This is a genomic window from Streptomyces sp. NPDC058464 (assembly GCF_042721035.1).
Classification (GTDB): domain Bacteria; phylum Actinomycetota; class Actinomycetes; order Streptomycetales; family Streptomycetaceae; genus Streptomyces.
Genome location: NZ_JBHXMA010000032.1, coordinates 1 through 57109, shown reverse-complemented (window position 1 = coordinate 57109; position 57109 = coordinate 1). Strand labels below are relative to the sequence as shown.

The following is a 57109-nucleotide window of genomic DNA, read 5'->3' as shown; positions in this document are numbered from 1 at the left end:
TCGCCACGATCCGGCCGTCGGGCAATTGTGCCGACTTCGGGTAGAGCACGCAGGGACTCTTGTTGCAGGCAGCGGAATTCGTCGCAGAATAGAGGTTCGCGGCGCTCGGCTGATATGCCGACGCACCCGTCGCGGCCATGACGGTGAATGCCATACCTATGCCTGCGGCTGCTGCTGCCCCGAGCACCTTTCGCATCAAAGTACGTCTCAACTCGGTTCCTTTGTGCGGTTCCTCTGGCGGGAACGGGCGGAACGGAAATGTGAGGACAGTATTGGGACACGGCAGCGGTGTGTCACGGGCAGGTTTCCGAAAGTGTTTCGCGGGCGAGCGGCGACCGGGACTTGACGCGGCGGCTGCGTGGGCGGCCGTCCGGGCCCTCGGCGCCCTCGCCCGGACTTGAGCGGAACACCGAGCGGAATTCCCGTACGAATAGGGATTCGGGAGTCCGACTCCGCGGCCGGCACGCGTCGCCGGCACCTGCTCGGCCTCGTCGTTGATCTCGCCTTCGAGGGCGGCCTGTTGCGGCAGCCCGCCCTCGAAGGCCGGTTGCAGGACCTTGGCCCGTGCCCGGCTCGCCGACTCGTCGATCAGCCGGTGGTCTCGGTCTGCTGGGCCGGGGCGGGTGGCTGGGCGGTCGCGGGGTGGGGCAGGGGGATCCGCTGGGCGAGCTTGTCGCCCTCGACGTCCAGGTCGGGAAGCAGGCGGTCCAGCCGGGCGGGGATCCACCAGGCTCTGTCCCCCGCGAGTGCCATGGTGGCCGGGACGAGGGTCATCCGGATGACGAAGGCGTCGATGAGGATGCCCGTGGCCAGGGCGAAGCCGGCCTGTTTGATCATGGGCTGGGCGTTGAAGACGAAGCCGGCGAAGACGGAGACCATGATGGTGGCCGCCGCCAGGACGACCGAGCTCGCGCGGGCGAAACCGGTGACGGTGGCGTCGAGGGCGTCGGCGCCGTGGACGTGTGCCTCGCGCATGGAGGTCACCAGGAACATCTGGTAGTCCATCGCGAGTCCGTAGAGGACGCCGGTGATGATGACGGGCAGCAGGCTCACGACCGGTGCGGTGGCGTCGAGTCCGATGAGGTTCTGCAGCCAGCCCCACTGGAAGACGGCCGTGGTCAGGCCGAAGGTGGCGCCGATCGTCAGCAGGAAGCCGACGGTGGCCGTCACGGGGACCATGAGGGAGCGGAAGACCAGGAGCAGGATGAGCAGGGAGAGCCCGAGGACGGTCGCCACGTAGAGGGGCAGGACGTCGGCGAGCCGGTCGGAGACGTCGATCGCGAGCGCGGTGAAGCCGGTGATGCCCACCGTGACACCGTGGGCCGTGCCCGTCCGTGCGCTCTTGGCCCGTACGGCGGTGACGAGGTCCTTGGTGGCGTCGTCGTTGGGACCGCCGGCGGGGACCAGGCTGAGGACGGCGGTGGTACCGGTCCTGTTCATCCCGGCCAGGGAGACCGAGGTCGCGCCCTTCACACCGCGCAGGTCGGAGGCGACCGCCGCGAGCGTCCCGGGAGTGAGGGACCGTCCCTTCGCGCTGGAGTTCACGGCGATCAGGAGCGGGCCGTTGTAGCCGGGGCCGTACGCCTTGCTGGTCAGCTCGTAGCTGCGGCGCTGTCCGGTGTCGGGGTTGTAGCTGGCGCCGGAGGGCAGGCCCAGTTTCATGCCGGCGGCGGGCACGGCCAGGACCGCGGGGATCAGGATCGCGGCCGCGAGAGCGGCGTACTTGTGGCGGACCAGGCGGGCTCCCCAGCGGATGGCCCGTCCGCCGTCGGTGGCGGATACGCGCCGCTGCGTCTTGTGGCGGATCCGGGCGGGGCAGATCCGCTCCTTGACCAGACCCAGCAGTGCCGGCAGCAGGGTCAGGGCGAGCAGCACGGCGATCGCGACCGTGGCGGCCGCGACGACGGCCATGGTGCTGAGCAGGGTGATGCCGACGACCAGGAGTCCGGCGAGGGCGATGACGACGGTGGTGCCGGCGAAGAACACGGCGCTCCCGGCGGTCCCGACGGCACGGCCGGTCGCCTCGTGCGCGTCCAGACCGTCGTCCAGGATCAGCCGTCGCTCACGGTTGACGATGAACAGGGCGTAGTCGATACCCACGGCCAGGCCCAGCATCAGGGCCAGCACCGCGGCGAGCGAGTGGATCTCGAACACGGTGGAGAGGGTGAACGCGCCGCCCACTCCCACGGTGACGCCGACCAGCGCGATGACCAGGGGCAGACCCGCTGCGACGACCGACCCCAGGGTGACCAGCAGGACGAGGGCCGCGACGGTGACGCCGACGATCTCCCCGACGCCGACGATCTCGGGGATCTCCAGCATCGACGCCGACGGCAGCACCTCCAGGCCGCCGCGTGCGGCCTGCCGCTCGGCGGTCTCGATGGTGCTGTCGATCGTGCCGGAGGGAAGCTCGTAGGTCTGCTGGTCGAACTGGAACTGCAGCAGCGCCGTCGAGCCGTCGGCGGAGACGATCACGCCCGGCACCGGTCGGCCCTCCGACCGCAAGGGGACAGGTGTCCTGCTGGAGGACGGCGTTCCGGAGGCCTGGGCCACCGCGGTCTGGGCCCGCACCAGCAGGCTGTTCCGGCCCTTGGCGGCTTCCGCGGCCAGGGCCTTCCTGGCGTCGATGACGTGGTCGTGGCGGTAGACGGCGTTCACCGCCGCCAGCAGGGCGGACCGGACCCCCGCGTCCTCGATCCGGGCGCCGGCCGGGGCCTTGAAGAGCAGCATGCCCTGGCCGCCGGACGCCTCCGGCAGGGAGGTGGCCAGGTCGTCGATGACCTGCTGGGACGGGGTGCCGTCGATGCGCACCTCGTTGCTGAGCTTGACCGGGTTGGTCACGAGCAGGGCTATGACCGCCGTCAGCACGGCCAGCCAGCCGCCGATGACGTACCACGGTTTGCCGTAGGCGAACCTTCCCAGCCGGTACAGCAGAACGGACACAGCTCTCCCCTTCGTCCGGCGGTCCGGCGGTCCGGACCACGTCGCGAAGTGAGAGGGTACTACCAAAGCGATAGTCGACTATCAATGCGATAGGATGCTATCGCCGCCGGAGGGGCGGCCTTCATCGCAGGACAGGGAAGAGTCACGCATGGCAAGCACCAACGAACGCGCTCCCCGGCGGCGGGTCGACGCCCGCTCCAGCGTGGAGCGCATCACCGCCGCCGGACGCACGGTGCTGGGCAGGGGGGACGGCTCGCTGGAGCAGATCGCGGCCGAGGCCGGCGTGGGCATCGCCACGCTCTACCGGCATTTCCCGAACCGCGAAGCCGTCGTGCGGGCCGTCCTGGACGACATCCTCGAAACCGACCTGCTTCCGCTGATCGACGGCGCCGCCGACGCCCCCGACACGCGCCGGGCGCTCCAGGACATCGCCACGCGTCTGCTCGACCTGATCACCGAGGAGCGGGGCCTGGTCACCTTCGCCAGCAACTTCGCCGACGTGGCGGTGGACGTCCTCCAGCACTTCAGCGCCTCGCTCCACCCGCTCCTGGTGCGCGGGCAGCAGGCCGGCGAGATCCGCCCCGACCTCACCGCCGAGGACATCCCGCACTTCCTCGTCATGGCCGTCGCCGGCCTGGCCCTCCCCGGAACCGCGCCCTCGTTGCGAGCCCGCTTCGTCGCCCTGCTCTTCGACGCGCTCGACCCCGCCGGCGCGACCCCCCTGCCCCCGCTGCTCACCGGCGAGGAGGACCTGCGCACCGCCGTCGGCAACGTCACGCGTACCTGAGCTCCCCGGGTCGCGACGTCCTCGGGGGTCAGCGGGGTTCGAGACGCAGCGTGGAGGCGCGGGCCCGGTCGGTCAGGACGTGTCCGACGATGCCGGTGTAACGGCCGTACTTCTCCCGGTAGGCCGCGTCCACATCGGCGTACTCGCCGGGCTCGGCGTCGTGGAGGGCGACGTCGGACCGGACGCCTCCGGCCTCGACGCGTCCCCGGTGCCGGGAGCGTGTGCCGCGGTACCAGGGGCCGTCGACGCCCTTGACCGAGCGGACGTAGAGCCGGTCGCCCGCGCGGACGACCCACATGGTCACGGGGGTGCGGAGGGTGCCGTCGACGCGTTCGGACGCCAGGTCCAGTTCTTCCGCCGCGCCGATCCTTCTCAGGTCGGCGTCGTTCCAGGTGGTCATGGTCCTCACCTTTCGTGGACGGGGGACGATCGTCTTCTGGGGGAGTGCGTCACGCCGTCGGACCGGCGAAGGTCGCGCCGTCGACGACGAACCGGTAGCGCACGTCGGAGGCGAGGATCCGCTCGTAGGCGGTGTTGATGTCCTGCGCGGCGATCAGCTCGATGTCGGCGCTCACGCCGTGCTCGGCCGCGAAGTCGAGCATCTCCTGCGTCTCGGCGATGCCGCCGAACAGCGACCCCGCGTAGGAGCGGCCGTTCTGGCACACGGTGAGGACGTCCATCGGCATCGGCTCCGTCGTCACCCCGGCATTCACCATGGTGCCGTGCAGCCGCAGCATCCCGAGATGGTCGGAGAGGGACACGGGCGCGCTGACGGTGTTCAGGACGATGTCGAAGGTGTTGGCCAGTCCGGTGAACGCCGAGCCGTCACCGGTCACGGCGTAGTCGTCGGCGCCGAGGGCCAGGGCGGCCTCGCGCTTGCCGCCGGACCGGGACAGCACGGTCACGTCGGCGCCCATGGCCTTGGCCATCTTCACGCCGAGGTGGCCCAGGCCGCCGAGTCCGACGACCGCGACCCGGGTGCCGGGCCGGGCGCCGAACCGCTTGAGCGGGGCGTAGACGGTGATGCCGGCGCACAGCAGGGGAGCGGCGGCCGCCGGGTCGAGGGATTCCGGCACGCGGACGACGAAGTCCTCGGGGGCGACGATCGCCTCGGAGTAGCCGCCCTGGGTGTGGGCGCCCGGTTCGACCGGGTCGGGGCTGCCGAAGACCAGGGTGTGGCCCTTGAGGCAGTACTGCTCCTGGCCTGCCCTGCAGTTCTCGCACGCGCGGCAGGAGTTGACCATGCAGCCGATGCCGACCAGGTCGCCGGTCCGGTGGCGGGTGACCTGGGAGCCGACCTCGGTCACCCGGCCGACGATCTCGTGGCCGGGGACGAGCGGGCTGACCGGCAGCGGGCCGAACGCGCCGCCGACGAAGTTGATGTCGGAGTGGCAGACACCGCAGTAGAGGATGTCGAGCCGGACATCGTGCGGGCCGACGTCCCGGCGCTCGATGCTCAGGGCGGTGAGCGGCTTGCCCGCTTCGTGGGCGCCGAACGCGTTGACGGTGGTGGGCATGGTGGTTCCTTTGCGCAGGTACGAGGTGACGTCAGGCTTCTACGAGGCGGTGTCAGGCTTCGGGGATGGTGCGGCCGTAGGTCGCGAGGGTGACGTTCTCCGGCTCGGGGCCGCCGCGGCGGCCGGTCTCCAGGGCGTCGAGGGCCTTCAGCTCGTCCGCGGTCAGCTCGAAGCCGAAGACGTCGATGTTCTCGGCGATGCGGTGCCGCCGGGTCGACTTGGGGATCACGGAGCGGCCGTGCTGCAGGCCCCAGCGGAGCAGCACCTGGGCGGGGCTCTTGCCGTGCGCCTCGGCGATGCCGGTGACGACGGGGTCGGCCAGGACACTCCTGCGGTTCTCGCCGTAGCCCGGGTAGAAGGTGATGCCGCCGATGGGGGACCACGCCTGGTTGAGGATGCCGTGCTCGTCGTCGAAGTCGAGGACGGCGCGCTGCTGGAAGTAGGGGTGGATCTCCAGCTGGTTGACGGCGGGGACGACGGTGGTGGCGTCGAGCAGCGCGGTCAGGTGGTCGACCATGAAGTTGCTGACGCCGATGGCCCGGACCTGGCCGTCCGCGAGGAGCTTCTCCAGGGCGCGGTAGGCGGCGAGGGTCTTGTCGAAGTCGGACGGGAGGGCCTGGTGCAGGATGAGCAGGTCGATGCGGTCGACGCCCAGCTTGGCGGCGCTCTTGTCGAAGCCGTGCAGGGTCTCGTCGTACCCGTAGTCGCTGATCCAGATCTTCGTCTCGACGAAGATCTCCTCGCGGGGTACGGCGGACTCGCGGACGGCCCGGCCGACCTCGCGTTCGTTGCCGTACGCGGCGGCGGTGTCGATGTGCCGGTAGCCGAGGTCGAGCGCGGCCGTGACGGCGGCCCGGGTCTCGTCCGGCGGGGCCTGGAAGACGCCGAGTCCGAGGGCCGGCATCTCGACGCCGTTGTTCAGGGTGAGGGTCTGCATCACAGGGACCTTTCGGTGCGGGTGGCCCGGGAGGGCACGACGAGGGGGGTCACGACGGCCGGCCGGGACCTCGGCCTTCTCCAGGGAACCGCGCCCCGGGCCGTAGGTGGGAGTCACTGCTCTTCCAGGTAATGGCAGTACCTCGCAGGCCTTCGCCGACGGATCTACGGTGAGGAGAACGGCGCTGTCGTCAGGAGACCGGCACCGGATTCACGACGACGATCAGAAGGAGCCACCGCATGTCCGCCCTCGCTGCCACCGCAGAAGCTCCGGGGCCCGAGCATGGCTGACACCGACAGGAAGACCCTGGCTGCCGAGGTCCGTGAGTTCCTGAGCACCCGGCGGGCCCGGATCACCCCGGAGCAGGCCGGGCTGCCGGTCTACGGCGGGAACCGCCGGGTCGCCGGCCTCCGCCGTGAGGAGGTCGCCCTGCTGGCGGGCATGAGCGTGGACTACTACATCCGGCTCGAGCGCGGGAATCTCACCGGCGCCTCGGACTCGGTGCTCGACGCCCTCGCGCAGGCGCTCCAGCTGGACGAGGCCGAACGCACCCACCTCTACGACCTCGCCCGCACGGCGACGCCGTCGGGCAGGCGGCCCACGGTGACCGCGTCCCGGGTGCGGCCCACGATCCTGCGGCTGCTCGACTCGATGACCGACGTGCCGGCGTACGTGCGCAACGCGCGCTTCGACATCCTGGCCGCCAACACGCTGGGACGGGCGCTGTACGCACCCGTCTTCGACTCGCCGCTGTTCGCCCGGCGCGGTCCGGTCAACACCGCGCGCTTCATGTTCCTCGACCCGGCCAGCCAGGAGTTCTGGACGGACTGGGACAAGGGCGCCAACGACGCGGTCGCCTTCCTGCGCACCGAGACGGGTCGGGCACCCCACGACAAGCTGCTCACCGATCTGATCGGAGAGCTCACGACCAAGAGTGACGACTTCGCCCGCCGGTGGGCCCGCCATGACGTGAAGTTCCACCGCTCCGGCGTCAAGCACCTTCACCATCCGCTGGTCGGCGATCTCGCACTGCCCTACGAGGCGATGGACCTGCCGGCCGATCCGGGCCTGCGCCTCAACTTCTACAGCCCGGAACCGGACTCCCGGGAGCGGGAGGCCCTGGGCCTGCTCGCCAGCTGGGCGAGTTCCGGCACCGCCGTTTCCACCGTGAACGACTGACCACCACGCGATCCACACCACACGATCCACCGCACGCGATCCACACCACGCGATCTACACCACGCGATCGAGGAGAACCGTTTCATGCAGTACCGACCGCTCGGGCGCACCGGCGTCCAGGTCAGCCCGCTCTGCCTGGGCGCGATGATGTTCGGCCCCTGGGGCAACGAGGACGAGGCCGACTCGATCCGGATCATCCACCGCGCCCTCGACGCGGGCATCAACTTCGTCGACACCGCCGACGTGTACTCCGCCGGTGTCTCGGAGGAGATCGTCGGCAAGGCGCTCAAGGACCGCCGCGAGGACGTGTTCCTGGCGACCAAGTTCTTCATGCCGATGGACCCGGACGACCCCAACCAGCGGGGCGGCTCACGGCGTTGGATCATCCGTGAGGTCGAGAACTCCCTGCGGCGGCTCGGCACCGACCACATCGACCTCTACCAGGTCCACCGCCCCAGCCCCGACACCGACGTCTCGGAGACCCTCGGCGCCCTCTCCGACCTCGTCCGCCAGGGCAAGGTCCGTTACCTCGGCTCCTCGTCCTACTCCGGCTCCCAGATCGTCGAGGCCCAGTGGGTCTCGCGCGAGCGGAACCTGGAGCGGTTCGTGACCGAGCAGCCGCCGTACTCGATGCTCGTCCGCGGCATCGAGGAGGACGTGCTTCCCACCGCGCGCCGCCACGGCATGGGCACCCTCACGTACAGTCCGCTCTCCGGGGGCTGGCTCTCCGGCCGCTACCGCAAGCACGCCACCGAGGGGCCCGCCTCCGCGGCCCGTCCCCAGGCACGCTTCGACATGAGCACCCCCGCCAACCGGCGCAAGCTCGACGCCGTCGAACAACTCGCCGTCCTGGCGGAGAAGGCCGGTCTCACGCTCATCGAGCTCGCCGTCGCCTTCGTCGTCAACCACCCCGGCGTCACCTCGGCGATCATCGGGCCCCGCACCATGGAACAGCTGGAGGCGTTCCTGCCCGCCGCCGAGGTCACGCTGTCGGCCGACGTGCTCGACGCCATCGACGAGATCGTCGCACCCGGCGTCACCGTCAACCCGGTCGACAACAGCTACGGCGACTTCGAGCTGCGCGCCGACCAGCGGCGGCGGTGACGCACAACGCCCGGGGGTTCACGCGACCCTGCCCAGTGATGCCCGCGCCACGGCTGTTCCGGCCCGGAGCGCGGTGACCGGGTCGGGCGCCATGTCGAGCTCGATGAGGACCGTGTCGGCTCCGGGGGTTCGGGACATGGCTGCCGCCCAGCCGGGCCAGTCCACGATGCCCTGGCCCAGTTCCGTCATGTACGGCTGCTGCCGGGCGTACACGGTCTCGTCGATGGTGAGGTGGGTGTCGATCGGTCCGACCGCGTCCTTCCAGTGCGCCAGGGCGATGCGCGCTGCGTGGCGGCGGGCGACGGCCACCGGGTCGCCGCCGCCGAGGGCGATGTGGCAGGAGTCGGGGCACAGCCAGACGTACTGCGGGTCGGTGAGGGCCATGAAGAGGTCGATGTCGCGCTCGTACCAGAGGGTGCTGTTGGACTCGGTGTGCAGGGCGAGTCGCACGCCGTGCCGGGCGACGGCCTCGCCGACGGCGTGGGCGACGCCGGCCATCCGGTTCATGTAGGCGGCGTCGACGAAGAGGGGCGGGCGGGTCCCGAACGTCCGGCGCATGGGCAGCCCGGCGACGAGGAGGTCGGCTCCGGCCTCGGCGACGAAGGCCGCGCGGCGCTCCGCGTCGGCCACGATCGCCGGGAGGCTGCCGGCGTCCTGCCAGTCGGGGGCGTCGCTGTCCGCGATGAAAGCGCTCACCAACGACAGTCCGCGGACGTCCAGTTCGCGCCGGAACGCCGACGCGCTGCCGAACGCCCGCAGCACCGAGCCGATGTCACCGGGTGCGAAGGTCAACTCGAGTCCGGTCACGCCGGATTCGGCCATCGCGTCCATCACCCGCTCCCAGAAGGCCACGGGGTCGGCGAGGGCCTTGTCGCGCACGGCGTCGTCGGAGTCGAGGCCCCAGAAGGCGGGGTGGTAGAAGGTGATGACGTCGGTGGCGAAGCGCGGTGTCACTCGGAGCCTCCTCGGGCGTTGTAGACGGCGACCTCGTCCGCGTCGACGGCTTCCCGGTAGGCGCGGAACACGGTCAGCGCCTCGTCGCGGAGCACGTCCCGTACGACCTTGATGCCGCGGGCCTCGAACTGCTCGGCCCAGTCCGCGCCGAGCGGGCCCTCGTCGAAGGTGGTGATCTCCTCCAGTTCCGGGCCCTGTCCCGCGACCACGAGACCGCGCACCCCGGACCACAGGGTGGCGCCGTAACACTGGACGCACGGACGCCAGTTGACGACGAGCTCGTGTGCCGGCACCCCGCGGCCGCCCAGGTCCCAGCCGCCGGTCGCCTGCTGTGCGAGCCCGAGGGCGACGACCTCGGCATGGGCGCTGGAGACACCGGAGGCGAGGACGACGTTCACGCCCACCGAGACGATCCGGCCGGTGTCCTGCTCGGCGACCAGCGCGGCGAACGGACCGCCGTTGCCCTCGCGCCAGTTGCGGTCGGCCAGCCGGTGCACGAGCCGCATCCGGTCCGCCCGGTCGGGGACGACGGCGGGCACGTCGGCCAGCTCGTCGTCGATCCACGCGGGCAGCGAGACGCGGAACTCCCTGGGAATGTCGATCATGTTCAGACCTTCTGTCGAGGGGCGGTGGTGAGCGTGGACTTACGCCGGTGCGCGGTGAGCGCGGTGACGGCACGGGCGGCCCGGACGGCGGTCACGGCGCCCGTCAGGGTGACGTTCGCGGCCATCGCCGTGGGGATCACACCGTTGCCGGCGAGGTACAGGTTGTCGTGGCCCCACACCCTGCCGTCCGGGTCGCACACGCTGGTGCCGTCGTCGGCGGGGCCGGAGCGGACGGTGCCGGTCAGATGCAGCGAGGAGCCGGGCGGCAGCAGGGCGCTCTCGGTCGCGGGGTCGAAGGGGCCGAACTCCTCGGCCAGCGAGCGGACTTCGTCCTGCGCCCGGCGGATCAGCGTCCGGTCGGCGGCGGAGTGGGCGAACTCGACACCGATCCGGGGCATCCCGGCGAGGTCCGTGTCCGACTCCGAGAACACCAGCCGGTTCTCCGGACGCGACTCGACCGGGACGTACAGCGAGATGCCGACCGAGTGGGCGAGCGGGCGGCCCGCCTCGTCCAGGTACGTGCGGTTCATGATCTGGCCGTGGAACGGCTGCGCGGCGCCGTTGTGCGGCAGCCACAGGGAGTCGGTGCTGAACTCGCCGGGGCGCGGCAGCGGCAGTGCGTCGAGGCCGATGCCGAACCGGTCGAGGTCGAGCAGTGCGCGGGCGGTGACGAAGGCGTGTTCGTTGAGGCGGCGGCCCAGCGCGTCGGGGCGGATGCCCGAGGCGAAGAGCAGTTGCGGAGTGCGCAGGGCGTCGGCGCACACCACGACGGTGTCCGCGTCCAGGTCCGACTCGAAGCCGTCGGCGACCCGGCGCAGCCGGGCGCCCGCGACCCGGCCGTGCACGACCCGGAGCCTGGTGACGAGTGTGCCGGTGACCAGGGTGAAGGCCGGGTCCGCGGCCGTCGCGAGCGGCGGGAAGACCGTCGCCGGGGCGGTGCGCGGCATGGGGCCGGCGGTCGTCGGCGTGACGGCCATGGGCATCGGCTGCGGGTGTCGGTCGGCCGGTCCGATGCCGTCGTAGCGGCGCCGCAGTACGTCGAGGACCAGCTGACCGACCCTCGTCGGACCGATCGCGGCGGGTGCGACCGCGAGGAGGCGGCGGGCGGTGTCGAGGTCCGTCGCCCAGGCGGCCGGGTCCCCGGAGTCGAACACCTCGTGCCCGTGCGGCCAGGGTGTCGCGGCTGTCCAGTGCACACCCATGCCTCCCGCGTTCCACGCGAGCGCCGCCTGGGGCATCGCCTCGGCGTCCTCCCCGAAGGCGAGCGCGTGGTACATGCCGGGCGGCAGGTCGGTGAGGTCGCCGGGGACCTCGCGCACCACCTCGGCGCCCGTGTACATGCCCTGGATGCCGGTGGCGACCTGTTCGTTGTAGCGGGCCCAAAGGAGGGGATCGTCGAGGTCGTGCAGGTGTCTGCCGGGGGTGTCGCCGATCGCGGTGCCGGCTTCGACCATCGTGATCCGCAGCGCCGGATCGGACGCGCGCAGTCGCCGGGCCACGACGGCGCCCATGATGCCGCTGCCCACGATCAGGACATGGGTGTGGGGGGTGTGGGGCACGGAAAGCTCCAAAGGATCGGTGACGCAGGGGGTCAGAGGCTCGGTACGGGAGGTCCGAACAACTGGGTGTCCATGCGGTCGAGTGCCAGCTTCACGGCGCCGACGAGGGTGGCGTCGCGGCCCAGGCCGGTGGTCCGCAGCTCGACCGCGGGGGTGCGGGCGGCGCGCAACGCCTCGCGCACCCGGGGCAGCAGCACGTCGGACGCGTCCTCCAGACCGCCGCCCAGCACGATCAGGGAGGGGGCGACCGTCCAGGACAGGGTGGTGAGGATCGCGGCGATGTGCGCCACGAACTCGTCGACCTCGGCGAGCGCGCCCGCCTCGCCCGCCCGGGCGGCCTCGACGCGGCCGAGCGCGACGGCCCGGCGCTCCGGCTCCGGCGAGGTGAGCCAGGCGACCGGCCGGTCCTCGACCGAGTCCGTCCGCATCGGCACCGCCTCGATGATCTCGCCCGCCGCTCCGTCGAGCCCCCGGTGCACCGCTCCCCGGATCAGGATGCCGAGGCCGGCCCGGTTGCCGAGCATCGCCCAGACGACGTTGTCGTGGTCACCGGCCACGCCGCGCCAACGCTCCCCCAGGGCACCGAGGTTGGTGTCGTTGTCCGCGAACCAGGGCACCCGGATCCGGCGGGTGAGTTCCGCGGGCAGATCCACGCCCTCCCACCGGGTCGTGTGCACGAGCCGCCGTACCACGCCGTCGTCGTCGATCGCGCCACCGCTCGCGAGCGCACCGGCCCGCAGCCGCTCGACCGACCCGCCCGCGTCCGCCAGCGCTTCCCGCACCAGCGTCGCCACGTCGTCGAGCGAGGTCCGCGGGTCCGGGTAGGAGCGCAGCGGGCGGTGCGCCCGGCCGACGATGCGGCCGCGCACGTCCGCGACGACCGCGGACACGGTCTCCGTGGTGATCTGCGCGGCGGCCAGCAGGGCGTGCTCGGCCCGCAGTTCGTAGCGCCGGGCGGGCCGGCCGGCGCAGCCCCGGGCGGGTACCCGGTCGAGTTCGGCCACCCAGCCGGCCGTCAGGAGGGAGTCGAGGATCAGCTCTATGGTGCGCCGTGACAGAGTCGTCCGCTCGGCGAGGGCGGTGAGCGTCGTCGGCCCGGCCGACACCGCCAACGCCCGCAGAATCACAGAGGTGTTGACCCGGCGTACCGCGCTCTGGTTCATGCCCGCCATCAGCCCGCCTCCGCCGCTGCCGGGACCACGGGGTCGTACCCGCCCGTGACGTCGGCGGCGGGCGCGGCGCCGGGGCGGCCGTACTCGCGTGCCGTGTCGCCGGGTCCGCCGGTCGCCGGCGCCCAGGACGGCCGTCGTCCGTGCACGAACCCGACGAGATCCGCGTGCATCGACGCGGCCAGCTCCTGGGGCGGGCGCGGGCCCAGGGCCGCGCGGACGCCCGGTGCGTCCAGGACGTCGTAGAAGAACGGGATGTCGACGCAGTGGGTGGCGCCGCCGGTGGTGGGGGAGGGCCACTCGAAGGAGTACAGCCAGGTCCCGGCGGTGGCCTTCCGCCTCAGGCGTGCCGCGCGCGGGCAGGCGGCGCGGAAGAGGGTGTCGGTGACCCGGGTGCCGGCCGCGCGGGCGGACCGCGCTGCCGCATCCGCTGCCGCGTCCGCTCTCACTCCGCCGTCGAACTCGTCGCCGGTCGCCCCCAGCAGCAGCGGTACGTCGAGCCCGTGCCCGGCGAGCCCTTCGGCGAGGGACACCGGCAGGATGCCGTCACCCGTGACCGGCCCGAGCACCAGCACCTCCTCGCCTCTCACATCCCTTACCGCCCGCTGCAGTTGTGCCACGCCGACGCCGCCGAATCCCTCCCGCGTCGGCGGTACGCCGAGCCGCGCCCCGAGCCGTTCCAGGAAGCCGTGGGCGGTGTCCCTTCCCGTCTCGAAGAAGCCGCCGGAGATGCTCACCGCCCGCTGGAAGCGGCCCCGGGCGGCCGGTGACGCCAGCAGCGCCAGCACCGCCGCGCCTCCGGCCGACTGCCCGGCGAGGGTGACCCGGTCCGGGTCACCGCCGAACGCGGCGATGTTCTCCCGCACCCAGTCGAGAGCGAGCAGCATGTCGCGCAGCCCGAGATTGGCCGGTACGCCGTCGAGCGGCGCGAACCCGTCCACGCCCAGCCGGTAGCCGACCGTCACGGTGACGACCCCGTCGCGGGCGAAGGAGCGCCCGTCGTACCAGGGGCTCGCCGGACTCCCCGCGAGGAAGCCGCCGCCGTGGATCCACACCAGGACCGGGCAGTGCTCGGCGTCGACCGGGGCGACGACGCCCAGGTTGAGCACGTCGTCGCCCGGCACGGACGGCTCCGGGATCGTGGTCGTCGCCGACAGCGGCACCGCCTGTGCGGTCGCGCCGTGCCGGGACGCGTCGTACGGCTCGGTGAACCGGCCGCGCGGGACCGGCGTCGCGAACCGCCGTACGCCGACGGGCGCTTCGGCGTACGGGATGCCGAGGAAGCGCCGGACCCGGCCCGCCCGGCGGCCGACGACCGTGCCCGCCGGGGCCCGCACCGTGTCCGTCGTGATCACCGTCACCGTCACCGCATCCCCGTTCCCGCGATGCCCTGCACGAAGTACCGCTGGAGGCACAGGAAGAGCACCAGCACCGGCAGCATCACCACGATCGCACCGGCCAGCATCAGACCGTAGTCGGTGACGTGCGCCGCGGCCTGGCTGGTGGCGGCGAGGCCCACCGGGAGGGTGTACGTGGACATGCTCTGGGCGACGACGAGCGGCCAGATGAAGTTGTTCCACGAGGTGAGGAACGACATGATCGTGATCGTCGCGACCGCGGGACCGGCCAGCGGCAGGAAGATCCGGAAGAAGATCCGGAACTCGCCCGCCCCGTCGATCCGGGCGGCCTCCAACAGCTCGTCGGGGACCGACAGCGCGTACTGGCGCATGATGAACACCGACAGCGGCAGTGCCACGGCGGGCAGCGCGATGCCGGTCAGGGTGTCCGCGAGGCCCAGGTCGACGGTGATCACGAACTGGGTGACGAAGACCGTGGTGAACGGCACCATCATCGCCCCCATGACCGCCCCGAACGCGAGCCGCCTGCCCGCGAACTCCAGCTTGGCGAGGGCGTATCCGGCGGCCGACGCGGCCACGACGTTCCCGACGACCACCATCACCGCCACGACGACGCTGTTCACCAGGAACCGGCCGAAGCCCTGGGTGCGGAACAGCCGGACGAAGTTGTCGAGAGTGAAGTGGTGCGGAAGCCAGGCGCCGGGGTCGGAGCGGATCTCGTCGAGACTGCGCAGCGAGCCGCCGGCCACCCAGACGAACGGCAGCAGCGTGAGCAGCGCGCACAGCACCAGCGCCCCGTACAGCAGGGGCTGGGAGAGGGACCGGCGGCGTACGGAGGTCCGGTCGGCGGCGGTGGGTTCGGTGTCGGTGCGTTCGGCGCCGGTGTTCTGGTACGCGGCTACGGCGGTCATGAGCGGGGCCTCAGCAGTCGGAACTGGACGACACTCACCAGGGCCACCATGACCAGCATCACGAAGGACGCGGCCGACGACATGCCCAACTGGCCCACGCCGAACTGGTGGTAGGTGTACAGCGCCACCGACTCGGTGGAACCGAGCGGGCCGCCGTCGGTGAGCAGGTAGGGCTCGTCGAACACTTGCAGGTAGAAGACGGTCAGCAGGACCGACACCATCAGGGTGGTGGGCATCAGCATCGGCAGGGTGATGTGCCTGAGCTGCCGCCACCGGCCCGCCCCGTCGAGGGCCGCCGCCTCGTACACGTCCCCCGGGATCGCCTGGAGCCCGGCGAGGAACAGCACCATCGCGGTGCCGAAGTTGCGCCAGACGCCGAGCGCGATGACCACGGGCATGGCCAGATGGGTGTCGTCCAGCCAGTTCGGCCCGGCCAGGCCGACGGCGGACAGCACGCTGTTGACCGTGCCGTTCTCGTTGAAGGCGTACCGCCAGATCAGGGCGACCGCGACGACGTTGGTGACGACCGGCGCGAAGAAGACCGTGCGGAAGGCGCCGCGCAGCCGCCGGATGCCGGAGTTCAGCGCCAGGGCCAGCACGAACCCCACCGCCATGGTCAGCGGCACCCCCACGGCCACGAACAGCGCGGTGTTGAGGATGTCCCGCACGAAACTGTCGTCCTGGAACAGCCGGACGTAGTTCGCCAGGCCGGTGAAGTCCACCGCGAGCGGATGCCGCAGGTCCGAGCCGCGCAGATCGGTGAGGCTGAAGCCGAGCGCGGCGACGGTGGGCACGGCCGTGTAGACCAGGAAGACCAGCGTGAACGGCGCGAGGAACAGCCAGCCGACGGCCGTCCGGCGGGTCCTCACCGCGCTCCCGTGCCGAGGCTCTCGGCGTACGCCTGGACGTTCGCCGCCGCCTTCGCCGCGCTCTCGGTGCCCTTGGCCACGGCCTCCATCTCCTTGCCCAGCCGGGTGGCGACCTGCTGCCAGGTGGACACCTGCGGGAACGCCCGGGTGTTCTTCAGCTGGGTCAGGAAGGCGTCCAGCAGCGGCTGTCCCTTGATCGCCGAGTCGTCCCAGGCGGAGACGACCGCAGGCAGCGAGCTGTACGCCTTGTACTGCGCGACCTGGGTGCCGGGCTTCGCCAGATACCGGACGAACTTCCACGACGCGTCGGTGTTGCCCGCGTCGGCGAGCACGCCCCAGCTGCCGCCCGCGGAGAAGGACACACTGCCCGACGACCCCGCCGGCAGCGGCGCGGTGGCGACGTGGTCCGCCGTCCAGCCGGTCTTCTTCGCCGCGGTGTCGAGCTGCCCGACGACCCACGGGCCCGTGATCATCATGGCCGTCTTCCCGGACACGAAGTACGGCTGCGCGTCCAGGAAGGTCGGTCCACCGGTGTCGGCCACCTTGGAGGTGAAGAACGACGCGTTGTACGTGAGGGCGTCGGCCATGGCCGGGGTGTCGAGCGTCCACTTCCCGCCGGAGAGCAGCGAGCCGCCCGCCTGCCAGGCGTACATGGCGACGTCCTGGCCGTTGAAGATGTCCCAGCCGATGTCCGCCCCCAGCCCGTGCGCCGCCCCGGCGCCCTGGAGCGCCTTGAGGAAGGGCACCATCCCCGCCCAGGTCGTCGGCGCCGTGACACCTGCCTTCTCGGCGAGGTCGGAGCGGTAGACCAGCGCGTACGTGTACGCGTACCAGGGGACCGTGTAGGCGACGTCCTCGACCACACCGGCGTCCCAGAGGCTGGTGAAGAAGGACTTGGGGTCGACCAGGTCGTCCGGCACGGCCCGCAGGATCGACGGGTCGAGGAACTGGGCCTGCGACTCCGGGAAGAACTGGGCGACGTCCGGTCCCTTGCCCGCGGCGATCGCCGACTGGAGCTTCGTGTAGTACTCGGCGTTCGGGATCAGCGTGAACTTCACCGTGAGCTTCGGGTTCGCCGCCTTGAACGGCTTGATCACCTTGTCCAGGACGTCCGCGTCGCCCTGGGCGGCCCAGACGTTCAGGGTGCCGGTGGCCGGAGAGTCGTCGACGGGCGCGGCGGAGGACTTCGCGGCCGTGGTCGCGTCGCCACGGCCGCAGCCGGTGAGTGCGCCGGCGCCGAGCAGCGCCAGGCCGGCGGTCAGCTTCAGGGCACCGCGTCTGGAGGGGAGGGACATTCGGGGGCTCCTGGATTTCGCGGGAAAGCAGCGTTATCGCTGACTGCGAAGCTACGAACGCCGTGTTGCACGGGCGTGGCCGAGCCATCACGAATAATTTCGGAACTTGTAGCGAAATCGACGGGGCGCTCAACAGGAGCGTTCCGCCGCGGATCACGACGGCTCTGCGCGGTGCGATACAGGCGGCCACGACGAGGTCCGGGGCACGCGCGGCCGGAGCCTCGACGGCCTTGAGCCACGTGCCGGCGGGGCGTCGCGTCTTCGAGGCCGACCCGGACAGCACGGGACAGCGGTTCCACGAGGAGCCGCTCTCTCTCCTCGCGCCCGACGGCCATAATCGATCCATGGGGACTGTGGCAGCGTTGTACCGGTATCCGGTGAAGTCCATGCTGGGTGAGGCCGTGATCGCCGTCGCCGTCACGGAACGCGGATTCACCGGCGACCGGGGGTACGCCGTACTCGACGGGACGGGTGCCGTGGGCAGCGCCAAACACCCCCGCAAATGGGGCGAGTTGCTGCGCTGCCGGAGCCGGCTGGACGACTCCGGCGCGGTCCGGGTCGTGCTGCCGGACGGCACGGCCCTGTCGGTGGAGGACCCGGACCTCGACATGCAACTGTCCAAGTTGCTGGGCCGCCAGGTGTTCGTGTCGGCCGTCGTACCGGAGCACAGCAGGCTGGAGCGGGCCGTGCCGGACTACGAGGGCGGTGTTCCGGATGTCGTGCGGGTGACCGCTTCCGTCGATGTCACGGGGGTGAGCGTCACGACGGGCGGCGTCGCCCCCGGTACGTTCTTCGACTTCGGGCGGGTCCATCTCGTCACCACGGCGTCCCTGGACCGGATGCGGACCGTGTATCCCGCCGGGGACTTCGACGCGCGCCGGTTCCGGCCGAACCTGGTGGTGGACACCGACGAAGGGCCGGGTTTCCCCGAGGACGCCTGGCCGGGATCACGTCTGCGCGTGGGCGAGGCGCTGTTCCGGGTCGTGGTGCCCACACCCCGCTGCGTGGTACCCACCCTCGGCCACGACGAGCTGCCGCCGGACCCGGGCATCATGCGCGCGGTCGCCCGGGACCACCGCATCCCCGTGTTCGACCTCGGTCGGCTCTCGTGCCTCGGCGTGTACCTGGACGTGCTGGAAGCAGGGACGGTCCGGGTGGGCGACGTGATCACGGTGCAGGAGGCCGCCTGACCAACCTGACCAGGAGGCCGCCGAGAGGAGGGCCGGCGGCTGCGTGCCGTCGGGCAGGGACGCGTGGGTCCCGCAGCGCGTCGGGGGGCCACCGCCTCACGAGTGCAGTTGTTTCTCACCAGGGCTCTGCGGCTGAGGACAGGGAACCCACCGCGTAGGTGTGGTAGATCTCCAGGAGGTCTTCGTCCTCAGGGACATCCACTCTGTACTCCGTCTCCCGGCAGACCAGAGCGCTCAGCCGAGCCAGACGGCGTAGCCCGGGAAAGACCTCGTCCTGCACGAAACGAGGATCGGTGCCCTCGGCCCGAAGGGGCGCTGCTACCGCTTTCTCAAGACCTTCCGAGGGTTGTGCGAGGGCGATGTGCAGTTCGCTCCATCCGCGGAAGCGGTGCAGGAACTGCGCCACGGTGTCCTCGACGGCGCAGCGCAGGAAATCGCCTTCTTCTACCGCCTGCTCGTCATCGATCACGCAGTACATGCCCAGGGTCGGGATCGGCCGGCATGCGCGGACGAGGCTCTGCCGCGCGGTCACCGGCAGACCCAGCCAGGAGGTGAGTCCTGGTGCGTCCGCCAGCGCGGTGGCCGCTTTCCGCTCCGCGATGTCGGTCCGGTCGCTGCCGACGGCCAGAGTCGTCAGCTGATTCGGACGGGACGGGTCCCAGTCGATGACGCACAGGATCGGCCCGGCCGTTACTCGATACACATGTCGTCCCCACCGTTGAAGTACTGCGAGTCGTAGTTGTACACGGTCGAGGCAGGTGCCTGCGGCGCCCGGTCGGCGACGGCTCGGCCCTGCCGACGTCGGCACGGTGACCAGGGCCGTCGTCGAAGCCGTGCATGGAGGAGGCGGCCAGGATCACCGGCACCCACAGCTCCGTCCGCGCACCGCCCGGGTTCGTGGCGGCCGAGGAGACCCCCGCTCCGGGGTCACCGCACCCACCCGGATCCGCCATGTCTTGCGGTTTCCGCCGAGAACGCGTGCGGCTGCTGTCACCGGGTGTCGCCGGGCGCACAGTGAAGCCACCGGCGACGACGCCGGACGGACGAAAGGTGCCCAGGATGCCGGAATTCAACGACGGGACCGCGGAGACCGAACTCCCGGCCGGTCCGGTCATGGTCACGGACGTCGTGGTCGTGGGATCCGGACCGGCGGGCGCCGCGGCGGCCCTGGCGCTCTCCACGCTCGGCGTGGACAACATCATGATCACCAAGTACCGCTGGACGGCGAACACCCCTCGCGCCCACATCACGAACCAGCGCGCCATGGAGGTCTTCCGTGACCTCGGCATCGAGGACCAGGTGCTCGCCGACGCCACGGATCACGACCTCGTCGGCGACACGGTGTTCTGCACCAGCATCGCCGGGGAGGAGATCGGCCGGATCCACACCTGGGGCACCCGCCCGGACCGCGAGGCGGACTACCGGCTCGCCTCGCCCTGTCTCACCGTGGACATCCCGCAGACCTATCTGGAGCCGATCCTCGTCCGGAACGCCGCCCGGCGCGGCACCCAGGTGCGCTTCTCCACCGAGTACCTCTCCCACACGCAGGACGCCGAGGGCGTCACCGTCGACGTCCTCGACCGGCTGACCGGGAAGGCGTACCTGATCCGCGCCAAGTACCTGATCGGCGCCGACGGCGCCCGCTCCATGGTCGCCGCCGACATCGGGCTGCCCTTCGAGGGGGCGATGGACATCGCCGGCTCGATGAACATCACCTTCAAGGCCGACATCAGCCGCTACGTCTCCCACCGGCCCTCCGTCCTGTACTGGGTGATCCAGCCCGGCTCGAACGTCGGCGGGATCGGCGCGGGGCTGGTCCGGATGGTCCGTCCCTGGAACGAGTGGCTGATCGTGTGGGGCTACGACATCAACGAGGAGCCCCCGCAGGTCGACGACGCGGCGGCGGTCCAGATCGTCCGCAACCTCCTCGGCATGCCGGACCTCGACGTCGAGATCACCGGCACCAGCCTCTGGGGCAACAACGAGATGTACGCCACCCGCCTGCACAGCGGCCGGGTGTTCTGCGCGGGCGACGCCGTCCACCGGCACCCGCCGAGCAACGGCCTCGGCTCCAACACCTCGGTGCAGGACGCCTACAACCTCGTGTGGAAGCTGGCAGCCGTCCTCAAGGGCCAGGCGGATCCCGCGCTGCTCGACACCTACTCCGCCGAGCGGGCGCCGGTCGCCGAGCGGATCGTGAAGCGGGCCAACAGGTCGAGCCGGGAGTTCGTCGACATCTTCAGGGCCCTGGGTGTCCTCGACGCCACGACGGAGGCCGAGATGACGGCCGCGATCGAGGAGCGCAAGGCCAACACCCCCGAGGGCGCCGCCAAACGGGCCGCGCTGGTGCGGGCGATGGACCTGAAGAACTACGAGTTCAACGCGCACGGCGTCGAACTCGGCCAGTTCTACACCTCGTCGGCGATCGTCCCCGACGGCAGCGCGCCGCCCGTGTCCGGGCGCGACCCCGACCTCTACTACGAGATGTCCACGGTGCCGGGCGCGCACCTGCCGCACGCCTGGGTCGGGGACAGCGCGCACCGCAAGGCGCTGATGGACCTGGCGCCGTACGACCGCTGGACGCTCCTCACCGGCATCGCGGGCGAGGCATGGGAGGCCGCGGCCGAGAAGGTCGGGCAGGAACTCGGTGTGCCGCTGGCCACGGTCGTCATCGGCCCGGGGCGCGAGGTCACCGACCTCTACTACGACTGGGCCAAGCTGCGTGGGGTCGAGGAGGGCGGGGTGCTGCTGGTCCGCCCCGACAAGCACATCGCCTGGCGTGCGACGACCCTGCCGGACGACCCGGCGGGCCGGCTGCGGGACGCCCTGACCGCCGTACTGGGAAGGGCCTGAGCCGGTGCGTTTCGACCATGAGAACCTGCCGCAGCGCGTGCGGTTCGCCTCCGGTGCGGCGGCCGCGAACCTGGCCGCCGAAGTCGGACTCCTCGGCGGCCTGCGGCCGATGGTGATCGCCGACCCGGCCGCGCGGGCCGTCGCCCGCGAGATCGCGGACGGGCTGCCCGTCGCGCACTGGCACGACCGGGACGGCGATGTCGTCATGCACGTCCCGGTCGCGGTGGCCGAGCGGGCCCGTGCGGCGGCGCGGGAGCACGACGTGGACGTCGTGGTCGCCGTCGGCGGCGGCTCGACGACCGGCCTCGCCAAGGCGGTCGCCCTGACCTCGGGGATCCCGGTGGTCGCGGTGCCGACCACCTACGCCGGCTCCGAGGCCACCGCGGTCTGGGGCCTGACCGAGGACGCCCGCAAGACCACCGGCACCGACCCGCGGGTCCTGCCCCGCGCCGTCGTCTACGACGCCGCGCTGACCCTGTCCCTCCCGGTCGGCATGAGCGTGGCCTCCGGGCTCAACGCCCTCGCCCACTGCGTCGACTCGATGTGGGCGCCGCGCACCGACCCGATCGACCAGGCCCTCGCGGCCGAGGGCGTCCGGGCCCTGCGCACCGGGCTGCCGCTGATCGTCAAGGAACCGGAGGGGCTGGACGGCCGGGAGCGCGCGCTGTACGGCGCGTACCTCTCCGCGACCGCCTTCGCGTCCGCCGGCTCGGGGCTGCACCACAAGATCTGCCATGTCCTCGGCGGCATGTTCGACCTGCCGCACGCCCAGACCCACGCCGTCGTCCTCCCGCACGTCCTCGCCTTCAACGCACCGCACGCCCCCGAGGCCGAGCAGCGCCTCGCGGCGGCCTTCGACGCGCCGACGGCGACCGCCGGACTGGCCCTCATGTACGACGAGTTGGACCCACCGCGCGCCCTGCGCGACCTCGGTATGCCCGAGGACGGCATCACCCCGGCGGCGGAGGCGATCGTCGCCGCCGCACCGCCCGACAACCCGCGGGCCGTCACGCTCGGACCGGTCCTCCGGCTGGTGCGTGCGGCCTGGGAAGGAGCACGGCCATGACCAGCGAGACCCGGGCCGCCGTCCCCGCCGAGCAGCAGGCGCGGGAGGCCGAGATCACCCGCCAGGTCCTCGACTCGTTCGGCGACTGCACCGATCCCCGTCTCAAGGAGGTCATGCAGGCTCTGGTGCGCCATCTGCACGCGTTCGTCCGGGAGGTGCGGCTGACGGAGGACGAGTGGAGCAAGGGGATCGACTTCCTCACCCGGACCGGGCACATCACCGACGACCGGCGCCAGGAGTTCATCCTCCTCTCGGACGTGCTCGGCGCCTCCATGCAGACCGTCGCCGTCAACAACCAGGCGTACGGCGACGCCACCGAGGCCACCGTCTTCGGGCCCTTCTTCGTCGAGAACAGCCCGGAGATCGCCGACGGCGGGGACCTCGCGTTCGGCGCCGCCGGTGAACCCTGCTGGGTGGCGGGCACCGTCACCGACACCACCGGCAAGCCCGTCTCCGGCGCGCGCATCGAGGTGTGGGAGGCCGACGAGGACGGCTTCTACGACACGCAGTACGGCGACGACCGTACGGCCGCCCGTGCGCACCTGTTCACCGGGGCGGACGGCGGCTACCGCTTCTGGGCCCTGACCCCGACGCCGTACCCGATCCCGCACGACGGACCGGTGGGCGAGCTGCTGGCGGCGACCGGGCGTTCGCCGATGCGCGCCTCGCATCTGCACTTCATGGTCAGCGCACCCGGCCTGCGCACCCTGGTCACGCACATCTTCGTGCGGGGCGACGAACTCCTGGACCACGACGCGGTGTTCGGTGTGAAGGACTCCCTGGTCAAGGAGTTCCGGCGGCAGCCGCCGGACACCCCGACACCGGACGGGCGGGACCTGGCGGGGCGCGCCTGGTCCCGGGCCGGATTCGACATCGTGCTCGCACCGGACGGCGCCTGACCCGCGCCCTGGGCGGGTGGCGGCGGGTCCGGCTCAGCCGTCGGCCCGGGCCTCCCGCAGCACATCGGTGGCGCGCACCCCGTACCGCTCCTTGAACCGGTGCGAGAAGCGGGCGGGCGAACCGAAGCCGCAGCGCGCGGCCACCTCGGCGACGGTCGGGTTCCCGCCCCCGGCCAGCAGCGCCCGCGCTCCCTCCAGCCGGCGTGCCAGCAGGTACTGCGGGACCGTCGTACCGCCCGCCGCGAACACCCGCGACAGATGCCGCTCGCTGATCCCGATGCCCCTGGCGATCCGGGCCGCGGTGAGCCCGCTGTCGCTCAAGTGGTCCTCGGCATAGGCCTTGGCCATCGCCAGATGGACCGCGGAGAGCGCGGCCGGTCGGCCGGTCACCACGCCGGCGAGCAGGTCCAGCAGGGTGTCCTCGTCGACCGGCCGGGACGTCTCGGGGTGCACGGCGCGGCCGGCCAGCCGCGCCAGCGTCCGGGCCTGGAGGTCGCCGGTGCCGAAGTCGAAGACCCGGGGGCGGGCCAGCGGCTCCGGCCCGGCGACCTCCCGCCACACCTGCCGCGGCACCTTGACGGCCAGCTCCTCCAGGCCCTGGGAGAAGCCGCGCATGAAGGGCCGGTCCGCGTCGCACACGATCAGCTGCCCCGGCCGGACGACCTGTACGCCGGCGGCGTGATAGAAGAACGCCTCTCCCACCAGCGTCAGGTAGCAGGCGATGGCCTCGGACGGCAGCCGCCGCACGACCGCGCGGGTACGTTCGACGACGTGGGGGTTCCCCGTCACCCGGGCCACATGCACCCGGGGGAGCTGAAGGTTGATCTCCGTCGCCTCAAGCGCCTCGTCATCGAGCGACCGGCAGCGCAGGCCTATCAACGCGCTCGCGTTGTGGTTCTCCCACAGCGCGACACGCTGCGCCTCGGGCAGTCCGATCGTGCTGAAGCGCACGGGCTCCGACAGCATGCCGGTCGTCATCCCCCCAGCGTAGTCCCGCCGGCGGCAGGACAGGTGCCGGTGCCGGAGGGCGCCTGGCTCTTGACTCCAGGGCGCGATGAGACCCAGTGTTATCGTTAACGCACCTACCTCGTAAGCAAGACGCACGCCGGTCCTTGGAGCATGACGTGACCCGTCTCTATGAACGCAACCCCCGCTACGCGACGGTCGGGGGCGCCGTCGCCCGTGGCTGGGATGCCGCCGTCAGGACCCTTCCGGCCGGCCCCGCCGTCCTGGCCCTCGACGGCCCGGCCGCCCTGGACTGGGACGGTGCCGCCGCGGCGCTGGCCGCCGCCCTCGCCGACCGCGGGGTGCCGACCCGGCTGCTGGACCTGCGTGCTCACGAGGCCGACTGGGACACCGTCCTCGGCCGTACCGGCGACAGCACCGGTCCCACCGCGGACCCCTACTACCTGCCGCTGGCGCAGAACTCGCTCGCCGACGTCTACCGCGAACTGCCGCGGGCCGAGCGGCCCGCCGAGGGGCTGCTCGTCGTCCACGGGCCCGGCTCGGCGCTGGTCGAGCACGACCTCCTCTGGTACGCCGACCTGCCCAAACGTCACGCGGAGGCGGCGATCGCCGCTCAGGAGCCGCCGCTCGGTGTGAACCTCGGACGGCACCGTGAGCCGGGCGACCTGCGCCGCCTCTTCTACGCGGACTGGCCGATGACCGACGCGCACCGCGACGCGATCGCCGGTCGCATCGACCGCTGGCTGGACCTGCAGCACCCGGAGACCCCCGCCTCCGTCGACGGCGCGACGATGCGTGCCACGCTCGCGGCGCTCGCCAGGGGCCCGGTGCGCTCCCGCCCGTACTTCAACTCCACACCGTGGGGCGGCCAGTGGGCCGTCCGCGAGCTGGGCTTCGAGCCGCGGCAGGGCAACACCGCGCTCGGCTACGAGCTGATCGCGCCGGAGGCGGGCGTGCTGGTGGGCGACGGCCCGGCGGCGGAGGTCGAGCTGCCCTTCCAACTGCTGTGCGTGCTGCACCCGGTGGAGTTCCTGGGCGCGGCCGTCCATGCCGAGTACGGCACCTCGTTCCCGATCCGCTACGACTACCTGGACACGGTGGAGGGCGGCAACCTCTCCCTGCACCTGCACCCGCGCGCCGAGTACATGCGGGCCCGCTTCGGCCGGCCCTACACCCAGCACGAGACCTACTACGTCACCGCCAACACCGGCGAGGGCGCGCGCATCCACCTCGGTCTCCGGCAGGACGCCGACACCGGCCTGATGCGCAAGCAGGTCGAGGCGGCGATCGAGCGCGGCGAGGAGATGGACGTCGAGCGGTTCGTGCAGAGCCACCCCTCGCGGGAAGGACAGCTGTACATGATCCCGGCGGGCACCCCGCACGCCTCCGGCGCGGGCAACCTCGTCCTGGAGGTCAGCGCCACGCCGTACCTGTACTCGCTGCGGTTCTACGACTGGCTGCGCAAGGACGCGCGGGGCAACTCCCGTCCGCTGCCCTACGAACACGGCTTCGCCAACCTCGAAACCGGCCGCCAGGGCGAGGGCGTGGTCCGCGACCTGATCCAGGAGCCGCGCACGCTGCGCGAGGGGCCGGGCTGGCGCGAGGAGGTCATCGGCGCCCTGCCGGAGATGTTCTACGAGGTCCGGCGCCTGGTCATCGACCCGGCGGCGGACGGCGCCCGGCCCGCCGAGGACGACACCGAGGGCCGCTTCCACATCCTGAACGTCTCCTCCGGCGAGGGCGTGGTCGTCGAGACCGCCGACGGCCGAAGCCATGAACTCGTCTTCGCCGAGACGCTGACCGTGCCCGCCGCGGTCGGCGCCTACCGGCTCCGGCCGCTGGGCGGGCGGCCGGTGCACGTGGTCAAATCCCTGGTCCGCTGAGCACGGATCAACTGGCGTGTTATCGATAACGCAATCCATGTCGGGCATCTTGCCCCCGGGCCGGGCCGAAGCCGCACGACAAGGGGCTGATCACGTGCTGACCGCACCTGCATCCGCATCCGCATCCACGTTCACGTCCACCTCCGTATCCGTATCCGCATCCGTGCCGGTCCTGGAGGTCGGCGGCACCCACGTCACCGCCGCCCTCGTGGACCTGAGCGGCGGAAGGACGGTCGGCGAGGTGGTGCGTCGGCCGCTGCCCGCGCAGGGCACCGCCGAGGAGATCCTCGACGGCATCGCCGCCACCGCCGCCCGGATCGACGCCCCCGCGGGGGCGGCCTGGGGCGTGGCCGTGCCCGGCCCGTTCGACTACGCGTCCGGCATCGCGCTCTTCGAGGACGTCGGCAAGTTCGACGCGCTGTACGGCGTGGACGTGCGCGCGGAACTGTCCCGGCGGATGCGCCCGGTGCCCGGCGCCCTGCGTTTCCTCAACGACGCGGACGCCTTCGGCATCGGCGAGTGCGTCGTGGGAGCGGCCGCCGGTCATGAACGCGCCGTGTGCATCACGCTGGGCAGCGGCGTCGGCTCCGCGTTCCTCGACCGGGGTGAGCCCGTCAACGACGGACCGCTGGTACCGCCGGACGGCAGCGCCCATCTGTTGTCGTACGACGGCCGGCCCCTGGAGGAGACGGTGTCACGGCGCGCGATCCGCGCCGCGTACGCCGGGGCGGTGCCGGCCGACCAGGGCCTGGTCGGCGATGTTCCCGATGTTCCCGGCGTTCCTGATGCCTCCGGTGTTCCCGGCGTTCCCGGCGTTCCCGACGTACACGCCATCGCCGAGCTGGCTCGCGGCGGGGACCGGGACGCGCGGGCGGCGCTGGAGCATGCCTTTCGGGCTCTGGGGGTCGCGCTGGCGCCATGGCTGGCGCGGTTCGGGGCGACCGCGCTCGTCGTCGGCGGATCGATGGCCGCCTCCTGGGACCTGATCGAAGGGCCGCTGAGAAGTGGGGCCGGCACCGGCGCGGGCGCCGGGCGTGCCGTTCGGCTGCGGTTCCGCGCCGCCGAACGGGCCCACGACGCACCCCTGCTCGGCGCGGCCGCGTGGGCAGCACGACCGCAGTCCGCAGCGGTGGCCGGCCACGGCCCCCACGTAGGATGAAAGGCCGCGGGCGTACCGTCGAGGCGCCCGCGGCCATCCCTCTTCAGGAGAGAGCGAGCGCAGTGCCCCCTTCCGGCGTCCCCGAACCGTCCGGGTCGGCCGCTCCCACGATGCGCGACGTGGCCGCCCGGGTCGGAGTCAGCGCCATGACCGTGTCGCGGGCGCTGAAGGACGACAAGCGGATCAGCCCCGAGACCAGACAGCGGGTGCTCGCCGCCGTTCGGGAACTGGGCTACCGCCGTAACGAAGTGGCCCGCAACCTGCGCCTGCGCCGCCCCAGCGGCATGATCGGCCTCGTCGTCACCAACCTCGGCAACCCCTTCTACTCCCGGCTCGCGCTCGGCGCCGAGCAGGTCGCCGAGGAACACGGGCTCCGGCTGGTGCTGGGCAACACCGCGGAGCAGGTCCCACGCGAACGCAACCTGGTGGAGGACCTGGTCGCACGCCGCGTGGACGGGATCATCGTGGTCCCGGCCGGCGCCACACACCGCCACCTCAGTCCCGCCTCGCTCGGCGGCACCCCTGTGGTCTTCGCCTCCCGGCCCCCCTCCGGCACGGAAGCCGACACCGTGCTCGTCGACGACTTCGGCGGCGCCCGCGACGCCACCGCGCACCTGCTGGCGCAAGGGCACCGGGCCATCGGCTTCCTCGGCAACCCTCCCGCCCTGTTCACCGGCGCCGAACGCTTCCGCGGCTACTGGGCGGCCCACGAGGAGAGCGGGCTGACGCCCCGCGAGGAGTGGATCCGCCGGGGGCCGCACGACATCCCCACCGCGGAGACGGCGGCCCTGGCGGTCCTGGACCGCGACGACCCGCCCACCGCCCTGTTCTGCACCAACAACCGCATCACCCTGGGCGCCTACCGCGCCGTCCGTCGCCTGGGCACCGACACCGCGCTCGCCGGCTTCGACGACTTCGAGATGGCCGACATGCTGGGCGTGCCCGTCACCGTCGTCTCCTACGACGCGGAAGAAGTCGGACGCCAGGCCGCCCGACTCCTCCTGGACCGCATCGAACGAGCACCGGACGCGCCGTCAGGTCCGCCCCGCCGCACGGTGGTACCTACGTCCGTCGTGCGCTACGGGGCCTGAGACCTCCTGTGTCCGGCCTCCGAGGTGGCTTCGTGCCGCGGTGCCGTACGTCACCGTGGTGCCGTGCGTCATCGCGGTGACCTGCGTCATCGCGGTGCCGAGCCGCGTTCCCGCAGCAGGTCTGTCATGACGCGGTGAGCCCGTTCGTGCAGGCGGCACCCGGCTCGGGGGTCTGCGGACCCTGGACGTACTCGGTGAGGAACTGCTCGACCCTCGGGTCGGCCGCCGTCTTCACGCTGAGCTGGTGGCCCCAGGCGGTCAGCGTGATCGCTCCGGACTGGGTCCTGTCCGGGCTCATCAGCGTGTAGGGCGTCTTGGAGACCTTGTCGGCGAGGGTGTCGCGGTCGGTCTGCGTGGCCTTGTCGTTGTACGTGACCCAGACCGCGCCGTGTTCGAGGGAGTGGACGGCGTTCTCGTCCGGGACGGCCTTGGTGTAGACGTTGCCGTTGCAGGTCATCCACACCGGGGCGTGGTCGCCGCCGACGGGCGGGTTCTCGGGGTAGTCGACCTTGGTCTGGACGTGGTTGCGGGTGAGCTTCTTGGCGTCCCAGACCTTCTCGCCGGATATCGGCTTCGCGGCCTCGGCGGCCTTCTGCTCGTCCTTCCGGTCGGCGTTGTGGACGGCGTAGGCGCCCCAGCCGACCAGTCCGGCGACGATGACGGTGCTGAGGGTGACGGTGATGACGCGGTTGCGGCGTTCGCGGGCTCTTTCGGCGCGGCGCAGCGCCTCGATACGGGCCTTGCGATCGGCGGCGGCCTGCTTCTTGCTGGTCTTGGACATGACTGGGCGTTCCTCGTCCCCGCCGGGCCGAGTCGTCGGGCGGCGGTGGGTGCAGGGTGGATGAACGGACGCTGACTGCCGCGCGCCTGAGCGCACGGCGTGGCGTTCGGCTACGTCCGCTGCACCTGGAGGAAGTGGAGATCGGGAGCGCCGCGCGTGGGCGTCAGGCCGAGCGAACAGGCCTGGACGGCCGAGCCGGAGCGGCTGGGGACGTGGGGCAGGACGGCCGGTACGGGCTGGGCCGCGGTGGGCAGCACCGCCCGGACACCGTGCGTGTCCTGAGCGCAACAGACGTCACCGGCGGGGCAGTTGCCCGGCTGGGTCGCCTGCGCCGTCCCGTGGTCGGTCGGATGGCCGGCGGCCGGTGCCGTCGGGGCGGGCGACGTGGCGGTCGTCGGCGCGGTCGCCAGGTCGGTGGCGGCATGAGCTGCGGGGCCCAGGCACATCACCAGCGCCGTGAGCAGCATGACCAGGGCGTGGCACAGCGCCGCGGGCCGCGTGGTCCGCCACGCGCCGCGCCGCCCGTGCTGTGTCCGGCCGCTCATCACGGAAATGCTAGGCGGCCGCTGTGAACGGACTGCTGGCGGGGTCGGGGCTGTCCGTGCTCATGGCGCTCCCCTTCCTGTGCACGCCCTCCGCCTGCATGGCGGGCAGTGGGGAGTTGCCTTTGAACCCGCTTCCCACAGGACATGTTTCCGCAGGTCAGAAGGGTGCTAACGGAGATGACAACGGTCACCGGTGCAGCCTTTGGCGATTCCCGGTCGGGTGCGTTTCACTGCGGTCAGGGCACCCGTCGCGAGGGGGAAGACGTCAGCATGAGCGATCACGATCACGATCATGATCACGGCCAGGGCCACGACCACGGCCAGGGCCACGACCACGGCCAGGGCCAAGGCCACGGCCAGGGCCAGGGCCAGGGCCACGGGCACGGCCACGGCGCAGGGCACGGCGCGGGCGGGCATGCCGGGCACGCGCACGGTGTCTCGGCGGACGCCGACCGCCGCTGGCTGGCCATCGCCCTCACCCTCATCACCGCGTTCATGGCGGTCGAGGTCGTCGTCGGTGTCGTCGCCGGTTCACTGGCCCTCATCTCCGACGCGGCGCACATGCTCACCGACGCCGCCTCGATCGTCCTCGCGCTGATCGCCATGCGGCTGGCCGCCCGGCCGGCCAAGGGTGGCTTCACCTACGGCCTCAAGCGCGCCGAGATCCTCTCCGCCCAGGCCAACGGGCTGACCCTGCTCCTGCTCGGGGCGTGGCTGGCCTACGAGGCGGTACGCCGGCTGGTCTCCCCGCCGCAGGTCGAGGGCGGTCTGATGCTCGCCACCGCGCTCGCCGGCATCGTGGTGAACGTGGCCGCGACCTGGTGCCTGTCCAGGGCCAACCGGTCCTCGCTCAACGTCGAGGGTGCCTACCAGCACATCCTCAACGACCTGTTCGCCTTCATCGGCACCGCGATCGCCGCGCTGATCGTCGTCCTGACCGGCTTCGCGCGGGCCGACGCGATCGCCACCCTCGTGGTGGTCGCCCTGATGGTGAAGGCCGGGTACGGGCTGCTGCGCGAGTCCGGCCGCATCTTCCTGGAGGCGGCGCCGGCCCACGTCGACCCGGACGCCCTGGGCGACAAGCTGGTCGCCGAGCCGCAGGTCGTCGAGGTCCACGACCTGCACGTCTGGCAGATCACCTCCGGCCAGGCGGCCCTGTCCGCGCACATCCTGGTCGAGCCCGGCGGCGACTGCCACGCCGTCCGCCGCGACCTGGAGGAACTCCTGCGCCACGACCACGGCATCACCCACACCACCCTCCAGGTCGACCACGCCTCCGCCCCCGTGCTCCACAGCGCCCTGCCCGGCGACCGTGACCTGCTCCCCCTGGACGCCGACGGGCACTGCGAGGAGCCGCACGGCCCGGTCCACCGCGACGAACCGCACGAACACTGACCCACTGACCTGCTGACCTGCTGCCGACCGCGGCCTCCGGCATCGACGCACGCCCTGGTTCCCCCCTTCCGCCCATTGTTGACGGTGCTTACATTCCAGGGATACGCTCATGTGATCACTGTCAACATGTGAGTCAGGGAGTCATGTCGATGCCCTCGTCCCAGCAGGAAACGGTCCAGGAAACAGTCCAGGAAACAGTCAAGGCCGACCTGGGTGGCCGTACCGTCACCATCCCCAAGGGCGGCCTGTACGACCGCTACCGGATGGACACCGATCTGGACGAAGTCGCCCGTGATCCGCGCGTCAGCGGTGTGGACTTCTTCCGGCGGCTGCCCAAGACCAGGGTCGAATCCCCGATCGGCGCCACGCTCACCCCGAACTTCTACTACCGCATCTCGACCACCCGGATCACGATGCTCGCCCGCTCTCGTGCGATCCGCTCCCGGCTGCCGGGGGAGCTGGCGCCGCTGGAGGTCGCGCCCGGGCTCGGGCTGATCTCGGTGATGTTCTTCCGGTACGACGTGTGCGACATCGACTTCTACACCGAGGCGGCCGTCGGGATCGCCGTGAAGCCGGCCCGGCACGGCAGGCTCGACTTCTTCGACCTCGTCGCCGCCCTGAAGAACGAGCACCTCGACTCCTACGTGCTGTCCCTCCCGGTGAGCACGGAGATCGCCCAGGTGCGCGGCCACGACGGGTACGGCTTCCCCAAGTGGGTCACCGACCTCGACGTCGACATCGACGCCCACCGGACGACCGCACGCGTGACGAACGGCGCCGGCGGCACCGACCTCGCGCTGTCCGCGCCCACACCGGCCCAGACCGCCTACCCGAGCGGCAAGCGGGTCTCGACGCTCACCTCGTACACCTCCATCGACGACGCCTGGCACTCGACCCTGAGCCAGACCAACGTGCTGTCGGCCGGCGCGGAACTGGTCCCGCGCAAGCTCGCGCTCCAGGTGGGGGAGGGGCGCATGGCCGACGACCTGCGTTCCCTGAACCCGATCCGGACGATTCAGTTCGACGTCGTCACCGAAGGCCAGCTCGCCCTGCACATGCCGGTCCCGACCTCGGTCCAGAGCCGGTAGCAAGGAGTCCTGTCATGGCCATCGACCACGCCACCCCCGCCCCCGCCGACTTCCACGGTTCCGCACTGCCGGCCTCGCTCACCCCGGCCCTGATCGATCGGCTGACCGCGCGCGTCGTCGCGGCGTCCGACGCCGCTCGGGTCACCACCAACGCCCCTTACACAGGTTCCCCGTTGGCCGACCTGCCGGTCTCCACGCCGGGGGAGGTCGAGGACGCGTTCGCGCGCGCCGGTGGTCGCGGCGAGCGACGAGCACCTGGGGCCCTTCCCGTCGGCCTGTCGGCCTGTCGGCCTGTCGGTCCGTCGGCCCGTCTACGCGGGGCCGCCCTGTGACGCGGACAGCCAGGCGCGGTAGCGGCGCAGGGCCCGGCGCTGCCTGCGCTGCTCGGAGATGAGGGCGAGCGCCGGGTGGGTGCCGGGTGTGGGGCGGCTGCCGCGGGCGATGCGGCGCATCTGGTGGCGGACCTGTGCCATGCCGGCCGCCGAGGCGAGGGCCTTGTCGGACCATGTCACCGGCCGAAGCTGTGCGTCGGCCTCGCGCCCCTGGCGCCAGCGGGCGGGCAGGTCCGGGGTGACGGCGAGGGCCGTACCCATCCCGGTGATCGCCACGCCGCTGTCGAGGACCTTCTCGGCGGTGGCGCGCCGGGTGATGCCGCCGGTGAGCATCAGCGGCAACGGGCTGGTCCTGACCAGGTCCTTCGCCAGGTCGAGGAAGTACGCCTCGCGGGCCTGGGTACGCGCGTCGGCGGGGCGTCCCGACATCGCCGGGCTCTCGTAGCTGCCGCCGGACAGTTCGACCAGGTCGACGCCGAGCGGTGCGAGCATCTCGATCACCTGGCGGGCGTCGTCGGCGTCGAACCCGCCACGCTGGAAGTCGGCGGAGTTGAGTTTCACCGCGACCGCGAAGGCCGGGGAGACGGCGGCTCGGACCGCGCGCACGACGTCCAGCAGCATCCGGGCCCGGTTCTCCAGCGATCCGCCCCACAGGTCGGTGCGCTTGTTGACCAGGGGGGACAGGAACTGCGACAGCAGGTAGCCGTGCGCGGCGTGGATCTCCACGCCGTCGAAGCCCGCCTGCTCGGCGCGCCGGGCCGTGACCGCGTACCGGGTCACGGTGGTCCGGATCTGCTCGGGCGTCATGGCCACGGGGCGGCCGAAACGACTGCTGTGCCTGCCCAGGTCGACGGCGACCGCGGACGGGCCCCACACGACGCCGGGCATGTCGGACCCGATCTGGCGGCCGGGGTGGTTGATCTGCATCCAGATCGCGCCGCCGCCCGTCCGGCCGGCCCTGGCCCACTCGATGAAGGGCTCCAGCGGCGCGGCCTCGTCGAGTACCACCCCGCCCGGACCGGTCAGCGCCTCGGCGTGGACCATGACGTTGCCCGTGATCAGCAGCCCGGTGCCGCCGGCGGCCCACCGCCGGTACAGCTCGAACAGCGCCTTGTCCGGGAGCTGGCCGTCGCCGGCCATGTTCTCCTCCATGGCCGCCTTCGCGATCCGGTTGTTCAGTACCTGCCCGGAGCGCAGGGAAAAGGGCGAGAACAGCTCGCTGGTCATCCGGGTTCCCCTCTCGATCTCGATCGCTTACGATGTGTGCAGTGTTCACATTAAGGCTGCGATGTAAGCGACGTGAACATGGAAGGGTGTGACCTGCATCGCAGATGGACGGGGGTCGGCAGGGGTGGTGGCGATGTCATGCAGCGCCGGGGGCTCTACCCCCTGGCACCGGGCACTTCGCCGTATCCGGGGCTGGAGGTCTCGGGCCGTATCGGTGCCGTCGGCGAGGGGGTGAGCGGCTGGCAGGTGGGCGACGAGGTCTGCGCGCTGCTGACCGGTGGCGGCTACGCCCAGAAGGTCGCCGTCCCTGCGGGCCGGCTGCTCACGGTGCCGAAGGGAATCGGCCTGGTCGAGGCCGCGGGCCTGCCCGAAGCGGTCGCCACGGTGTGGTCCGACATCGTCATGACCGCCGGGCTGAAGGAGGGCGAGACCCTCCTCGTGCACGGCGGGGCCGGAGGCGTCGGCACTGTGGCGGTCCAGATCGCCAAGGCGCTGGGGGTGAGTGTCGTCACCACCGTCGGCGGGATCCTGCTGGTGAACGGCTGGAGCTGCTAGGGCCGCCGGCGCCGGGCGGCCGTCGCCCCGCCCCGGTCAGGGGGTGCCGGGATCCTCGTACGGGATGCGGTTCAGGTGCACGACCTCACCCAGGGTGCCCCATTCGTCCGCGCCGAGTTTGGTGAGCGGACGCAGTAGCTCGCTGCTGGGCCGCCCGTCCACCAGGTAGTCCTCGTCGACGGCGGCATGCAGCACCCGCCCGAAGACCAGCGTGGAGTTGCCCATGCGCAGCGTGGTGTGGGATCGGCACTCCAGAACCACATGGGACGCGGCGACCCTGGGTGGACGTACGCACTTGCTGGCCTCGCGTGCGATGCCCGCGGTGTCGAACTCGCTCACCGAACGGGGGAAGTCGGTGGCGGTCGCGTTGATCAGCCGCAGCAGCTGTTCGGACGAGAAGTTGACGACGAACTCCCCGGTGTCCTCGACGTTCCGCAGGGAGTCCTTCCGGCCGATCGAGGTGAACTGGACGATCGGGGGATCGGTGCTGGCGATGCTGAAGAAGGAGTGCGGGGCCAGGTTCTCGGTGCGTCCGTCGGGGGTGACCGTGGAGATCCAGGCGATCGGGCGCGGAACGACGACCGACGTCAGGAACCGGTAGAAATCCGTGCTGCTCATCGCTTCAGGAGCGTATTCCAGACGCATGGTGGCCTCCCAGGCGCTGTAGCGGCCGTGGCTCGCGCCGCGGCCGGTCGTACCGGTGCTTCACACCGTCGGTTCGGTCGGCCGCGGGGGAGCGGGCAGCCCCCGGCTCACCAGGTCCACGGCCTCGGACACCAGGGCGACCACCTCCGGGCCGGAGTCCGGCTGCCAGCAGCTGATGGCGGCCTGCAGTGCCGCGAAGACCGCGGCCGCGGCCGTCCGTACATAGAGGTGGCACTCCGGCAGGCCGGTGCGTGCCGCCACCGCCCTCGTCACCGCCTCCTCCACCGTGCGGTTGGTCAACATGATCCGTGGCAGGAGCTCCGGACGCTCGCGCAGCAACAGCACGCGGTCCAGCCAGATCCTGCCGGTGGCGAGCTCGCTCAGCCGCTCCACGAACACGGCCCTGATCGCCTCCGGCGGGGTCTCCTCCGGAGGGCGGGCGGTGATCCGCCGCTCGATCAGTGCGGGTGCCCCCTCCTCCAGCATGAAGGCGGCCTCGTCCTTGGTGGCGAAGTAGTTGAAGAAGGTGCGTGGGGAGACCCCGGCCTCGGCGCAGATGCTCTCCACCGTGACGGCTTCCGGGCCGTGCCGGCGGAAGAGCGCCACCGCGGCGCTCTGCAGCGCTCGGTGCGTCGCTCGCTTCTTGCGTTCGCGCAGCCCGTCGGGGCGGCCGCTCTCCATGTGCTCGTCGCTCCCCATCCGCTCGTCGGACCCCCGGGTGCCGGCGGCCGGACAATTGCTACAGTACTGCAAAAATGCAGTACTGCAAGAATCTATTACGATGACTGCTCTCAGTCGTACGCCGGACGGGAACCGCTCCGGTCGTCCCCGGCGCATTGGAGTTCCCGTGGCGGAACGGACAGCACGATCCAGAGGCCAGTCCGTGGCCATGACCCTGGCCGAAGCCCTGTGGTTCCCGGTGTGCCTGTTCCTGGGCATGCTGTTCTTCTTCGCGCCCGCTCTGCACGCACCGCAGCCGCACCATGTGAAGGTCGCCGTGGCCGATCCCGCGGTGGCCCGGCAGGTCGACAGCGCGCTGGGTACCAGGGCGCCCGGCGGGTTCGACGTCACCGCGGTGGCCGACGGCCCGTCGGCCCGGCAGTCGGTGCTCGACCGGGACACAGCGGCGGGTTTCCGCCAGGACCGGCTCCACGCGGTGCTCTACGTGGCGAAGGCCAACGGCGCCTCCCTCGAACAGGCCCTGACCCGGACGTTCACCCAGGTCGCCGCCGAGAGCCACCGGCACCTGACCGTCGTCGACGTGGCGCCCACCGAACAGAAGGACGAGCTGGGCACCACCCTGCTGTACTTCGCCCTGGCCTGGAGCATCCCTGCCTACGTGCTGGCGACCACGCTGCTGCGTGCGGTGACCTTCGGCCGGCGCAGGAAGCTCCTCACCATCGCCGGTGTGGCCGCCGGGTACAGCGTCGTCGGCTTCTACGCCGGCGTGTGGCTGGGCTACCTGCCCGACAGGCCGGCGGCCATGGGGGTGTCCTTCCTGCTCACCACGGCGGTGGCGACGGCCGCCTCGGGGCTCGCCCCGTTCGTCCGGCAGTTCTTCCCGGCCGTGGCCATGGGGCTGTTCATCGTGATGAGCATCCCGACCAGCGGCGGCGCCGTGCCCGCGCCGATGCTGCCGATGTTCTTCCAGCACGTCCGCGCGGCGATGCCGCTGGCCAACGGCCTGGACGCGCTGCGCGGCGTCCTCTACTTCGGCGGCGCCGGAGTGCTGGAGCCGGTCCTGGTCCTCTGCGCCTGGTTCGCGGGCGGCGTCGCCCTGCTCGGGCTCGACCTCCGGCTGCACCGCCGCAGGACCGGGGTGCGGGCCGGGGGAGCCGGTGAGGTGGACGACGGCGACGGGCGGAGCGAGCTCGTCGAGGAACCCCCGGTCGAGGACCCGTCACTGGAGACGCCCAGGCCGGCGGCGCTCCCGGTGCACGCGCACCACTTCGGGGAGCAGGTGCCGGTGCTCACCGGCCGGGTCCAGGACCGCGAGGGCCGCCCGGTCCGCGGCGCCGCGGTGACCGTCATCGACGCGCGGGGACGCCAGCTCGTGCGCAGCGTGACCGACGAGACCGGTGAGTACGCCGCGACCGGTCTTCCCGAGGGGTACCTCAGCATCGTGGTCTCGGCGCCCGGCCTGCATCCGATGGTGCACCAGACGCTGCTGCAGAGCGGGCTGACGGCCCGGGCCGACTTCGCCCTGCACGGCAGGCTGCCGCACGGACGTCATGCCAGAGCGGTGCACGTGATCGGCCCGCCGGTGTGACGTGGATGAGCGGCCGGCCTGCCGGTATGACGGAGATGAGCGGCCGACCCGCCGGTGTGACGGAGATGAGCGGCCGACCCGCCGGTGTGACGGAGATGAGCGGCCGACCCGCCGGTGTGACCGAGAGGAGCGGCCGACCCGCCGCCGTTCCGCGGGGCGCGTGCGGTCACGGCGGTCTTCCCGGGCGTCCCCCGGGCTCCTCCCCGCCGACCTCGGTGCCGGCGTCGTCGGCACCGGTGTCGTCGGGGGGCAGTGCGGGGTAGCCGCCCGCGGCGAGTCTGGCCACCATCGCGGCGAGCTGCCCACAGGCTCTGGCGATCTCCCGTTGCGTCGCGTTGCGCTCGCTGACGGCCGCCGCGACGAGCAGTGCGGTGAGCGCGGAGGAACCGTTGAACGCCTGCAGGGTGATCATGTCGGTGAGGAGGTCGTGACCGGCGAACGGACCGGCCCCCCGGGCGGCCGCGACGACCGCGAAGGTCGACACGGCCAGGGCGCAGGGCGCCGCCCCGGCCAGCTGGAAGCGGAAGGCCGCCCAGATCAGCAGCGGGAAGCCGAGGAACATGAGCGGCGTGCTGCCGGTCTCCAGGAGCCCGACGCCGTAGGTGGCCGCGACGAGCAGCAGCGCCTCCACCCAGCGGGAGACCGGAACGTCCCTCGGCCGGTGTGCCGAGCGCAGTGCGAGCAGGACCGGCGTCACCACCAGTACGCCCATCGCGTCGCCGGTCCACCAGACCGACCAGGTGGGCCAGAACCGGTCCGCGGTCAGCGCACCGGCGAGGGCCAGGGTTGCGCTGCCCGTCGTCGAGCTGACCAGCATCCCGGTGAACGCACCGAGGAAGATCAGGGCGAGCGCGTCCCGCAGCCGGTTCAGTTCGACATGGAACCCCGTACGGCGGAGCAGGGCGTACGAGCACACGGGCGCCAGGGTGTTGCCCGCCGCGATCCCGATGACGGCCCACACCGACGGTCCGAGGGAGACGTTGACCAGGAGTGCGCCGATCGCGATCCCCGGCCAGACCCGCGGCCCGCGCAGCAGCAGGCCCGCCAGGGCGATGCCGGTCGGCGGCCACAGCGGGGTGACCTGGCCGCGCACCAGTTGCAGGAGGAGCCCCAGCCTCGCCGAGCCGTAGTACAGCGCCGCGACGACGAGGATGTCCAGAGCGGCCACACCGCCGCGCCGGAGTCGTTCACGCCGGGCGACAGTCATCGGGCGACCTCCGCGTCGACATCGCCCCGAGATCCATCATCCGCCGGATCCCTCCGATCCTCCATGGCACCGCTGAGCTGGACGTTCGGCGGCGCCGCCGGGTCAGGCGCACGGGGTGCGCAGGGCGAGCACGGCCATGTCGTCGTGGCCGTCGCTCGGATGGTGGTCGGCCAGTGCCCGGACGAACTCCGCCAGCGGCAGGTCGGCGTACGCGGTGGCGAGTCCGGTGAGTTCGTCGAGGCTCGCGTCGATGGGCCGGTCCGGGCGCTCGATCAGCCCGTCCGTGAAGAAGACCAGGGTGGCGCCCGGGGGCACGAAGCGGGAGTGGTCGGGGCGGGGCTGCTCGGAGTCGACCCCGAGGGGCAGCCCCGGCTCGACGAACAGGTACTCCGCCCGGTGCCCGGGGGTGATGAGCAGCGGCGGGACGTGTCCCGCGCTGCTCCACCGCAGTCGCCAGCCCGGCCCGTCCGGCTCGATGCGTGCCAGGGTCGTGGTGGTGACGGGATTCTCGGTGATGGCCTGCAGGGTGCGGTCGAGCTGGGCGAGCACCGCACCGGGCGGCCCGCCCCCTTCGTACAGCAGCGCGCGCAGCATGTTGCGGATGGAGGCCATGGCGGCGGCGGCCCGCAGATCGTGACCGACCACGTCGCCGATGACGACGGCCACGACGTTGCCGGGCAGGGGGATCGCGTCGTACCAGTCCCCGCCGAGCCGGCTGGGCTCGGCGGCCGGCCGGTAGACGGCGGCGGCGGTGAAGGGCCGCAGGTCGGGCAGTTTGGGCAGCAGCAGGCGCTGGAACTGCTCGGCTCCGATGCGCACCCGTTCGAACAGGCGGACGTTCTCGATCGCGATGCCGGCCGCGCCGGCCAGGGCGACGACGACGCTCTCGTCGTGGGCGTCGAAGGGCCGTCCGTCGCGGCGCTCGGACAGGTAGAGGTCGCCGTAGACCTCGCCGCGGACGCTGATGGCGACGCCGAGCAGGGTGCGCAGGTGCGGATGGCCGGGCGGGAATCCGACGGAGGACGGGTGGGCCGTGATGCGTTCGACCCGCAGGGGCTCGGGGTGGCGGATCAGGTGCCCGAGGACGCCCAGACCGCGCGGGAACTCGGTCCCGGCCAGGTCGGCGTGTTCCTGCGCGGACAGGCCGGCGGAGATGAACTGCTCGAGGTGGTCTCCCGACTCGTCCAGCACGCCCAGCGCCCCGTAGCGGGCGCCCACCAGGTCCATGGCGGTGGTCACGATACGGTCCAGCACCGCGGGCAGTTCGACCTCGCGGCTGATGGCCACCACCGCGTCCAGCAGGCCCTGCAGCCGGTCCATGGCGGTCAGCAGGGCGTGCAGCTGCTCGTCGATCCGCCCCAGCTCGGAGCGCAGACGCAGCTGCAGCTCGGGGAGGTGAGGCTCCCTCTCGGGTCTCCCGTCCCCGGTTCCTGACATCACGGGTGTCCGGTGGCGGAAGGTCCGGTCGCGGTCACCCTCGGCCGACGATCGTCGCTCCGGATCGACGTCGTCGGGTCCGCCCACATGATCGAGCGGTGCATTCCGGCCTCCTGGCGCGTCCCTGCGCCACCGGTCCACCGTGGCCACAGCAAGAACGAATAAACAGTCTATAAGGTTATTTATCGGATCCTGGCATGGCGCGTCCAGGCGACGGCGCCTGCTCCGGTGAGCAGCGGGCGCCGGCCTTCGACGCCGCCGCGGGCTCGATCCCGGCTGGATCCCGTGCGAGGAATTCCCGGAGCACGGCGGTCATTTCCCCGGGCGCTTCGAAGGGCCAGAAGTGACCGGAGCCGAAGAGGTGCACGGCGCTTCCCCTGGCCGTAGCCCTTCAGGTCGACGGCCAGGCAGCGGTATTCGGTGCCGAAGGCATCGAGCGCGTAGTGCCACTGCCACCAGGAGTCGGGTACACCGTGCAGGAAGACGACGACCGGGGCGCCGGCCGGGCCGCACTCGCGTCTCGGGCAGCTCGGCGAGGAGCGCCTCCACCTCGGACAGCCGGCCGGCCGCGCGGTCCAGTCCGGCACGGATGCGCGGCGGAGGCGGTGTGTACGCGGGCGGGGTCGCGTCAGGTGACATGGCGAAAACCTCCAGAATGCTTCGGCTCGGGCGGCGGTACGCGGCTGCGGCGGTGGTTCCGGGTGATTGTTGGGGAAAAGTCAGAGTTGATTGAATCCTCAGACTGGTGCCGGGTCAAGGGACCGGGTGACGGGTGGCAGCCGGTTGCCGACGCGTGGTGAGCACCGCCGCCGCCGCGCCGGACCCGGCCGTCCTCAAACGCCGACAGGCACCCTCATCGACCACGCCCTGTGCGACCGGCCCGCCACGGCCGTGCCGCGGGGCCGGATCAGCCCTGGTCCTCCTGCGTGAGGGTGTCCCGGAGCTGGGCTCGGGCCGTGATGCCGAGCTTGGGGAAGACCTTGTGCAGGTGGTAGCCGACCGTACGGGGGGAGAGGTAGAGGCGGGCCGCGATGTCGCGGTTGGTCAGACCCTGGGCGGCCAGCTCGGCGATCTGGCGTTCCTGCGGCGTGAGTTCACCGGCGGGAGCGGGGGCCGTCGCCGCCCCGGCCGCCCGCAGCTCCGCCTTCGTGCGCTCGGTCCAGGGGCGGGCGTCCAGGCGCTGGAAGCACTCCAGGGCCGCGCTCAGGTGCGGACGGGCCTCGGCACTGCGCCGGCGCCGGCGCAGCCACTCGCCGAAGTCGAGGTGGGCAAGGGCCTTTTCGAAGGGCCAGCAGTCGGTGGCCGGGTCGTCGAGGGCGGCGCGGAAGTGCCGTTCGGCTTCGTCGGCGTCGGTCAGCAGGGCGGTGGCCCGGTGCAGAACGGCGGCCAGGCGCGGGGAAGGGTCGGGCTTCAGGTCCTGCCGCACGGCGGCGGCCACCGTGCGCGCGTCGTCGGCCCGCCCGGCGCGGACCGCCGCGGCCGCCAGGTCGCCCAGGTAGTAGAGCGAGGCGTGGTAGTGGACGGGCGCCGGGCGGAAGTCCCGGGTGAACGTCGCACGCAGGTGCTCGTAGGCGTCCGCGTGGTCGCCGGCCACGAACGCGGCCATCCCCATGGCGTGCCGGTGGCGCACCTGAAGACTCAGCGACCTCCGCAGGTCCACGCCCCGTACGGCGTGCAGCGCCTCGGTCCGGGCGGTCGCGGGGTCGCCCTGGAGTGCGCGCAGGGTGGCCCGCAGGATGCCGGCACCCACGGTCACGTTGTCCGCCCCCGCCTCCGTCGCCATCCAGAACGCCTCGTGCGCCGCCTCCTCGGCCGCCGTCCACGAGCCGTTCTCGAACAGGGCCAGGGCGAGTGCCTGGGTCACGGTCGCGTTCGTGCCCGCGCTGCCGGCCCGCCGCAGGAGGTCCATGGTCAGCCCGAGGATGCGCACGGCCTGCTCGGTCTCGTCCAGGATCCAGGTCGCGCCGCCCAGTGCCGTGAGGTTGCCGAGCGACTCCTCCTGCGCCAGGGCGGCCAGCCCCTCCCACAAATGCCGTGTCAGAAGCGGCCGTTCGTGAACGGGATCGACGACCGCCCGGGCCCAGGCACGGCCGGCGGGGTCGCCGTCCCCGTCGATCAGACCGCTGATCCGGTCGAGTTCGGCCCGGTAGCGGGGGGCGCCGGAGTTGTAGACGGACGTGGCCGCGGTGCTCAGGGCGCCGAGGGCGAGCTCCGGAGCCGAGGCGGCGGTGGCCTCGGCGACGCCCAACAGGAGGGTCAGCGCCTCCTCGTGACGGAGCGTCACCCCGAGGGCCCAGCCGCCCAGCAGCGAGGCCTCGGCACGCAGCCGGGGATCCTCGGTCATCGCGCCGACGCGGCCGCTCAGCTCCCCGACCCACTGCGGATGACCCGCGAACATCGCGGCCTGCGCGGCCGTCAGCAGCCGCCGCGCACGCAGCTCCGGCTCCGGGGTCAGCTCGGCGGCGCGTTCCAGTGAGGTCGCGGCCGCCGCGTAGCCGCCCCGGCCCCGGGCCCGTTCGGCGCTCTCCGCCAGGGCGTCGGCGACCTCCGCGTCCTGGCCGGTCGCCGCGGCCGCCAGATGCCAGGCCCGCCGGTCCGGCTCGTCGGCCAGCGCGGCGGCCAGAGCGAGATGGGCCTGCCGGCGCTCGTGGAAGGAGGCCGCGTGGTAGACGGCCGAGCGCACCAGCGGGTGACGCAGCAGCACCCCGCCGTCCGCCACCCGCACCAGGCCGGCCCGCTCGGCGGGGTCCAGCGCCTGTACGACGTCCAGCTCGGGGGCGGCCCGCATGAGGTCCGTCAGCCGGGCCGGGCCGGCCGCGGCCGCGAGGAGCAGAGCCGCCCGGGTGGGCGCCGGCAGACCGGGCAGGTCGGCGGCGAACAGGTTCTCCAGACGCGCGGTGAGCGGCAGCGTGGCACCCCCGGCGCCGCCGGCCCCCATGTCCCCGGTCCGGCCCCGGGCCAGGGCACGGGGCAGCTCGATCAGGGCCAGCGGATTGCCGGCCGCCTGCCGGAGGATCTCGGCCCGTGCCTTGCCGCGCGGCGGATCCGGCTGCGCGTCCAGCAGCTGCCCGGCCGCGGAACGGCTCAGCGGGCCCAGCGTGATCTGCGGGAAGGCCCGGTCGAAGCGAGCCGGTACGCCGTCCTCGCGAGCGGCGAGCAGCAGCACCACCGGCCTGCCCTCCAGCCGACGGGCGAGGAAGGCCAGTACGTCCACCGAGCCCAGGTCCAGCCACTGGGCGTCGTCCACCAGCAGGAGCTGTGACCGGCGGGCGGCGGCCTCGGTGATGAGCCCCAGCACGCCGACGCACAGCGACAGCTGATCGAGTTTCAGCTCGTACCCGGCCGCCTCCGGCCCGAAGGCGCGGTCCAGCGCCTCCCGTTGCGCCGCGGGCAGGCCCTCGCCGGGCAGCAGCGGATGCAGCAACTGGTGCACGCCCGACAGGCCGAGGCCCGCCTCGCCCTCGCTGCCCCGCATCCGCAGGATGCCGAGACCCCGCTCCCGCCCCCGCTCGGCGGCCCGGTCCACGAGGGTGCTCTTGCCCGCCCCCGGCTCCCCGGTCAGCACCAGCACCTGCGGACCGCTGCCGTCCACCGCCCCGAGCAGCCGGTCGAGGCGGCCCAGCTCGGCGGCCCGGCCCAGGATGCCCGGATCGGAGGGGTGGTCGGTGGTGCCGGCGTGCATGAACCGTCCTTGTCGTCGAGCCGCTGATACGGCGATGGCGTCGAGCCGCTGATACGGCAATCCTGCCAGCGGCCGGCGGCAGGACCGGAACCGCGGGCTCGCGCGCACCGACCGGGCCGCGGGCGCAGGTGACTGGTCATGTGACAGAAGCGCGTCTCCCCGGTCTCCGCGATGATGGCCCCGGCCAGGGAGAACGCGCACCATCCGGGGAGTACGTGCATGACGGTCCACCCACCCCAGCAGTCCACGACCGGCGACGATCCCGCCGTGCTGGGCCGGGACGGTGAGATCGAACGGATCCTGCGGTGCGCGACGCGCGAGCCCGGCACGCCCCAGACCCTGCTGCTCCTCGGCGAGGAGGGCACCGGTCGTACGACACTGCTCCGGCACGTCCGGGACCGGGCCGGCGCCGAGGGCGTCCTGGTGCTGGCCGCGCAGGGCTGGGCCGAGGACCCGCGGCATGCGCACGCCTGCCTGCAGCAGCTGCTGACGCCGCAGGTGCGGGACGAGCTGGCCGCCCTGCCCGCCGGCCGGCAACGGGCGCTGACGGCCGTACCGCCGGTCGACGCCCCGGCGGACGAGGCCGAGCTGCACGCGGCGGTGGCGGCGCTGCTGGACCGGCTCGCCGGGGCCGGTCCGGTGCTGGTGTGCGTGGACGACGCCGACCTGTGCGGCCGCGCCTTCCCGGAGGCGCTGTTCGCCGCGGTCCGGCAGCTGACCGGCCGTGCGCTCACGGTGCTGCTCGCCGCACGCCACGAGGCCGCCCTGCCCGGTCCGCCGCCCGGCACCGAGACCCTGCGACTGGGCCCGCTGAGCGGCCCCGCGGCCGCGGCCCTCCTCGACCGGCAGCCGGCGGCGCCCACCGGCCGGCACCGGCTGGAGATCCTCGCCGAGGCCGAGGGCAACCCGCTGGCCCTCGTGGAACTGGGCCGAAGTGCGCCGGGCCCCGCCACCCCGGTGCGGCACACGCACGTCTTCGGCGTACGGGTCGACGCGCTTCCCGCCGAGACCCGCCGGGCCCTGCTGTACGCGGCGGCCGCGGGGCCCGGCGGGACCGTCGCCGCGGTCATGGCCGCCCTCGGCACCGGCGACCTGTCGGTGTGGGCGCCGGCGGAGTCGGCCGGACTGATCGCGCTGGCCGAGGACCGGTTCGACTTCGGGCATCCGCTGGCCCGCTCGGCCGCCTACCTCGGGCGCCCGGCCGGTGAGCGCCAGCAGGCCCACCGGGAACTCGCCAGGGTCGCCGTGCAGCCCGACGTCAGGGCCCGGCACCTGGCCGCCGCCACCGTGGGCGCCAACGCGTTCGTCGCCGCCGCCCTGGAGGTCTCCGCCTGGCGGCGCGGGGACGCGGTGGAGGCCGCACGCGCCCTGGAACAGGCGGCGCGGCTCAGCCCACGGCCGCCGGAACGCGCCCGCCGACTGGCCGAGGCCCTCACCGCGGCCCACGCGACGGGCGACCCCGGCTGGGTCCGCGAACTGTACGAACGGCTCGTCCGGGAAGGGGCCGAGCCGGAGTTCGGCTGCGCCGCGGCCGGTGCGCTGGCCTCCGCGCTCTCCCACGAGTCGGCCCAGCGCGAGGCCTTCGAGCTGCTGGCCGACGCCTCGGAGCACTTTCCCGCCGTCGACCGGTCCCTCGCGTTCGCCCTGGCCGGCCTGGCGGCGGGCATCGCCGCCCAGTCCGGGCTGCCGGAGCACACGGCGGCCCTGCCCGCGCTGCTCGACCGGGCCCGGCAGGCCGAGGCGTCCGGACGGTGGCGGCCCGCCACGGCCGGACCGCTGGCGCGCCTGGACACCCCGCACACCCGGCAGGCCATGGCCGCACTGGTCACCGCGGTCGCCCGGCCACGCTCCGCCACCGGCGCCCCACCCGCCCTCGGCCGCTCGCACCATGCCGCCCCGCCCGACGCATCCCCCATCACGCCCCCCGTCACGCCCGCCACCGCGCACGGCACCGTGCCCGCCCCCGCAGCCCACGCGGTCCTCGCCGCGGTCGCCCACCAGGCCGACGAGGCGGACGTGGACCTGGGGCAGTCGCGGACCGCCGACGAACGGCTGCGCGGCGCCCGCGCCTTCGGGCTGCGCGGCTGGTCGGTGCTCCCGCTGGTGGACACCCTGCTGGCCACCGGGCGGTTCGCGGAGGCCGGCAGCGTCGTCGAGGACGCCCTGACGGAGGCCGCGGTGCTGCGGCTGCCGCGCCTGCGGGCCGACCTGGAGACACAGGCGCTGACCGTACGGGCGCTGCGCGGCGCCCTGCCACCGGAGCCCTGGTTCACCCCCTCCGTGTGGCGGGCCGTCTGCCTGGACGAGAACCGGGCCACCCATGCCCGGCTGCTGCGCGCCCGCGGACTCGCCTCCGTCACGCGCGGCGACATGGAGGACGCCTGGCGGCAGCTGCGCGGCCTGTTCACCGCCGACGGCTCGCCCCTGCACCCCTTCCTGTCCGCGCGGGCCGTCGCCGAACTCGCCGTCGCCGCCCAGCGCACCGGACGGTCGGCCGAGGCGCTGCCGATCCTGGAACGGGTCCGGGCCGAGCAGGGGGACCGCCCGAGCACCCGGATGACGCTGCTCCTGCACCACGCCACCGCCCTGGTCGGCCGGGACTGCGAGGCCGAGGAGCACTTCCAGCTCGCGCTCGTCAACCACGGGGCGAACCGCTGGCCCTGGGAGTGCGCCCACGTCCGCCTCAACTACGCGATCTGGCTGCGCCGTTGCCGCCGTACCCTGGAGGCGCGCCAGCAGCTGACCACGGTCCTGGAGACCGCCGAACGCCTCGGCGCCGGCACCCTCGCGGCCGCCGCAGGCAGCGAACTGCGCGCCAGCGGTGCGGCCCCCGCCCCGGCGGACGCGGCGGACGCGGGTCTGCTGGAGCAACTGACCGCGCAGCAGCAGCAGATCGTCCAGCTCGCCGCGCGCGGCCTGTCGAACCGGGAGATCGGCGAGCGGCTCTTCCTGTCGCCGCGTACCGTCGGCTCGCACCTGTACAACGTGTACCCCAAGCTCGGCATCAGCAGCCGCCATCAGCTCCGCGACCTGGTGGCGGACCGGTGAGGACACCCGGGGGCCGGCCGGCGGAACGCCCATGACGCCCGGAGCACCGGGGCCGGGTACCGCCGTCGTCCTCGACCCCGCGGTGCAGCGCCTGGTCACCGCCGCCGCCGTGCCGCCCGCCCTCGACGACCTCGGCCCGGACGCGGCGCGGCAGGCGCTGCGGGAGAGCCAGGCCGACCGGTTCGAGGACTTCGACGTGGACGCGGTCTTCCACGTGGCGCCCGTCGGCCCCGCGCGACTGCTCGGCTTCTGGACCGTACGCCCGGCCGGGGCGCGGGGCCCGCTCCCGGCCCTGCTGTACCTGCACGGCGGCCGGTGGGCGCTCGGCGACGCCCAGACCCACGCCCGGCTCATCAGCGAACTCGTCACCGGCGCCGGGGCGTGCGCCCTCGTCCCCGAGTACAGCCGCGCCCCCGAGGCCCGCTACCCGGTGGCGCTGGAGGAGTGCTACGCCCTGCTGGCCTGGTCGGTCACCCAGGCCGACGCGCTCGCGCTGGACCCCGGCCGGCTGGCGGTGGCCGGCGACTGCGCCGGTGCCACGCTGGCGGCCGCCGTGACCATGCTGGCGAAGACCCGGCACGGGCCGCGGATCAGCGCGCAACTGCTCTACTACCCGCTCACCGACGACCGCTGCGACAGCCCCTCGCAGCACCGGTTCGCCACCGGCCACCTGCTCACCCGCCGTGCCCTGCGCGACTACTGGCAGCGGTACGTCGCCAACCCGGCGCACCGGCACGAGCCCACCGCGGCTCCGCTGCGGGCCCGTCCGGAGGAGCTGGCGGGGCTGCCGCCGGCCCTGGTCGTCACCGCGGAGGCCGACGTGGCCCGTGACGAGGGCGAGCAGTACGCGCGGCGGCTGTCCGAGGCCGGCGTCGACACGCTGTCCGTGCGGTTCCTCGGGACCATCCACGACTTCGTGGCGCTGCACGCACTCGCCGACAGCGCGCCCACCCGGGCGGCGCTGCTGACCGGTTGCGCCTTTCTGCGGGCCCGTCTGCGGTGACGGGCCCGGCACCGGCCGATGACCAGTCGGCCGACTGATGCGCCGGTACCGGTCGCCCGGTGAGGCTGGCGGCATGGCAACCGCGATCGGCTCCCACGAGGAGAGACGCCGGCCTCCGACCGGCACGGCCAGCGAGCGGAACAGGGTCCTGACCACGCGCTCGGTTCCGCCGGAGGAGAGCCTGGAGTACTGGCACGACGCCGTGTTCGACACCCTGGTGGGGATGGACATCGCCGCCGAGGGCGGTACCTACGACGCCACCCTGCGCACCGACCGCCTCGGGGACCTGCGGATCACCACGGTGGAGGCCGACCCCGGCCGGGTCCACCGGGCGCCCAGGTTCATCGCCCGCGGCGACGGCCGGGAGATCTTCGTGACCGTCCAGAGCACCGGCCGCGCCCGGGTCGAACAGGACGGCCGCAGCACCGAGCTGCGGACCGGCGACATCGGGTTCTTCGAGACCCTCCGCCCCTTCCGCACCACCTTCCCGGACCGCTTCCGGCTGAAGATCTTCGCGGTACCCCGCTCGCTGCTCGAGCTGTCGGAGGCCGACGTACGGCAGCTCACCGGCCGCGCGGTCCACCCGGACGACGGGCTCCCCGCGCTGCTCGGGCCGCTGCTGGAACGGCTCGCGGACACCTCCGCGTCGTACACCGCACCGGCGGCCGAGCGGCTGGCCGAGAGCGTCGTCGACCTGGTGGCGGCCACCGCCGCGGACCAGCTCGGGGCGGAACCCGCCGACCTGCCCGGGGCCGACGGCGTGCTGCTGCTGCGCATCAGGACGTACATCCGCTGGCACCTGTCGGACCCCGCGCTGACCCCGACCGCCATCGCCCGGGTGCACGGCATCTCGGTGCGCTATCTGCACCGGCTGTTCCAGGCCGAGGGCACCACCGTCTGCCAGTGGATCCGCGACCTGCGGCTGCGCGAGTGCCGCCGGGAACTCGCCGCCCGCCCGGCGGGCTCGGTCAGTCTCGGCCAGGTCGCCCGGCGCTGGGGGTTCACCAGCGCGGCCGGGTTCGGCAAGGCCTTCCGCAGCTCCTTCGGGCTGTCCCCGACGGACTGGCTGGACCGGGCGCGGACGGACGGTCCGCCGTGCTGACCGCGGTGTCCTGCGCCACCCGGGACCTGGCCCCCGGCGACCGCCTCGACGCCTGGCAGCGCGTCCTGTCCCGGACCTTCGTGGACGTCGAGGTCACCGTGGACCGGGACCGCCCGTGGACCGGTGAACTGGCCGCCCGGCGGCTCGGCGCCCTCCAGATCGCCACCGAGGACTTCGGCCCCGGCGCGATCCTGCGCGGCGCCCGCACGGCCGCCGCCGATCCCCGCACCCACATCCTGGTCCGCCGCCAACTGACCGGCTCCGCCCTGCTGCTCCAGGACGGCCGCACCGCCGAACTCCACCCCGGCGGCCTGGCCTTCCACGATGCGCGGCGCCCGTTCCGGATCGTGCTCCCCGAGCGGCAGCGGGCCCGGATCCTCATGGTGCCCCGCGCCCTGCTGCGCCTGGAGGAACGGCAGCTGCACGCCCTCACGGCCACGGCGGTGGAGGAGGCCGAAGGGGGCGCGGCGGCCCTGCTGCTGCCGCTGCTCGACGGACTCGTCGACGAGGTCCCCCGGGTCACCGCGGCCCGGCGTGAACAGCTGGCCCGGACCGTCGTGGACATCCTCGCGACCGTGGCTCTGGAGCGGATCGGCGGGCCGCCCGAGTCGGCCCTGTGGGAGCGGATCACGGCATCCGTCCGGGCCCGGCTCGGCGACCCCGGACTCGCCCCGCAGGACATCGCCGACCAGCACGCCATCTCGCTGCGCTATCTGCACCGGCTCTTCCAGCGCCAGGGCACCACCGTCGGCGCCTGGGTCCGGGCGCGCCGCCTCGAGGCGGCCCACGCGGAGCTGGCCCTGCCCGGCGCCGCCCACCGGTCGATCGCCGCGGTGGCCGCCCGCTGGGGCTTCGCTAGCCCCTCCCACTTCAGCCGGGCGTTCCGCGAGACGTACGGGATGTCGCCGGCGCAGTGGCGGCGGGCTGCGGGCGCGGTCCGGGCGGACTGACACCGCGGCTGTTCCCTGAGGGACCGCACCCCGGGCGCTCTCGGAACGATCGCGCCCGTCCTCCCCGCCTACCGTCCGGAGCACCGGGTTTCGGCAGAAAGGGACGCGCATGAAGCGCAAGGCGATGGCATGGACTCTCCCGGCGCTGCTGGTGGCGCTGAGCGTGGTGGGCGCCGGTGCCCCGTCCTCGGCCCGCAGCGGCACCGGCGCCCGGACCTCGACCACCGCGGTCGGCCCCCAGGACGACACCACCCACGTGTACGTCACCCCCGGCCAGGAGGACGCCTTCGCGGACAGCTGGGTGGCGACCTTCGGCGGCACCCACACCGCGAAGGTCGTCACGGACGTCACGCCGACCCCCAGCGAGACCGCGTCGGAACTGGTGCTCTCGCCCGTCGGCACGCTGTCCGTCTTCGACTTCAGGACGCCCGTGCCCTGTCCGTTCGGCAGCGAACGCACCGGCTGGCTCATGAGCGACTTCGACCGGGGTGTCCGGCTGGCCCGGCAGAGCGGCGCGGACGTCGTCGTGGCGCCGTTCGACGACCCGATCGGGAAGGACGCGGTCGTCCAGTTCCCGGGCGGGATCGACGCCCAGCTGTACTGGCACACCAAGGCTCCGTCGTACGCGCCCCTGGCGACCGTGCCCGACAACCGCGTCTACCTCACCCCGGACTCGGCGTCCGCCTTCCTCCGCTCCTACCTGCGGTTCACCGGCGGCCGGATCGTCTCCGACGACCGTACGGCGGACGGCGGCGACCTCGGCCTGCCCGGGAAGACCTACCGCCGGATCGCCCTGACCTCCCCGTTCGGCAACACGGTCGTCAGCGTCACCGACGGCCACCTGCCCTACCCGTTCGGACGGGAGACCACCGGCTACGCGGTCGAGGACCTCACGGCCACCCTGCACAAGGCCGAGGCGGCGGGCGCGCGGGTCCTGTGGGGCCCGTACGACGGCAAGGGCCGTGACACCGCGATGGTGCAGTTCCCCGGCGGTTACGTCGCCGAACTGCACCAGGGCGGCAGCACCCGCTGACCGAAATCCTGGAGACCCCTCATGGCCTCGTCCTCCGTCGTGGAGCTGTCGCGCTGGCAGTTCGCGATCACGGCGATCTTCCACATGACCTTCCCGGCGCTCACCGTCGGCCTGTCCCTCCTCCTCGCGGTCGCGTACACCGTGTACGTCCGCACCGGCAACCCGCTCTACCTGCAGATCTTCCGCTTCTGGAAGAAGATCTTCGCCGTCGGCTTCGGTCTCGGCGTGGTCGCCGGCACCGTGATGACCTTCGAGTTCGGCCTCAACTGGGGCATCTACGCCCACGCGGTCGGCCCGGTCATCGGCGTCACCATCGGCATGGAGGTGATCACCGCCTTCTTCCTGGAGGCCGGTTTCATCGGGATCATGCTGTACGGCGACGGCCGGGTGAAGCCCCGCACCATGGCGCTGGCCTCCTGGATGGTGGCCGCCGGCACCCTGCTCTCCACCACCTGGATCCTCTCCGCCAACAGCTGGATGCAGGACCCGGCGGGCTATACGGAGGTCGACGGGCAGTTCCACGTCACCGACTGGTGGCAGGTGCTCCTCAACCCGGCCTTCAGCTATCGCTTCCCGCACATGCTGATCGCCGTCCTGATCTCCGCGTCCTGGTTCGTCGCCGGGATCAGCGCCTGGTACCTGGTCAAACGCCAGGCGTCCGCCCTGCCGTTCGCCCGCCGCACCCTCTCCGTGGCCCTGGGCGTCCTCGCGATCCTGATGCCCGTCCAGCTGTACGTCGGTGACGCCACCGCCGTCTTCATGGGCGGCCACCAGCCCGCAAAGCTCCAGGCGTTCGAGGGCAACTGGAAGACCGACAACAACGGCTACAACCTCGTCGTCATCCCCGACACGGACAAGGGGAAGAATGACTTCCGTATCGAGATACCCCGCCTCGGCGCCGTCATCGGGCACGACCTGACCGGCCAGGCCAAGGTTCCGGGGTTGCTCCGGACCCCGCCCGACGAACGCCCCAACATGTGGAGCGCCTTCTACGGCTTCCGGGCCATGTACTTCACCGCCCTCGCCATGTTCGCCACCGCCTTCGCCGGGCTCGTGCTGCGCCTGCGCGGCCGCCTGTTCACCTCGCCGCGCCTCCTGCGCTGGCTGGTGTGGATGACCCCCGCCGGGATCATCGCCATCACCGGCGGCTGGATCACCGCCGAGACCGGCCGACAGCCCTGGGTGGTCTACGGCAGGCTGCGCACCGCCGACGCCGTCTCCCACCTGACCCTCACCGAGGCGGCCCTCAGCCTCACCGGGTTCGTCCTCCTCTACGCGACCCTGCTCACCCTCTGGATCCGCTACATCGTCCGCACCGTCAAGGCCGGTCCGGAACCGGTCACGGACCTTCGAACTCCCGCTCCGGAGGCCTCCGTTGCCTGAGTACCTGACGTACGCCCTGGTCCTGCTCTCGCTCGGGGCCTACGTCGTCCTGGACGGCTACGACCTCGGCGTCGGCATGCTGAGCCTCCTCGACCGCGACGAGCGGCGCCGCCGCGAGTACAACGAGCTCGTCGCCACCGCCTGGGACGCCAACGAGAGCTGGATCATCCTGGCCGGCGTGGCCCTGTGGGCCGGGCTGCCCGGGGCGTACGCGACCGTCCTGCCGGGGGTGTACCCGCCGCTGATCGCCATGCTGTTCGCGGTGATCCTGCGCGGCATGGGCCTGGAGTTCCAGAGCGCGTCCGGCACCTACCGGCGCGGCTGGGGACTCCTCTTCGGCGGGGCCTCCCTCGCCGTGACCCTCTGCCAGGGCCTGGTGATCGGCGCGGTCCTGTCCGGACTCCCGCAGCGGGACGGCCACTTCACCGGCGACGCCCTCGCCTGGCTCACCCCCTACAGCGTGCTGTGCGCGCTCGGCCTGGTCTGCGTGTACCTGCTGGCGGGCGCCGCCTGGCTCCAGGACAAGACGGAGGGCACGGCCCACGCGTGGGCGGGGCGGCTCGGCCGTCCGCTGCTCGGCGCGACCGCCGTGGCCGCCCTGGTCCTCGGCTTCGGCCTGGAGGTCGCCGACCCGCAGCACTTCCGCTTCGAACAGCCCCTGCGCGCCACGCTCTTCTGGCTCGCCGTGGCCGCCGCCGCGGTCTGCGGCGCGGTCGCCTGGTACGGCTTCGGGCGGCGGCCGGACCTGCGGCCGTTCGCGGCGGTGCTGGGCGCCGAGGCGGCCGGGCTGCTGGCGCTGGTGGCGGCGACGGCACCGGTCGTCGTACCGCCGTCCCTGACCCTGCACGAGGCGTCCAGCCCGCACGGCTCGCAGGTGTTCCTGGTGGTCGGGGTCGGGCTGTGCATGCCGTTCGTGCTGGCCTACAACATCTATGCCTGGTGGGTCTTCCGGGGAAAGTTCCGGGAGCCCGCGCGGCAGGCGCCGACCGAGACGACGGCACCGGACGACCGGTCGGCCGACGGGACGGCCGCGCCCTTCACACCCCGGCCGGAGTCCCGGGTCGTCGTCATCGTCCGCCGGACGCTGCTGACGCTGCTCGGCATCCTGCTGGCGGCCGTCTCCCAGGACGTCTTCGGCGGCGACTCGACGTGGGTCGACCCGCTCGGTGTCGCCCTGCTGTCCGGTACCGCGCTCGTCGCCTGGGTCCTCGGGGACCGCCGGGCCGGGCGGCTCGGGGAGTACGACCTGCCCGGCGACCTGCCCGGCGGCCTTCCCGGTGATCTGCCGGGCGCCCTGCCCGGCGGCGAACGCCCGTGAGCGACACCGCGGCCCTGGTGGCGGCGCTCGCCGACGAGGACGGCCAGGGCGCGGCCGAGCGGGCGTCCACGCGCCGACTGCACGCCTGGGCGCGGATCGGTGAACCGGAGCTGCGCCGGGCGGGCACCCTGCGCGGCCTAGCCCAGCTCGGCACCGTGATCTGGGCGGCGGGCCTCGGCTGGGCGGCCCAACGGGGGCTCGCCGCCCAGCAGTTGCACACCGCCCCGGCGGCCGTCGCACCGGCCGCCGGGGTCGTGGCCGGCGGCCTGGCGCTGCGCGCCGCGCTGCTGGCGGCGGCCGACCGGGCGGCGGCGACGGGCGCCGCCCGGGTCCGGTCCGCGCTGCGCGCCCGGGTCCTGCGCGCGGCCCTGCCGGGACGGGCACCGCGCGGCGGACTGGCGGACGTCGCCTACGCCGAGGCCCTCGACGCCGAGGTGGCCCGCCTCGACGACTGGCTCACCGACTACGTCCCGGCCCGCCGCGCCATGCTGATCGGCAGCGGTGCCGTCCTCGCCGCCATCGCCCTGCGCAGCTGGTTCGTGGCCCTCCTGCTGGTGCTGGCCACCCCGCTGCTCCCGGCCAACCTCAAGGTCATCGGGATGGGCACGAAGGCGGCCGTACAGGCCCAGCTCGGTGCCGTCCGCACCCTGCACGCCCGGCTCCTGGACCAGCTGCGCGGGCTGCCCACCCTGGTCGGACTCGGCGCGCAGGAGGAGGCGGCGCGGGCCCTGCGCCGGGACGACGAGGAACTCGCCCGCCGCACCACCCTCGTGCTGCGCGTGGCGTTCCTCTCCACCGCCTGGGTGGAACTGCTCATCACCGGCACCCTCGCGGTCGTCGCCACCTACTGCGGCCTGGTGCTCCTGGACTACCTGCGGCTGCCCGGCGTACCCGACCACATGAGCCTGGCCACCGCCCTGTTCGTCCTCACCCTCACCCCCGCCTACTTCGCGCCCGCCCGCGAACTGGCCCGCGGCTACCACGCCCGCGCCCAGGCGGCGGCCGCCGCCGACCTGCTCGCCGGGGCGATGCGCGGTGCCGTCCCCGAGCGCCGCCTCCGCCCGGCCGCCCGGGGTGCCGCGCCCCTGCCCGTCCGTCTGCGCGAGGTGTCCGTAATCCATGCCGGACGGGCGCGGCCCGCGCTGGACCGGGTCGAACTCGACGTCCGGGCAGGGGAGTTCGTGGTGGTGACCGGCTCCAGCGGTGCCGGCAAGTCCACGCTGCTGTCCGTGGCGGCGGGCCTGCTGGCACCCGACCGGGGCAGCGCCCTGCACGGGCGCGAGCGGGCGACGCCCGCGCACGTGGCCTGGGTCGGCCAGCCGGGCTTCCTGCTCCCGGGAAGCGTGCGCGAGAACCTCCGGCTCGCCCGGCCGGACACCGATGACTCCGAACTCAGCGCCGCCTTCGAGGAATTGGGATTCAGCGGCCTGCTGGCCACACTCCCCGACGGACTCGACACACCCGTCGGCGAACGCGGCTTCGGGCTCTCCTCCGGCCAGGCGCAGCAACTGGTCTTCGTACGCGCCCTGTTGCGGGACGCGCCGCTGCTCTGCCTGGACGAACCGACGGCCCATCTCGACCCCGGCGCCGAAGCGGCCGTCGCGGACGCACTGAGCCGCCTGGCCCGGCACCGGACCGTCCTGCTGGCCACCCACAGCCCGGCCCTGCTCCCCCTCGGGGACCGCGTACTCACCCTGGACCAGGGACGGTTCGTATGACCCTGCGCCTGCTGAGAACGGCGGTCCGGCGACGCGACCTGCTGTACGGCCTGCTCCTCGCCGCAGCGGCCGAACTGTCCGCCGCGACCCTGCTCGGCGTGTCCGGCTGGTTCCTCACGGCGTGCGCCCTGGTCACGGTGCGGGCCGACACCACGTGGTCGTGGCTGTACCCGTCCGGTGCCGTCCGCGCCCTCGCCCTGTCCCGCACCGGGCTGCGCTACGCGGAGCGCCTGGTCAGCCACCGGGTCCTGCTCGACGCCACGGTGGCGCTCCGGGCCCGGCTGGTGCGCGGCGCCGCGGCCCTCCCGGCGCGGCGGCTGCGCGCGCTGCGGGACGGGGCCCTGCTGAGCCGGCTCACCGACGACGTCACGACCGTCGGCGCGCTCCCCGCCGACGTCCTGGCCCCCCTCGCGAGCACCGCGGTGACGGCGGCGGTCGTGACCGGGCTGCTGTGGCACGCCGACGCCCGGCTGGGCGCGGCGGAGCTGCTGGTGTTCCTGCTCGCCGCCGCGACCGCCGTGGCGACCCACCGGCGCGCGCAGGACGCGGTACGGCGGTCGGCGCGCGAGCAGGCGGTCGTACGGACCGAACTCCTCGGCGCCCGGGACGCGTTGCCCGAACTGATCTGCCTGGACGCCGTGACACCGGCCACGGCCCGGATCGCGGCGGCACTGGAGCGGGCCCAGCGTGCCGACGAGGAGACCCGACGAGCCCTGCGCACGGGGCAGTCGGCGCTGCGCCTGCTGGGTGCGCTCGGCCAGTGTCTCGTCCTGGCCCTCGCCCTGGACCTCGCGGCGACGGCGCAGTCCGTGTCCGCCGCGATCGGTGAGGTCCTGCTGGTCGCCGCCGGTTACGAACTGGTCGAGCAGCTGCCGAGGATCCTGCCGGCGTACGGCCGGGCGCGTGCCGCGGCGCGGCGGCTGGCCCCGCTCGACGCCGTGCCCGGTCCGCCGGCCGACGGACCGGCGGTGGCCTTCGAGGCCGAGCCGGGCACCACCACCCTGGTGACCGGCCCCAACGGCAGTGGAAAGAGCACGCTGCTGGGCCGCCTGGCGGGCCGCGCGACCCCGCGGGAGCTGGCCCTCGTCGAGGCCGAGGACTGGCTCGCCGACGCGACCGTCGCCGAGAACCTGCGGCTGGCCGACCCGGACGCGGAACCGGAACGGCTCGCCGAGGTGCTGGCCCTGGTCGCCCTGGACGACATCCCGCCGGACTTCCCGGTGGGCCCGAACGGCGGCAGGCTCTCCCAGGGCCAGCGCCGCCGGCTCGCCCTCGCGCGGGCCGTGCTGCGCGACCCGCCGGTCCTGCTGCTGGACGAGCCGACCGCGGGACTCGACCGGGCCACCGCCCGCCGCGTCCTGGGCGCCGTCCGCTCGGCCCTTCCCGCCACCGCTTTCGTGATCGCACTGCCCGACCGCGACCACGACCTCCTACCCTTTCCGGTTGACGGCCGGATCGAACTGACGGCCCGAGTGACGATGGAGCGCGTATGACCGACGAGGCGATGGGTGACGAGGTCTACCAGCCGGACGGTTCGGAGGTGCAGGACGACGCCGGTCTGCTGGACGCCTCGGACACCCTGGACTACCGGGCCGGCGAGGAGGCCCTGGACGAGGGCTACTCGCCGCCGGAGCGGCCCTGGGCCGTGGAGCACACCGGGGTGACGGCGGCCGAGGGGCAGCGCGGGGAGACCCTGGACGAGCGCCTCGCCGAGGAGGTGCCGGACATCGGCGTCCCGGAGGGCGACGACCTCGGCGACGCCTGGGACACGGACGGCGAGCTCCTCGACGACGAGGTCGGCGACGACCGCGCCGGACGGCTCCTCGCACCGGACGAGGGCGCGCACGAGGTCACCGACTCCGACCTGTTCGCCTCCGACCGGGGCCTGGACGGCGCCGGGGCGTCGGCGGAGGAGGCCGCGATGCACGTGATCCCCGACTCCGAGGAATTCTGAGGCGACATGCACGTGGGCGCGGGGACGGCGTCCGTCCCCCCGCCCACGCGTGTTACACGAGTGGCGAACGGCGCCGCACGTTCTTGTGCTGCCCGGGCCGGTCCAGTTCGCCCCGCTGGGTGTGGACGGTGGCCGCCCTGGGG

Annotated in this window: 47 protein-coding genes and 2 pseudogenes (1 of these 49 cut by a window edge); 25 read left to right on the top strand and 24 right to left on the bottom strand. The window is 72.9% G+C overall.

The window, feature by feature from the left end:
• Positions 1-196, bottom strand: the 5' portion of a protein-coding gene (locus ACFWPQ_RS35265) for an RICIN domain-containing protein (protein WP_384044159.1). It extends 1985 nt beyond the left edge of the window; 196 of the gene's 2181 nt are visible here — the first part of the coding sequence; its start codon is at positions 194-196; its stop codon lies beyond the left edge, outside the window.
• A 392-nt stretch (positions 197-588) separates the two neighbouring features.
• Complete coding sequence (locus ACFWPQ_RS35260) at positions 589-2943, bottom strand: MMPL family transporter (RefSeq protein ID WP_384043995.1); 2355 nt, start codon at positions 2941-2943, stop codon at positions 589-591.
• 148 nt (positions 2944-3091) lie between these two features.
• On the opposite strand from ACFWPQ_RS35260, the gene ACFWPQ_RS35255 reads away from it, so the two are divergent.
• The gene (locus ACFWPQ_RS35255) at positions 3092-3730 is read left to right on the top strand and encodes a TetR/AcrR family transcriptional regulator (RefSeq protein WP_384043992.1); all 639 of its coding nucleotides are present in this window, start codon (positions 3092-3094) and stop codon (positions 3728-3730) included.
• A gap of 28 nt (positions 3731-3758) precedes the next feature.
• Here the strand turns inward: ACFWPQ_RS35255 and ACFWPQ_RS35250 are convergent, their stop codons facing one another.
• Genes ACFWPQ_RS35250 through ACFWPQ_RS35240 form a run of 3 tightly spaced genes read right to left on the bottom strand, consistent with a single transcriptional unit; the run spans position 3759 to position 6184 of the window.
• Complete coding sequence (locus tag ACFWPQ_RS35250; protein WP_384043990.1) at positions 3759-4130, bottom strand: DUF2255 family protein; 372 nt, start codon at positions 4128-4130, stop codon at positions 3759-3761.
• A gap of 49 nt (positions 4131-4179) precedes the next feature.
• Positions 4180-5247 (bottom strand): NAD(P)-dependent alcohol dehydrogenase, encoded by a 1068-nt coding sequence (locus ACFWPQ_RS35245; RefSeq protein ID WP_384043986.1) that lies wholly within the window; start codon positions 5245-5247, stop codon positions 4180-4182.
• Positions 5248-5299: 52 nt separating this feature from the next.
• Positions 5300-6184 (bottom strand): aldo/keto reductase, encoded by an 885-nt coding sequence (locus tag ACFWPQ_RS35240; protein WP_384043983.1) that lies wholly within the window; start codon positions 6182-6184, stop codon positions 5300-5302.
• Positions 6185-6466: 282 nt separating this feature from the next.
• Between ACFWPQ_RS35240 and ACFWPQ_RS35235 the strand changes: the two genes are divergently transcribed.
• Together ACFWPQ_RS35235 and ACFWPQ_RS35230 are read left to right on the top strand one after the other, a co-directional pair.
• Complete coding sequence (locus ACFWPQ_RS35235) at positions 6467-7363, top strand: helix-turn-helix transcriptional regulator (protein ID WP_384043980.1); 897 nt, start codon at positions 6467-6469, stop codon at positions 7361-7363.
• Between the two features lie 84 nt (positions 7364-7447).
• Positions 7448-8467, top strand: coding sequence for an aldo/keto reductase (locus ACFWPQ_RS35230; RefSeq protein WP_384043977.1), 1020 nt, complete (start codon positions 7448-7450; stop codon positions 8465-8467).
• Positions 8468-8485: 18 nt separating this feature from the next.
• Here the strand turns inward: ACFWPQ_RS35230 and ACFWPQ_RS35225 are convergent, their stop codons facing one another.
• Genes ACFWPQ_RS35225 through ACFWPQ_RS35190 form a run of 8 tightly spaced genes read right to left on the bottom strand, consistent with a single transcriptional unit; the run spans position 8486 to position 17187 of the window.
• The gene (locus ACFWPQ_RS35225) at positions 8486-9421 is read right to left on the bottom strand and encodes a sugar phosphate isomerase/epimerase family protein (RefSeq protein WP_384043974.1); all 936 of its coding nucleotides are present in this window, start codon (positions 9419-9421) and stop codon (positions 8486-8488) included.
• Entirely contained in the window at positions 9418-10026 is a 609-nt protein-coding gene (locus tag ACFWPQ_RS35220; protein ID WP_384043971.1) for a nucleoside deaminase, read from the bottom strand. The genes ACFWPQ_RS35225 and ACFWPQ_RS35220 overlap by 4 nt, the downstream gene beginning before the upstream one ends.
• Before the next feature lie 2 nt (positions 10027-10028).
• Entirely contained in the window at positions 10029-11585 is a 1557-nt protein-coding gene (locus ACFWPQ_RS35215) for a GMC oxidoreductase (RefSeq protein WP_384043968.1), read from the bottom strand.
• 32 nt (positions 11586-11617) lie between these two features.
• Entirely contained in the window at positions 11618-12748 is a 1131-nt protein-coding gene (locus ACFWPQ_RS35210; protein WP_384044157.1) for an ROK family protein, read from the bottom strand.
• Between the two features lie 8 nt (positions 12749-12756).
• Entirely contained in the window at positions 12757-14115 is a 1359-nt protein-coding gene (locus ACFWPQ_RS35205; protein WP_384043965.1) for a carboxylesterase family protein, read from the bottom strand.
• Between the two features lie 2 nt (positions 14116-14117).
• Positions 14118-15023: a carbohydrate ABC transporter permease gene (locus ACFWPQ_RS35200; protein WP_384043962.1), complete on the bottom strand. Its 906-nt coding sequence runs from the start codon at positions 15021-15023 to the stop codon at positions 14118-14120.
• A complete protein-coding gene (locus tag ACFWPQ_RS35195; protein ID WP_384043959.1) occupies positions 15020-15892 on the bottom strand; it encodes a carbohydrate ABC transporter permease in 873 nt (290 codons plus the stop codon). Before ACFWPQ_RS35195 ends, ACFWPQ_RS35200 begins: the two co-directional genes overlap by 4 nt.
• Positions 15889-17187 (bottom strand): extracellular solute-binding protein, encoded by a 1299-nt coding sequence (locus ACFWPQ_RS35190; RefSeq protein WP_384043956.1) that lies wholly within the window; start codon positions 17185-17187, stop codon positions 15889-15891. Before ACFWPQ_RS35190 ends, ACFWPQ_RS35195 begins: the two co-directional genes overlap by 4 nt.
• Before the next feature lie 344 nt (positions 17188-17531).
• Between ACFWPQ_RS35190 and ACFWPQ_RS35185 the strand changes: the two genes are divergently transcribed.
• Positions 17532-18377, top strand: coding sequence for an MOSC domain-containing protein (locus ACFWPQ_RS35185; protein WP_384043953.1), 846 nt, complete (start codon positions 17532-17534; stop codon positions 18375-18377).
• A 115-nt stretch (positions 18378-18492) separates the two neighbouring features.
• Here ACFWPQ_RS35185 and ACFWPQ_RS35180 read toward each other — a convergent pair whose 3' ends face one another.
• Positions 18493-19080 carry a hypothetical protein gene (locus ACFWPQ_RS35180; protein WP_384043950.1) on the bottom strand — a complete coding sequence of 196 codons (588 nt, stop codon included), beginning with the start codon at positions 19078-19080 and terminating at the stop codon, positions 18493-18495.
• A gap of 356 nt (positions 19081-19436) precedes the next feature.
• Here ACFWPQ_RS35180 and ACFWPQ_RS35175 point away from each other — a divergent pair, with 356 nt between their 5' ends.
• Genes ACFWPQ_RS35175 through ACFWPQ_RS35165 form a run of 3 tightly spaced genes read left to right on the top strand, consistent with a single transcriptional unit; the run spans position 19437 to position 23195 of the window.
• Entirely contained in the window at positions 19437-21230 is a 1794-nt protein-coding gene (locus tag ACFWPQ_RS35175; RefSeq protein ID WP_384043947.1) for an FAD-dependent oxidoreductase, read from the top strand.
• Positions 21231-21234: 4 nt separating this feature from the next.
• A complete protein-coding gene (locus tag ACFWPQ_RS35170; protein WP_384043944.1) occupies positions 21235-22296 on the top strand; it encodes a maleylacetate reductase in 1062 nt (353 codons plus the stop codon).
• Positions 22293-23195: an intradiol ring-cleavage dioxygenase gene (locus ACFWPQ_RS35165; protein ID WP_384043941.1), complete on the top strand. Its 903-nt coding sequence runs from the start codon at positions 22293-22295 to the stop codon at positions 23193-23195. Before ACFWPQ_RS35170 ends, ACFWPQ_RS35165 begins: the two co-directional genes overlap by 4 nt.
• A gap of 33 nt (positions 23196-23228) precedes the next feature.
• Here ACFWPQ_RS35165 and ACFWPQ_RS35160 read toward each other — a convergent pair whose 3' ends face one another.
• The gene (locus tag ACFWPQ_RS35160) at positions 23229-24173 is read right to left on the bottom strand and encodes an AraC family transcriptional regulator (RefSeq protein ID WP_384043938.1); all 945 of its coding nucleotides are present in this window, start codon (positions 24171-24173) and stop codon (positions 23229-23231) included.
• Between the two features lie 146 nt (positions 24174-24319).
• Between ACFWPQ_RS35160 and ACFWPQ_RS35155 the strand changes: the two genes are divergently transcribed.
• From ACFWPQ_RS35155 to ACFWPQ_RS35145, 3 genes are all read left to right on the top strand, one after another.
• Positions 24320-26044 carry a class I mannose-6-phosphate isomerase gene (locus ACFWPQ_RS35155; protein ID WP_384043935.1) on the top strand — a complete coding sequence of 575 codons (1725 nt, stop codon included), beginning with the start codon at positions 24320-24322 and terminating at the stop codon, positions 26042-26044.
• Between the two features lie 163 nt (positions 26045-26207).
• On the top strand, positions 26208-27203 hold the full coding sequence (locus ACFWPQ_RS35150) for an ROK family protein (RefSeq protein ID WP_384043932.1): 996 nt from the start codon (positions 26208-26210) through the stop codon (positions 27201-27203).
• A 110-nt stretch (positions 27204-27313) separates the two neighbouring features.
• Entirely contained in the window at positions 27314-28294 is a 981-nt protein-coding gene (locus ACFWPQ_RS35145) for a LacI family DNA-binding transcriptional regulator (protein ID WP_384043929.1), read from the top strand.
• 124 nt (positions 28295-28418) lie between these two features.
• On the opposite strand, the gene ACFWPQ_RS35140 is transcribed toward ACFWPQ_RS35145, so the two are convergent.
• Both ACFWPQ_RS35140 and ACFWPQ_RS35135 read right to left on the bottom strand, forming a co-directional pair.
• A complete protein-coding gene (locus ACFWPQ_RS35140) occupies positions 28419-29075 on the bottom strand; it encodes a DUF3105 domain-containing protein (protein ID WP_384043926.1) in 657 nt (218 codons plus the stop codon).
• A gap of 110 nt (positions 29076-29185) precedes the next feature.
• Positions 29186-29620 (bottom strand): hypothetical protein, encoded by a 435-nt coding sequence (locus ACFWPQ_RS35135; protein ID WP_384043923.1) that lies wholly within the window; start codon positions 29618-29620, stop codon positions 29186-29188.
• 270 nt (positions 29621-29890) lie between these two features.
• Here ACFWPQ_RS35135 and ACFWPQ_RS35130 point away from each other — a divergent pair, with 270 nt between their 5' ends.
• From ACFWPQ_RS35130 to gabD2, 3 genes and pseudogenes are all read left to right on the top strand, one after another.
• A complete protein-coding gene (locus ACFWPQ_RS35130) occupies positions 29891-31015 on the top strand; it encodes a cation diffusion facilitator family transporter (RefSeq protein WP_384043920.1) in 1125 nt (374 codons plus the stop codon).
• A 149-nt stretch (positions 31016-31164) separates the two neighbouring features.
• Positions 31165-32103, top strand: a complete 939-nt coding sequence (locus ACFWPQ_RS35125; protein WP_384044154.1) for an acetoacetate decarboxylase family protein — start codon at positions 31165-31167, stop codon at positions 32101-32103.
• A 14-nt stretch (positions 32104-32117) separates the two neighbouring features.
• A pseudogene (gene gabD2, locus ACFWPQ_RS35120) lies at positions 32118-32375 on the top strand (succinic semialdehyde dehydrogenase); the annotation flags it as partial.
• Between the two features lie 39 nt (positions 32376-32414).
• On the opposite strand, the gene ACFWPQ_RS35115 reads toward gabD2, so the two are convergent.
• Positions 32415-33662 (bottom strand): NADH:flavin oxidoreductase/NADH oxidase family protein, encoded by a 1248-nt coding sequence (locus ACFWPQ_RS35115; protein ID WP_384043917.1) that lies wholly within the window; start codon positions 33660-33662, stop codon positions 32415-32417.
• A gap of 108 nt (positions 33663-33770) precedes the next feature.
• On the opposite strand from ACFWPQ_RS35115, the pseudogene ACFWPQ_RS35110 reads away from it, so the two are divergent.
• Positions 33771-34187, top strand: a pseudogene (locus ACFWPQ_RS35110) (alcohol dehydrogenase catalytic domain-containing protein); the annotation flags it as partial.
• Positions 34188-34253: 66 nt separating this feature from the next.
• On the opposite strand, the gene ACFWPQ_RS35105 reads toward ACFWPQ_RS35110, so the two are convergent.
• Both ACFWPQ_RS35105 and ACFWPQ_RS35100 read right to left on the bottom strand, forming a co-directional pair.
• Complete coding sequence (locus ACFWPQ_RS35105; RefSeq protein WP_384043914.1) at positions 34254-34862, bottom strand: flavin reductase family protein; 609 nt, start codon at positions 34860-34862, stop codon at positions 34254-34256.
• 60 nt (positions 34863-34922) lie between these two features.
• Entirely contained in the window at positions 34923-35561 is a 639-nt protein-coding gene (locus ACFWPQ_RS35100; protein ID WP_384043911.1) for a TetR/AcrR family transcriptional regulator, read from the bottom strand.
• A 190-nt stretch (positions 35562-35751) separates the two neighbouring features.
• Here ACFWPQ_RS35100 and ACFWPQ_RS35095 point away from each other — a divergent pair, with 190 nt between their 5' ends.
• Positions 35752-37131: a carboxypeptidase regulatory-like domain-containing protein gene (locus tag ACFWPQ_RS35095; protein ID WP_384043908.1), complete on the top strand. Its 1380-nt coding sequence runs from the start codon at positions 35752-35754 to the stop codon at positions 37129-37131.
• A 166-nt stretch (positions 37132-37297) separates the two neighbouring features.
• Here the strand turns inward: ACFWPQ_RS35095 and ACFWPQ_RS35090 are convergent, their stop codons facing one another.
• The 4 genes from ACFWPQ_RS35090 to ACFWPQ_RS35075 form a co-directional block, all read right to left on the bottom strand.
• The gene (locus ACFWPQ_RS35090) at positions 37298-38338 is read right to left on the bottom strand and encodes an MASE1 domain-containing protein (RefSeq protein WP_384043905.1); all 1041 of its coding nucleotides are present in this window, start codon (positions 38336-38338) and stop codon (positions 37298-37300) included.
• A 102-nt stretch (positions 38339-38440) separates the two neighbouring features.
• Entirely contained in the window at positions 38441-39775 is a 1335-nt protein-coding gene (locus tag ACFWPQ_RS35085) for a PP2C family protein-serine/threonine phosphatase (RefSeq protein ID WP_384043902.1), read from the bottom strand.
• A 182-nt stretch (positions 39776-39957) separates the two neighbouring features.
• Positions 39958-40362 carry an alpha/beta fold hydrolase gene (locus tag ACFWPQ_RS35080; RefSeq protein ID WP_384043899.1) on the bottom strand — a complete coding sequence of 135 codons (405 nt, stop codon included), beginning with the start codon at positions 40360-40362 and terminating at the stop codon, positions 39958-39960.
• Between the two features lie 320 nt (positions 40363-40682).
• A complete protein-coding gene (locus ACFWPQ_RS35075; RefSeq protein WP_384043897.1) occupies positions 40683-43457 on the bottom strand; it encodes an AAA family ATPase in 2775 nt (924 codons plus the stop codon).
• A gap of 219 nt (positions 43458-43676) precedes the next feature.
• Between ACFWPQ_RS35075 and ACFWPQ_RS35070 the strand changes: the two genes are divergently transcribed.
• The 10 genes from ACFWPQ_RS35070 (at position 43677) to ACFWPQ_RS35025 (ending at position 56966) form a co-directional block, all read left to right on the top strand.
• Positions 43677-46505: an AAA family ATPase gene (locus tag ACFWPQ_RS35070; RefSeq protein WP_384043894.1), complete on the top strand. Its 2829-nt coding sequence runs from the start codon at positions 43677-43679 to the stop codon at positions 46503-46505.
• A 31-nt stretch (positions 46506-46536) separates the two neighbouring features.
• Positions 46537-47508, top strand: coding sequence for an alpha/beta hydrolase (locus ACFWPQ_RS35065; RefSeq protein ID WP_384043891.1), 972 nt, complete (start codon positions 46537-46539; stop codon positions 47506-47508).
• Between the two features lie 73 nt (positions 47509-47581).
• A complete protein-coding gene (locus tag ACFWPQ_RS35060; protein WP_384043888.1) occupies positions 47582-48610 on the top strand; it encodes a helix-turn-helix domain-containing protein in 1029 nt (342 codons plus the stop codon).
• A complete protein-coding gene (locus ACFWPQ_RS35055; RefSeq protein ID WP_384043885.1) occupies positions 48604-49560 on the top strand; it encodes a helix-turn-helix domain-containing protein in 957 nt (318 codons plus the stop codon). Before ACFWPQ_RS35060 ends, ACFWPQ_RS35055 begins: the two co-directional genes overlap by 7 nt.
• A gap of 109 nt (positions 49561-49669) precedes the next feature.
• The gene (locus ACFWPQ_RS35050; protein ID WP_384043882.1) at positions 49670-50593 is read left to right on the top strand and encodes a VOC family protein; all 924 of its coding nucleotides are present in this window, start codon (positions 49670-49672) and stop codon (positions 50591-50593) included.
• 21 nt (positions 50594-50614) lie between these two features.
• Positions 50615-51976 (top strand): cytochrome ubiquinol oxidase subunit I, encoded by a 1362-nt coding sequence (locus ACFWPQ_RS35045; protein ID WP_384043879.1) that lies wholly within the window; start codon positions 50615-50617, stop codon positions 51974-51976.
• Complete coding sequence (locus tag ACFWPQ_RS35040; RefSeq protein WP_384043876.1) at positions 51969-53294, top strand: cytochrome d ubiquinol oxidase subunit II; 1326 nt, start codon at positions 51969-51971, stop codon at positions 53292-53294. The genes ACFWPQ_RS35045 and ACFWPQ_RS35040 overlap by 8 nt, the downstream gene beginning before the upstream one ends.
• A complete protein-coding gene (locus tag ACFWPQ_RS35035; protein WP_384043873.1) occupies positions 53291-55012 on the top strand; it encodes an ATP-binding cassette domain-containing protein in 1722 nt (573 codons plus the stop codon). Before ACFWPQ_RS35040 ends, ACFWPQ_RS35035 begins: the two co-directional genes overlap by 4 nt.
• Positions 55009-56505, top strand: coding sequence for an ATP-binding cassette domain-containing protein (locus tag ACFWPQ_RS35030; RefSeq protein WP_384043870.1), 1497 nt, complete (start codon positions 55009-55011; stop codon positions 56503-56505). The genes ACFWPQ_RS35035 and ACFWPQ_RS35030 overlap by 4 nt, the downstream gene beginning before the upstream one ends.
• On the top strand, positions 56502-56966 hold the full coding sequence (locus ACFWPQ_RS35025) for a DUF5709 domain-containing protein (RefSeq protein ID WP_384043867.1): 465 nt from the start codon (positions 56502-56504) through the stop codon (positions 56964-56966). The genes ACFWPQ_RS35030 and ACFWPQ_RS35025 overlap by 4 nt, the downstream gene beginning before the upstream one ends.
• Positions 56967-57109 lie beyond the last annotated feature (143 nt).

Bases quoted from the DNA above. Each gene is read 5' to 3' on its own strand.
- ACFWPQ_RS35255 (WP_384043992.1), top strand. From the start codon at position 3,092: ATGGCAAGCACCAACGAACGCGCTCCCCGGCGGCGGGTCGACGCCCGC.
- ACFWPQ_RS35250 (WP_384043990.1), bottom strand. From the start codon at position 4,130: ATGACCACCTGGAACGACGCCGACCTGAGAAGGATCGGCGCGGCGGAA.
- ACFWPQ_RS35245 (WP_384043986.1), bottom strand. From the start codon at position 5,247: ATGCCCACCACCGTCAACGCGTTCGGCGCCCACGAAGCGGGCAAGCCG.
- ACFWPQ_RS35240 (WP_384043983.1), bottom strand. From the start codon at position 6,184: ATGCAGACCCTCACCCTGAACAACGGCGTCGAGATGCCGGCCCTCGGA.
- ACFWPQ_RS35235 (WP_384043980.1), top strand. From the start codon at position 6,467: ATGGCTGACACCGACAGGAAGACCCTGGCTGCCGAGGTCCGTGAGTTC.
- ACFWPQ_RS35230 (WP_384043977.1), top strand. From the start codon at position 7,448: ATGCAGTACCGACCGCTCGGGCGCACCGGCGTCCAGGTCAGCCCGCTC.
- ACFWPQ_RS35220 (WP_384043971.1), bottom strand. From the start codon at position 10,026: ATGATCGACATTCCCAGGGAGTTCCGCGTCTCGCTGCCCGCGTGGATC.
- ACFWPQ_RS35210 (WP_384044157.1), bottom strand. From the start codon at position 12,748: ATGAACCAGAGCGCGGTACGCCGGGTCAACACCTCTGTGATTCTGCGG.
- ACFWPQ_RS35200 (WP_384043962.1), bottom strand. From the start codon at position 15,023: ATGACCGCCGTAGCCGCGTACCAGAACACCGGCGCCGAACGCACCGAC.
- ACFWPQ_RS35190 (WP_384043956.1), bottom strand. From the start codon at position 17,187: ATGTCCCTCCCCTCCAGACGCGGTGCCCTGAAGCTGACCGCCGGCCTG.
- ACFWPQ_RS35185 (WP_384043953.1), top strand. From the start codon at position 17,532: ATGGGGACTGTGGCAGCGTTGTACCGGTATCCGGTGAAGTCCATGCTG.
- ACFWPQ_RS35175 (WP_384043947.1), top strand. From the start codon at position 19,437: ATGCCGGAATTCAACGACGGGACCGCGGAGACCGAACTCCCGGCCGGT.
- ACFWPQ_RS35165 (WP_384043941.1), top strand. From the start codon at position 22,293: ATGACCAGCGAGACCCGGGCCGCCGTCCCCGCCGAGCAGCAGGCGCGG.
- ACFWPQ_RS35160 (WP_384043938.1), bottom strand. From the start codon at position 24,173: ATGACGACCGGCATGCTGTCGGAGCCCGTGCGCTTCAGCACGATCGGA.
- ACFWPQ_RS35145 (WP_384043929.1), top strand. From the start codon at position 27,314: ATGCGCGACGTGGCCGCCCGGGTCGGAGTCAGCGCCATGACCGTGTCG.
- ACFWPQ_RS35140 (WP_384043926.1), bottom strand. From the start codon at position 29,075: ATGTCCAAGACCAGCAAGAAGCAGGCCGCCGCCGATCGCAAGGCCCGT.
- ACFWPQ_RS35135 (WP_384043923.1), bottom strand. From the start codon at position 29,620: ATGAGCGGCCGGACACAGCACGGGCGGCGCGGCGCGTGGCGGACCACG.
- ACFWPQ_RS35130 (WP_384043920.1), top strand. From the start codon at position 29,891: ATGAGCGATCACGATCACGATCATGATCACGGCCAGGGCCACGACCAC.
- ACFWPQ_RS35125 (WP_384044154.1), top strand. From the start codon at position 31,165: ATGCCCTCGTCCCAGCAGGAAACGGTCCAGGAAACAGTCCAGGAAACA.
- ACFWPQ_RS35115 (WP_384043917.1), bottom strand. From the start codon at position 33,662: ATGACCAGCGAGCTGTTCTCGCCCTTTTCCCTGCGCTCCGGGCAGGTA.
- ACFWPQ_RS35105 (WP_384043914.1), bottom strand. From the start codon at position 34,862: ATGCGTCTGGAATACGCTCCTGAAGCGATGAGCAGCACGGATTTCTAC.
- ACFWPQ_RS35100 (WP_384043911.1), bottom strand. From the start codon at position 35,561: ATGGGGAGCGACGAGCACATGGAGAGCGGCCGCCCCGACGGGCTGCGC.
- ACFWPQ_RS35095 (WP_384043908.1), top strand. From the start codon at position 35,752: ATGACCCTGGCCGAAGCCCTGTGGTTCCCGGTGTGCCTGTTCCTGGGC.
- ACFWPQ_RS35090 (WP_384043905.1), bottom strand. From the start codon at position 38,338: ATGACTGTCGCCCGGCGTGAACGACTCCGGCGCGGCGGTGTGGCCGCT.
- ACFWPQ_RS35085 (WP_384043902.1), bottom strand. From the start codon at position 39,775: ATGTCAGGAACCGGGGACGGGAGACCCGAGAGGGAGCCTCACCTCCCC.
- ACFWPQ_RS35075 (WP_384043897.1), bottom strand. From the start codon at position 43,457: ATGCACGCCGGCACCACCGACCACCCCTCCGATCCGGGCATCCTGGGC.
- ACFWPQ_RS35070 (WP_384043894.1), top strand. From the start codon at position 43,677: ATGACGGTCCACCCACCCCAGCAGTCCACGACCGGCGACGATCCCGCC.
- ACFWPQ_RS35065 (WP_384043891.1), top strand. From the start codon at position 46,537: ATGACGCCCGGAGCACCGGGGCCGGGTACCGCCGTCGTCCTCGACCCC.
- ACFWPQ_RS35060 (WP_384043888.1), top strand. From the start codon at position 47,582: ATGGCAACCGCGATCGGCTCCCACGAGGAGAGACGCCGGCCTCCGACC.
- ACFWPQ_RS35050 (WP_384043882.1), top strand. From the start codon at position 49,670: ATGAAGCGCAAGGCGATGGCATGGACTCTCCCGGCGCTGCTGGTGGCG.
- ACFWPQ_RS35045 (WP_384043879.1), top strand. From the start codon at position 50,615: ATGGCCTCGTCCTCCGTCGTGGAGCTGTCGCGCTGGCAGTTCGCGATC.
- ACFWPQ_RS35030 (WP_384043870.1), top strand. From the start codon at position 55,009: ATGACCCTGCGCCTGCTGAGAACGGCGGTCCGGCGACGCGACCTGCTG.
- ACFWPQ_RS35025 (WP_384043867.1), top strand. From the start codon at position 56,502: ATGACCGACGAGGCGATGGGTGACGAGGTCTACCAGCCGGACGGTTCG.